General features: G+C 67.6%; 41 protein-coding genes and 1 tRNA gene. 20 read left to right on the forward strand and 22 right to left on the reverse strand.

Annotated elements, in window-relative coordinates; all coding sequences use genetic code 11:
• Nucleotides 1-80: 80 nt before the first annotated feature.
• The 4 genes from LzC2_RS03785 to argS all read left to right on the forward strand — a co-directional run bounded on the left by LzC2_RS03785 (nt 81) and on the right by argS (nt 6,159).
• Nucleotides 81-1,832 carry an ABC transporter permease gene (locus tag LzC2_RS03785; protein WP_171183930.1) on the forward strand — a complete coding sequence of 584 codons (1,752 nt, stop codon included), beginning with the start codon at nt 81-83 and terminating at the stop codon, nt 1,830-1,832.
• Nucleotides 1,833-1,952: 120 nt separating this feature from the next.
• Complete coding sequence (locus LzC2_RS03790; protein WP_171183932.1) at nt 1,953-3,389, forward strand: hypothetical protein; 1,437 nt, start codon at nt 1,953-1,955, stop codon at nt 3,387-3,389.
• 176 nt (nt 3,390-3,565) lie between these two features.
• A complete protein-coding gene (gene rsfS, locus LzC2_RS03795) occupies nt 3,566-4,111 on the forward strand; it encodes a ribosome silencing factor (protein ID WP_171183933.1) in 546 nt (181 codons plus the stop codon).
• A gap of 56 nt (nt 4,112-4,167) precedes the next feature.
• Entirely contained in the window at nt 4,168-6,159 is a 1,992-nt protein-coding gene (argS, locus tag LzC2_RS03800) for an arginine--tRNA ligase (RefSeq protein ID WP_171183935.1), read from the forward strand.
• A gap of 113 nt (nt 6,160-6,272) precedes the next feature.
• Here argS and LzC2_RS03805 read toward each other — a convergent pair whose 3' ends face one another.
• Together LzC2_RS03805 and LzC2_RS03810 are read right to left on the reverse strand one after the other, a co-directional pair.
• Complete coding sequence (locus LzC2_RS03805) at nt 6,273-7,283, reverse strand: PIN/TRAM domain-containing protein (protein ID WP_171183937.1); 1,011 nt, start codon at nt 7,281-7,283, stop codon at nt 6,273-6,275.
• A 254-nt stretch (nt 7,284-7,537) separates the two neighbouring features.
• Nucleotides 7,538-8,065: an HIT family protein gene (locus LzC2_RS03810; RefSeq protein WP_171183938.1), complete on the reverse strand. Its 528-nt coding sequence runs from the start codon at nt 8,063-8,065 to the stop codon at nt 7,538-7,540.
• A 92-nt stretch (nt 8,066-8,157) separates the two neighbouring features.
• Here LzC2_RS03810 and LzC2_RS03815 point away from each other — a divergent pair, with 92 nt between their 5' ends.
• Both LzC2_RS03815 and LzC2_RS03820 read left to right on the forward strand, forming a co-directional pair.
• Nucleotides 8,158-9,012 (forward strand): formyltetrahydrofolate deformylase, encoded by an 855-nt coding sequence (locus tag LzC2_RS03815; protein ID WP_171183940.1) that lies wholly within the window; start codon nt 8,158-8,160, stop codon nt 9,010-9,012.
• Between the two features lie 19 nt (nt 9,013-9,031).
• On the forward strand, nt 9,032-10,330 hold the full coding sequence (locus tag LzC2_RS03820) for an outer membrane protein assembly factor BamB family protein (protein ID WP_171183942.1): 1,299 nt from the start codon (nt 9,032-9,034) through the stop codon (nt 10,328-10,330).
• Between the two features lie 49 nt (nt 10,331-10,379).
• Here the strand turns inward: LzC2_RS03820 and LzC2_RS03825 are convergent, their stop codons facing one another.
• Nucleotides 10,380-11,840 (reverse strand): aldehyde dehydrogenase family protein, encoded by a 1,461-nt coding sequence (locus LzC2_RS03825; RefSeq protein WP_171183944.1) that lies wholly within the window; start codon nt 11,838-11,840, stop codon nt 10,380-10,382.
• 94 nt (nt 11,841-11,934) lie between these two features.
• Between LzC2_RS03825 and LzC2_RS03830 the strand changes: the two genes are divergently transcribed.
• Nucleotides 11,935-12,765 (forward strand): 3-keto-disaccharide hydrolase, encoded by an 831-nt coding sequence (locus LzC2_RS03830; RefSeq protein ID WP_171183946.1) that lies wholly within the window; start codon nt 11,935-11,937, stop codon nt 12,763-12,765.
• 85 nt (nt 12,766-12,850) lie between these two features.
• Here LzC2_RS03830 and LzC2_RS03835 read toward each other — a convergent pair whose 3' ends face one another.
• From LzC2_RS03835 to LzC2_RS03870, 8 genes are all read right to left on the reverse strand, one after another.
• Nucleotides 12,851-14,575: an alpha-amylase family glycosyl hydrolase gene (locus LzC2_RS03835; protein WP_171183948.1), complete on the reverse strand. Its 1,725-nt coding sequence runs from the start codon at nt 14,573-14,575 to the stop codon at nt 12,851-12,853.
• Between the two features lie 99 nt (nt 14,576-14,674).
• Nucleotides 14,675-15,943 (reverse strand): glycosyltransferase family 4 protein, encoded by a 1,269-nt coding sequence (locus LzC2_RS03840; RefSeq protein ID WP_171183951.1) that lies wholly within the window; start codon nt 15,941-15,943, stop codon nt 14,675-14,677.
• Nucleotides 15,944-16,028: 85 nt separating this feature from the next.
• Nucleotides 16,029-16,925, reverse strand: a complete 897-nt coding sequence (locus tag LzC2_RS03845; protein ID WP_171183953.1) for an HAD family hydrolase — start codon at nt 16,923-16,925, stop codon at nt 16,029-16,031.
• A gap of 30 nt (nt 16,926-16,955) precedes the next feature.
• Entirely contained in the window at nt 16,956-18,776 is a 1,821-nt protein-coding gene (locus tag LzC2_RS03850; protein ID WP_206678546.1) for a barstar family protein, read from the reverse strand.
• A 23-nt stretch (nt 18,777-18,799) separates the two neighbouring features.
• Complete coding sequence (locus LzC2_RS03855) at nt 18,800-19,732, reverse strand: guanyl-specific ribonuclease (RefSeq protein WP_171183958.1); 933 nt, start codon at nt 19,730-19,732, stop codon at nt 18,800-18,802.
• 81 nt (nt 19,733-19,813) lie between these two features.
• On the reverse strand, nt 19,814-20,791 hold the full coding sequence (locus tag LzC2_RS03860) for a glucosyl-3-phosphoglycerate synthase (RefSeq protein WP_171183960.1): 978 nt from the start codon (nt 20,789-20,791) through the stop codon (nt 19,814-19,816).
• A 63-nt stretch (nt 20,792-20,854) separates the two neighbouring features.
• Entirely contained in the window at nt 20,855-22,078 is a 1,224-nt protein-coding gene (locus tag LzC2_RS03865) for a M28 family peptidase (RefSeq protein WP_171183962.1), read from the reverse strand.
• Nucleotides 22,079-22,226: 148 nt separating this feature from the next.
• Entirely contained in the window at nt 22,227-22,772 is a 546-nt protein-coding gene (locus LzC2_RS03870) for a YfcE family phosphodiesterase (protein WP_171183964.1), read from the reverse strand.
• 104 nt (nt 22,773-22,876) lie between these two features.
• Between LzC2_RS03870 and LzC2_RS03875 the strand changes: the two genes are divergently transcribed.
• The 3 genes from LzC2_RS03875 to LzC2_RS03885 all read left to right on the forward strand — a co-directional run bounded on the left by LzC2_RS03875 (nt 22,877) and on the right by LzC2_RS03885 (nt 25,091).
• Nucleotides 22,877-24,250, forward strand: coding sequence for a hypothetical protein (locus tag LzC2_RS03875; protein WP_206678547.1), 1,374 nt, complete (start codon nt 22,877-22,879; stop codon nt 24,248-24,250).
• A 274-nt stretch (nt 24,251-24,524) separates the two neighbouring features.
• Nucleotides 24,525-25,028 (forward strand): hypothetical protein, encoded by a 504-nt coding sequence (locus LzC2_RS03880; protein ID WP_171183967.1) that lies wholly within the window; start codon nt 24,525-24,527, stop codon nt 25,026-25,028.
• A tRNA-Lys gene (locus LzC2_RS03885) sits at nt 25,019-25,091 on the forward strand. The genes LzC2_RS03880 and LzC2_RS03885 overlap by 10 nt, the downstream gene beginning before the upstream one ends.
• Before the next feature lie 754 nt (nt 25,092-25,845).
• On the opposite strand, the gene LzC2_RS03890 is transcribed toward LzC2_RS03885, so the two are convergent.
• Together LzC2_RS03890 and LzC2_RS03895 are read right to left on the reverse strand one after the other, a co-directional pair.
• On the reverse strand, nt 25,846-27,249 hold the full coding sequence (locus LzC2_RS03890) for a sulfatase family protein (protein ID WP_171183969.1): 1,404 nt from the start codon (nt 27,247-27,249) through the stop codon (nt 25,846-25,848).
• Nucleotides 27,246-27,812, reverse strand: a complete 567-nt coding sequence (locus LzC2_RS03895; RefSeq protein WP_171183971.1) for a hypothetical protein — start codon at nt 27,810-27,812, stop codon at nt 27,246-27,248. The genes LzC2_RS03890 and LzC2_RS03895 overlap by 4 nt, the downstream gene beginning before the upstream one ends.
• Nucleotides 27,813-27,868: 56 nt before the next feature.
• Between LzC2_RS03895 and LzC2_RS03900 the strand changes: the two genes are divergently transcribed.
• Genes LzC2_RS03900 through LzC2_RS03910 form a run of 3 tightly spaced genes read left to right on the forward strand, consistent with a single transcriptional unit; the run spans nt 27,869 to nt 33,673 of the window.
• Nucleotides 27,869-30,598 carry a sulfatase-like hydrolase/transferase gene (locus LzC2_RS03900; protein ID WP_246254728.1) on the forward strand — a complete coding sequence of 910 codons (2,730 nt, stop codon included), beginning with the start codon at nt 27,869-27,871 and terminating at the stop codon, nt 30,596-30,598.
• Nucleotides 30,595-32,028, forward strand: coding sequence for a sulfatase family protein (locus LzC2_RS03905; RefSeq protein WP_171183974.1), 1,434 nt, complete (start codon nt 30,595-30,597; stop codon nt 32,026-32,028). The genes LzC2_RS03900 and LzC2_RS03905 overlap by 4 nt, the downstream gene beginning before the upstream one ends.
• A 49-nt stretch (nt 32,029-32,077) precedes the next feature.
• Nucleotides 32,078-33,673: a sulfatase gene (locus LzC2_RS03910; protein WP_171183976.1), complete on the forward strand. Its 1,596-nt coding sequence runs from the start codon at nt 32,078-32,080 to the stop codon at nt 33,671-33,673.
• Here the strand turns inward: LzC2_RS03910 and LzC2_RS03915 are convergent.
• From LzC2_RS03915 to LzC2_RS03940, 5 genes are all read right to left on the reverse strand, one after another.
• The gene (locus LzC2_RS03915; RefSeq protein WP_171183978.1) at nt 33,647-34,660 is read right to left on the reverse strand and encodes a DUF6807 domain-containing protein; all 1,014 of its coding nucleotides are present in this window, start codon (nt 34,658-34,660) and stop codon (nt 33,647-33,649) included. The two genes, LzC2_RS03910 and LzC2_RS03915, sit on opposite strands and share 27 nt — an antisense overlap.
• A gap of 100 nt (nt 34,661-34,760) precedes the next feature.
• On the reverse strand, nt 34,761-36,923 hold the full coding sequence (locus LzC2_RS03920) for a sulfatase-like hydrolase/transferase (RefSeq protein ID WP_246254729.1): 2,163 nt from the start codon (nt 36,921-36,923) through the stop codon (nt 34,761-34,763).
• 49 nt (nt 36,924-36,972) lie between these two features.
• Complete coding sequence (locus LzC2_RS03930) at nt 36,973-38,247, reverse strand: Gfo/Idh/MocA family protein (RefSeq protein WP_171183980.1); 1,275 nt, start codon at nt 38,245-38,247, stop codon at nt 36,973-36,975.
• 2 nt (nt 38,248-38,249) lie between these two features.
• Nucleotides 38,250-39,641, reverse strand: a complete 1,392-nt coding sequence (locus LzC2_RS03935) for a sulfatase family protein (RefSeq protein ID WP_171183983.1) — start codon at nt 39,639-39,641, stop codon at nt 38,250-38,252.
• Entirely contained in the window at nt 39,641-41,098 is a 1,458-nt protein-coding gene (locus LzC2_RS03940; RefSeq protein WP_171183985.1) for a sulfatase family protein, read from the reverse strand. The genes LzC2_RS03935 and LzC2_RS03940 overlap by 1 nt, the downstream gene beginning before the upstream one ends.
• Nucleotides 41,099-41,953: 855 nt before the next feature.
• Here LzC2_RS03940 and LzC2_RS03945 point away from each other — a divergent pair.
• The 7 genes from LzC2_RS03945 (at nt 41,954) to LzC2_RS03975 (ending at nt 48,529) form a co-directional block, all read left to right on the forward strand.
• Nucleotides 41,954-42,373, forward strand: a complete 420-nt coding sequence (locus LzC2_RS03945) for a hypothetical protein (RefSeq protein ID WP_171183987.1) — start codon at nt 41,954-41,956, stop codon at nt 42,371-42,373.
• A 236-nt stretch (nt 42,374-42,609) separates the two neighbouring features.
• Nucleotides 42,610-42,981, forward strand: a complete 372-nt coding sequence (locus LzC2_RS21745; RefSeq protein ID WP_206678548.1) for a heavy-metal-associated domain-containing protein — start codon at nt 42,610-42,612, stop codon at nt 42,979-42,981.
• A 152-nt stretch (nt 42,982-43,133) separates the two neighbouring features.
• Nucleotides 43,134-44,237, forward strand: a complete 1,104-nt coding sequence (locus LzC2_RS03955; protein ID WP_171184006.1) for an ABC transporter permease — start codon at nt 43,134-43,136, stop codon at nt 44,235-44,237.
• A 101-nt stretch (nt 44,238-44,338) separates the two neighbouring features.
• The gene (locus LzC2_RS03960) at nt 44,339-44,902 is read left to right on the forward strand and encodes a hypothetical protein (protein ID WP_206678549.1); all 564 of its coding nucleotides are present in this window, start codon (nt 44,339-44,341) and stop codon (nt 44,900-44,902) included.
• Between the two features lie 67 nt (nt 44,903-44,969).
• Nucleotides 44,970-46,547, forward strand: a complete 1,578-nt coding sequence (locus tag LzC2_RS03965; protein WP_171183989.1) for an efflux RND transporter periplasmic adaptor subunit — start codon at nt 44,970-44,972, stop codon at nt 46,545-46,547.
• A 54-nt stretch (nt 46,548-46,601) separates the two neighbouring features.
• Nucleotides 46,602-47,327, forward strand: a complete 726-nt coding sequence (locus tag LzC2_RS03970) for an ABC transporter ATP-binding protein (RefSeq protein WP_171183991.1) — start codon at nt 46,602-46,604, stop codon at nt 47,325-47,327.
• Nucleotides 47,328-47,386: 59 nt separating this feature from the next.
• Nucleotides 47,387-48,529: an ABC transporter permease gene (locus LzC2_RS03975; protein WP_171183992.1), complete on the forward strand. Its 1,143-nt coding sequence runs from the start codon at nt 47,387-47,389 to the stop codon at nt 48,527-48,529.
• Nucleotides 48,530-48,542: 13 nt separating this feature from the next.
• Here LzC2_RS03975 and LzC2_RS03980 read toward each other — a convergent pair whose 3' ends face one another.
• From LzC2_RS03980 to dnaG, 4 genes are all read right to left on the reverse strand, one after another.
• Nucleotides 48,543-50,123 carry a sulfatase family protein gene (locus tag LzC2_RS03980; RefSeq protein ID WP_171183994.1) on the reverse strand — a complete coding sequence of 527 codons (1,581 nt, stop codon included), beginning with the start codon at nt 50,121-50,123 and terminating at the stop codon, nt 48,543-48,545.
• A gap of 196 nt (nt 50,124-50,319) precedes the next feature.
• The gene (locus LzC2_RS03985) at nt 50,320-50,706 is read right to left on the reverse strand and encodes a hypothetical protein (protein ID WP_171183995.1); all 387 of its coding nucleotides are present in this window, start codon (nt 50,704-50,706) and stop codon (nt 50,320-50,322) included.
• A gap of 95 nt (nt 50,707-50,801) precedes the next feature.
• Entirely contained in the window at nt 50,802-52,463 is a 1,662-nt protein-coding gene (rpoD, locus tag LzC2_RS22750; RefSeq protein ID WP_171183997.1) for an RNA polymerase sigma factor RpoD, read from the reverse strand.
• 207 nt (nt 52,464-52,670) lie between these two features.
• Nucleotides 52,671-54,764 (reverse strand): DNA primase, encoded by a 2,094-nt coding sequence (gene dnaG, locus LzC2_RS03995; protein WP_171183999.1) that lies wholly within the window; start codon nt 54,762-54,764, stop codon nt 52,671-52,673.
• Nucleotides 54,765-55,093: the final 329 nt, after the last annotated feature.

The following is a 55,093-nucleotide window of genomic DNA, read 5'->3' on the forward strand; positions in this document are numbered from 1 at the left end:
GGGGAGTCAGGTCCATGGGGGCGACGCGGCCGCCCCCACGCCCCTCGCTCGCACTCCTCTTTGACGTCCGCGTCGCCCCCATGGACCTGACTCCCCGCGACTTCGAGCCGCTCTCCTCCGTCCTCACCTGGGTGACGGTGTTCGGGTCGTTGGCCCTGATCGTGCTGACGCTGGCGTTCATCGCCGCGGTGATCGCCCGGGGGACGGTCGGAGCGAAAGCGTTCTTCGGCGGACTGGCCGCCGGCGCGAGAGACCTCGTGATGGTCTCCCCGAAGCACATCTGGGCGATCGCTCAGCTCACGTGGCGGGAAGCGCTGCGGCGTCGGGCTTTGTACGTGTTCGCGCTGTTCGCGGTGCTGTTTATGTTCGCGGGGTGGTTCCTCTCGAACTCCGGCGATCGCCCCGCGGATCAGGTGAAGGTCTACGTCAGCTTCGTGCTGACGGTCATCGGCTGGCTCACCCTGCTGGTGATGCTGCTGCTCTCCTGCTGGGGCATTCCGGAGGACATCCGCCGCCGCAGTCTGCACACCGTCGTCACCAAGCCGGCCCGCCGTAGCGAAGTCGTCCTGGGGCGCATGCTGGGGTACTCCGCGATCGGCACGGTGATCCTCAGCGTGATGGGGCTGGTCGGCTACGTCTGGATCGCCCGCCAGGCCAGCGGACAGGGGGTGGAGGAGGCGCTGGTCGCCCGTCGCCCCGTGTTCGCGATGGACGACCGCTACGAGACCGAGTTCGTCGACCGCGAAGGGAACGAGCGCGTCCTCGACGAGCCCGTCCTGGTGCAGCGCGGCTTGCAGTTCTACGACCGCGACGGCCAACCGACGGAGAAAGGCTTGAACGTCGGCAACATCTGGGAATACCGTGGCTACGTCGACGGCGCCTCCAAGATGTACGCCGCGTACACCTTCGAAGGCGTCGACGAAGACGTGCTCCGCGATGTCACGCTCAAGGACACCGTCACGGGCGAGGAGACCGAGGGCCGCGTCCTGCAGTTCGAAAGCGACTTCGAAGGCTTCCGCACGATCAAAGGCAACATGAACCGGGGCCTGTTGATCCAGTTCACCTACGTCAACGGCGAGCTGCGCGTCCCGGATCCCAGCCTGATCGAACTGCAGGAGTTCGACGGCAACGTCCACAACCTGCCGGTCGAGTTCGCCTCCCGCGATCCCGAGACCGGCGAACTGGCGAACTACAACCTGTTGGAAGATCTCGTCACGGACGAGGGCACGCTGACGGTCGAAGTGCGGTCTCTGGACCCGCAGCAGTTGCTCGGCATGGGCAAGGCCGACCTGTTCATTCGCCCGCCGGACGGGCCGTTCGAGCTGAGCTACCTCGGCAGCGTCGTCGCGCTGTGGTTGAAGATGCTGCTGCTGGTGGCGTTGGGCGTCACGGCGGGCACGTTCGTCAAAGGGCCGGTCGCCACGCTGCTGGTGTTCACGCTGCTGATCGTCGGCCAGCGGGCGCACGCCCTGATGGACAGCCTCGTCACCGGCGTGTTCGATCCGACGAACCTCAACGGCAACGACCAGGGCGGGCCGATCGAGGCGGCGTATCGCATCCTCACGCACATGAACACCGTCAAACGCATGGAAGAGGGCCTCGCCACGGACGTCATCCAGACGCTCGATCAGGGCGTGCTGTTCGTGATGTGGGCCCTGTCCAACGTCATCCCGGACTTCAGCGCCTTCGACACCGCCGCCCGCACAGCGGAAGGCTTCGCCATCCCGACCAGCGATCTCGGCTGGGCGGCGCTGGTCACCCTGGGCTTCCTCGTCCCCTGCTACATCATCGGCACGCTCAGCCTGCGGTCGCGGGAGTTGGAAGCGAAATGATCGTCACTCGCCTGATCCGCCGCCCCACGCTTCGCCCCCGCCCAGCGTAAGACCGTTCGGCCCGTCGTTCTGTTCGCGGCCCCCTTCCGTTACTCCCCCGACGCCTCGCCCGTCGCTCCGATGAACGAGTTCACCCCCCGGCAGCGCAAGATCACCTACGCGGTGGCCCTGCTGTTCCTGTCGATCCCGATCATCTACCTCGGTCGCCCCGCCTCCGTGGCGAGCGCCGACCGGGCCGAAGGCGACGACGCCGGCGGGAAGCTCTCGCAGAAGCGGGACGACTTCACGCTGGGCGAAGCGAGTCTGGGCAACGTCGACCCCTCCAGCAGCACGATGAACCTCGTGCTGTTCGGCCTGCGGGGCGTGGCGACCAACGTGCTCTGGCAGGACGCGATGGACGCCAAGGAGAAGAAGGACTGGGCCAGACTCCGCAGCGATGTGGACAGCATCACCCTGCTCCAGCCGCACTACGAGAAGGTCTGGGACTTCCAGGGTTGGAATCTTGCCTACAACGTCGCCGCGGAGTGGGACGGCGTACCGGACCGCTGGTACTGGGTGAAGGAGGGCACGAAGTTCGTCATGGACGGCGTCGACCGGAACAACCAAAGCCCCGACCTGCGATACAAGGTCGGCCAGATCCTCGGCCAGAAGATCGGCAACGCCGACGAGAAGAACTATTACCGCCGCTATTGGAACGAGGATCCCGACGTCGAGAGCTTCGGCGGCCAGACCGATCCGAAGTTCAATCGCGCCCCGAACTACGACGGCAGCTTCCGGCATCATTACCTCGCCAGCCGGGCGTGGTATCAGTACAGCGTCGAGGCGAACGACAACCCGAAGTTCCCCCGTCAAACCCAGATGATTCCGGAGCTGTTCGCCTCCAAACCCGCCGAGGCGCAGCGGCAATACGCGGAGGCCATCGAGGAAGCCGGCGAGTTCGCCGACGCCCCCGCCGCCTGGGCCGACGCCCGCCGCGACTGGGTCGAAGGTCTCGGCAAGAAGCGGTTGCCCTCCTACATCGGCGGCACGGTCTTCGTGGAAGCCGACGCCGACGACATCCAGCAGATGACCGACGAGGTCAACGCCCGCCTCGAAGCGTACGGCATCGAACGCCGCATCGACCCGCGGGAGATCGTCGCGGAGATCAGTCGCAAGCGGGAGTCGCTGAACTACGACTTCTGGAAAGCGAAAGCCGAGCTGGAAGGGCTGCAGGACACCGTCGACGCCCGTCGTCTGGTCTATGAGGGCAAGCAGGCGTTCGTCAGCGACGAGCCCGGCGCCCAGAAGATCGCCGCCGACAAGCTGCGTCGCGGGCTCGAGCTGTGGGAGAAGGTGCTCAACGAGAGCCCCCTCGGCACGCAGGACACGCTGGGCCTCTCCGAGCGCATGGTGGACCTCGTCTACCTGCGAGAAGCACTGCGATTCACCACCGGCGCGACGGAGCTGCCCGAGGACGCCCCCCTCTACGAGTTGTGGAACGGCTCCGACCCCAGCGTCCGGGAGCAATCGATCGATGAATTCGAGTACGAACGCCGCAACAACATTATCCGCGGCTAATCGATTCGCGGTTGGGACGTTTGGATCGTCGGCGTTTTGATCGGCATAGCCCGTGCAAAAGCACGGGCGGGGCGAACGCGGAGGCGGCCGGGGGTGTCTCTGCCGGTGGCGGTCGGACGGGTCGGCGGTGATACTGGTTCGTCCGACGCTCGTCGTTCCCCCCGCACACCCTGCCGATGCCGAGTACGCTCCCGCCGCCGCCCGCCCCGTCCTCGTCCGAGGCCGACTCGACCGAAGCGGACGAACGATCCGGCGAGCCGCAGCCGCGCGACCCCGCCCCGGACGCCGGGCCCCGCAGCGAACGCGGTCGCCCGACCGCCCTGAAGCTGGCGGAGTTGTGCGTGAAGTTCCGCGGTCGCGACACGAAGGTGCTGGACCTCACCAAGGTCACGCCGGTGTTCGACTACTTCGTCATCTCCACCGGCAGCAGCAAGCGCCAGATGGTGGCTCTGGCGGAGGAAACCGACCTGATGATGAAGAAGTCCGGCGCCCCGAAGCTCGGCGGCGAAGGCGACGAGGGCGGCCTGTGGATCCTGCGGGACTACGGCGACGTCGTCCTGCACGTCCTCACGGACGAATCCCGCGATCTGTATGACCTGGAAGGACTCTGGGGCGATGCGGAACAGGTCGATTGGCGGAGCGCCCTCGGCCTGCCGCCGGAAGCGGAGTCGCAGGACGAACCGGAGTCGTTCGCGGACGGCTCCGCCGGCGAAGAGGAGTAAGCGACCGCGGAGGGCCGAGCAGGGGCGAATCGCGCGGCGTTTGATAGTCTGCCCGCATGGATTTTCTCGACGCCGCCCGGTCCCGTTTCGCCCCCGCTCTCGCCCCGCATCTGCCGGAGGGCGAGAGCGTTGAGTCGTTTCTGGACCTGATCCGCCCGGCGAGGGACGCCCAGTTTGGGGACTTCCAGGCGAACTTCGCCATGCCGCTGGCCAAGCGGGCGAAGAAACCGCCCCGCGATCTCGCCGCGGAGATCGTCGCGGCCGCCGATCTGACGGACCTGTTCGACCAGCCCGAGGTCGCCGGGCCCGGGTTCATCAACCTACGGGTGAGGGACGACGTCCTCGCCGCGGAGACGGCGAAGCTCGCCGCGGATGAGCGGCTGGGCGTGCCGATCGTGGAGAACCCGCAGACGATCACCGTCGACTTCTCCAGCCCGAACGTCGCCAAGCCGATGCACGTCGGCCACCTGCGAACGACCGTGATTGGCGACGCCGTCTGCCGCATCCTACGTCTGCGGGGCCACAACGTCATCGGCGACAATCACCTCGGCGACTGGGGCACCCAGTTCGGGATGATCCTGTACGGCTATAAGAACTTCCGCGACGACGCGGCCTATCAAGCCGATCCCGTGACGGAGTTGGCGCGGCTCTATCGCACGGTGAACACGCTCAGCGACTATCACGCCGCGAAAAAGAAGCGGCCGAAGCTGACGGAGGTCGTCGAGGCCAAACGACAAGCCGTTGCGGACGCTCCGCCGCCCGCCGATAAGAAGGCGAAAAAGGCTCTGTCCAAGCTGAAGCAAGAGGCGGGTACGGCGGAGGAAGCCCTCGCCGCCGCGGACGCGAAGATCGCCGCCGTCGAGGCGGACACGGACCTCGCCGCCCTCGCCGCGGCGCATCCGACGCTCGCCGCCGAATCCCGTGCGGAGACCGCCAAGCTGCACGCCGGCGATGCGGAGAACCGCCGGCTGTGGGAGGAGTTCCTGCCGCCCTGTCTCGCCGCCCTGCAAACGATTTACGACCGTCTCGGCATCCAGCACGACGCCACCTACGGCGAGAGCTTCTACCAGCCGATGCTTGCCGGCGTGGTCGATGAGTTGCTGGAGAAGGGCATCGCCGAAGAGTCCGACGGCGCCGTCGTCGTCCGCGACAACGTCGACCCGGCCGGCAAGCCGGTCCCGGGGCCGTTCGTCGTTCGCAAGACCGACGGGGCGTTCCTCTACGGCACCACGGACCTCGCCACGGTCAAACATCACGTCGAGGAATTGAACGCCGACGCGATGCTGTACGTCGTCGACAGCCGGCAGGGGGACCATTTCGCCAACGTCGCCGCGACGGCCCGGCGCTGGGGCTTCAACGATACCGACTTCCGCCACGTCTCCTTCGGCACGGTGCTGGGCGAGGACGGCAAGCCGTTCAAAACCCGCAGCGGGGACACGATCGGACTGGAATCGCTGCTGGATGAAGCCGTCGAGCGGGCGCTGGCCATCGTTTCCGAAAACGACGACTCCAAGCCGGATGGCCCCGAATTGGACGCGAATGAACGCGGGGACATTGCTGAAGCGGTCGGATTGGGCGGCATCAAATACGCGGACCTCGCCCATAATCGGGAGAGCGATTACAAATTCAGTTGGGACAAGATGTTGTCCACGACCGGCAACACCGCAACCTATATGCAATACGCCCGCGCCCGGGTCTGCGGCATCTTTCGCATGGGCGGCGTGGACCGCGACGCGCTGCGGGACCGCTTCGTCGCCGACGGCGGCGAAGTGCTGCTGACCGACCCCGCGGAGCGGGCGATGGCGCTGCAGCTGAACCGCTTCGCCGAAGCGGTCCGCGAAGCCTCCCGCGATCACCGGCCGAACGTGCTGACGGACTATCTCTTCGACACGGCGAAGGCGTTCAGCGCGTTCTATGAAGCCTGTCCGTTGCTCAAGGCAGAGACCGAGGACCTCAAGTCAAGCCGTCTGATCCTCGCGGACACCACCGCCCGCGTGATGCACGCCGGGCTGGAATTGTTGGGCATCCGCGTGATCGATCGGATGTAGGGCGGAAGCTCCAAGATCAAGAATTCAAGAACCAAGATGTGGGGCGTCGCGGGCTCCCTCGCCGTCTTTGGTTCTTGATTTCTTGTCTCTTGGAATTTCGAGCGAAGCGAGTCCTACACCGCGAGCTTGCTGAAGATCATGCGGCCGCTGTTGTTCTGCAAAACGCTGGTGACCTCGACCAGCACTTCGTGGCCCTGCTTCGGGGCGGCCTCTTCGCAGACGACCATCGTGCCGTCGTCCAGATAGCCCACGCCCTGACCGGGCGCTTCGCCGCGCTTCTGAATCTTCAGGCTGAATTGATCGCCTGGTAGGTGGCGGGGCTTGAGCGCGTTGGCGACGACGTTGAGGTTCACGCTGCCCACCCCGCGGGCGGAGGCGGCCCGGGCGAGATTCTGGTCGTTCGTGACCAGGCGCCCGCCGATTTCGTCGGCGATCGTCAGCAACCGATGCTCCGCGGCTTGGCCGGTCAGTTCCTCGCCGGTGGCCTCCACCCGCACGTGATTGCCGGGCAGATCGCGGAGTTTCTGCAGCATGTCCAACCCCCGGCGCCCGCGGGCTCGGCGGGTTTTTTCGGGGCTGTCGGCGACGGTTTGCACGGCGTTGATCACGAAGTCCGGCACGACCAGCATCGTGTCCGCGAGGCCCGCTTCGGCCAGTCCCGCGATGCGTCCGTCGATCAGGGCGCTGTCGTCGATCACCAGCGGACGACCGCCTTTCAATTCCCGACTAAACTCGACGTAGGGAATAATAAACCGATATTCGCCCTTCGTTTGCAGCAGGAACGAGACGCTGACATAGACCAGCGCCAGAGGCACGATAATTTCCACCAGCCCGCGCCACCCGAGGTCCACGACGAACGGGGAGAGCGCCTGGAGCAGCAGGTAACTCAACAGCGAACCGACCAACACGCCGAAGTAGACCGCGGAGATGTCCTCGATCCTCTTCCGGCGAATCACCAAGTCGATCAGCACCACCGACGCCATCAGCACCGTGACCACCAGCCAGGTCACGAACGGGTGCTGGTTCATCAGTCCCGGCTCCGAGACCGAGAGGGAATTGACGAACACCGCCGTTGCGCCGCTCGCGGCGAGGATGTACAGCAGCCGCAGCGCGGTGAGCAACATGGGGGAGGGTCGGCGGAACGCCGTGGGCGGAAGAGACGAAAGGCGGGCTGCGACGATGAACGTCCTGCCCTCGCGGGGGAGAACTTCGATTCTAAGGGGGCATCATGCGCCGTAAAGCGGCAACGAAGGCTCGGGAGGGACGGATCATCGCTTTGTATCCGCTGCGCCTCATGCTCCGATCGAGCGATTCGATCGCACGATGCGACGGTTTGCTCAATGCGGCTGGGAACACCGAGCCGGGGCGGCATGGCGGATCAGGGATCCCCCAACCGGGGATGATCCCTCAACAGGTCGCGCAGCGTCCCGAGCGATTGCGGGATGACGCTGGCGTTCGCGGTGACCGTCATGAAGTTCCCGTCGCCAGGCCACCTCGGCACGAGGTGCCAGTGGAGATGGCCCGGCAGCCCGGCTCCGGCGACCGCTCCGAGGTTCAAGCCGATGTTGAAGCCCTGCGCGTTCAACACCTCCCGCAGCACGGCGCACAGATCGGACAGCAACGACTGACAGGCGGCGGACTGCTCCGGCGAGAGGTCGGTGAGGTCGCCCCGATGTTCCCGCGGAGCGACCAGCAGGTGCCCGTTGTTGTAGGGGAACCGATTCAACACCGCGACGGCGGGGCCGCGGCGAGCGACGACCAATCGCTCCGCATCCTGCGCGGGATCCGCAGCGAGATCGCACAGGAAGCACCCCGTCCCCGTCTGCGGCGCCTTCGCCCGCTCCGGATCTTTGATGTAGTCCAGTCGCCAGGGCGCCCAGAGGCGGGTGCGGGTTTGCTCGTCCATGGTCGCGTTGTCCCGGCGCTCCCGCGAAACCGCAAGCGGCGGCTGGTACGCTTGCGGCTTCGTTGGGGATTTGAGCGCCGAGAAAGAGCCAGATGCACGCCGTCGTCACCGCTGTCGGACCGGATAACCGCGGACTCGCCGACCCGATCATCCATCACCTGACGGACTCCGGGGCGAACCTGCACGAAATTCAGATGTATGACCGCGACGCGGAGCATCTGTTCGCGATGCTGGTGCGGGCGGAGTGGGACCGCGACGCCGATCCCGCGACGCTGCGGGCTGATCTGGAACGCATCGGCGCCGAGAAAGGGCTGAGCGTTCGCGTTTGGGTGCCGGGCGAGCACGATCCGCCGCGACTGGCGATCTGCACGACCTACCGGTCCGAACCGGCGACCGCCGTGATGGACGCCGTCGCCGACGGTCGATTGAACGCGCAGGTCACCTGCCTGATCGGCAATCGCCCCAGCTGTCGCCGCGTCGCGGAGGAGCACGGCGTGCCGTTCTTCGACATCGGCGACGACCGCGGCGCCCCGGACAACGATCGGCTGATCCAGTTGCTCGACGAACATGCGGTCGACTACGTGCTGCTCGCCCGATATATGCGGGTGCTGCCCGCGGCGGTCTGCTGGAAGTACGCCGGCGGACGCATCCTCAACCTGCACCACGGTCTGCTGCCGCCCTTTCCGGGCTTCCGGCCCTACGAGGACGCCCACGCCCGCCACATGCTGACCTACGGCGCCACGGTGCACTTCATCGTGCCGGAACTCGACGCCGGCGAGCAGATCGTTCATCAGGCCACCTTCACCGTCCCGCCCGGCACGCCGCTGGCTCAGATCAAGGAGCAGGGCGAACGGCAACACGAACCCGCCGTGCTGACCGAAGGCGTCCGCCGCGTGCTGGACGGCGAAGTCGCGTTGCGATTCCACCGCGTCGTCCCGGTGAAGTGAGAGGCGATACGATGGCGGGATGAAAATCGCCCTCGCCCTGCTGCTCCTCGGCACCTCCACCGCCGTCGCGGGAGACTGGCCACAGATCCTCGGCCCGAACCGCAACGGCGTCGCCGTCGATGAGCAGCCGCTGACGGCGCTGCCCACGGATCTCTCCCCCAAATGGGAGAAGCCGGTCGGTGATGGGTTCGCCGGCCCGGCGGTCGCGGACGGCGCCGTCTACCTGTTCCACCGAGTCAGGGCCGACGACGGGCAGGAGGTCGAGCGGCTCGAAGCCCTCGACGCCGCGACCGGAGAAGCCCGCTGGGCGAGCGACTCGCCGGCGACCTACGGCGGCGGGTTCATTGCCGACGACGGCCCCCGCTGCGTGCCCGTCGTCACCCCGCTGTTGGGCGGCCGGATCGTCACGTTCGGCGCCGCGGGCGTGCTGCGTTGCGTGAGCGTGACGGACGGCAGCGAACTGTGGAAGCGTGATGCCGCGGCCGACTACGGCGCCGACGCCGGCTACTTCGGCTTCGGCAGCACGCCGCTGGTCGTGCCGGTCGAATCGGCGGACGGCGAGGACGGTGGCATCGTGCTGTGCGTCGTCGGCGGCGACCGGGACGGGGCTGGCGTGGTCGGGTTCGATCTAAAGACCGGCGAGACTCGCTGGACCGCGACGGATGCGAAGGCGGCATACGCCTCTCCGGTGCTGTTGCCGCGTCGGACGGGGGCGGAGGCCGTCGTCCCTACTCGGCTCACCACCTACGGCATCGATGTCTACACCGGCCGGGTGAAGTGGGAAGCGCCGTTTGGGGCAAGAGGCCCGACGGCCGTGGGAGCGAATCCGGTCGTCATTGGGCGGGCGCCTGCTAGCTTGTTTCTCACGGCGAGCTACAACGTCGGGGCGACGCTGCTGGACGTGACGGACCAAGGCGCCGTCGGGGTTTATGCGGACTCCGAAGTGCTCGCTGCCCACTACGCGACGCCGGTGAAAGTTGGCGGAGCTTGTTATGGCATCGACGGGCGGCAAGACGTCGGACAGAGCGATCTGGTCTGCTTCAATCCCGCGGAAAATCGCCGCCTGTGGACCGAGCCGAACTTCGGCCACGGCACGCTCATCGCCGTGCCGAGACCAGTGTCCGGCGGCTCAGTCCTGATCTTAAAGACTGACGGTGCACTCGTCCTCGTCTCCTCCGACCCGAAGCGGTACCGCGAACTCGGTCACGCATCGCTCTTCAATACGACGACCCGCGCCCTGCCCGCCTACAGCGATGGCGTGCTGTACGCCCGGGACGAGAACGTCCTCAGGTCGTTTGATCTCTCAGCGCAAAAGTAACGCCGAGGCCCCGCGGGGCCTCGGCGTTACGACGTCGAAACGATCTGAATTAGCCCTGGTACTTGAGGTAGACGCTCTTGTACCGCAGGTAGTGCTCCAGGCCCTTCTTGCCGTCGTCGCCGCCGACGCCGCTCTGCTTCCAGCCGGTGTGGTAGCCGTGGATGCTTTCCACGCAGCCGCGGTTGATATACAGCTCGCCCAGTTCCAGATCGCGGACGGCCCGCATGATCTTGTTCATATCGTTCGTGATGAGGTAGCCGGCGAGACCGAACTTCGTGTCGTTCGCCAGGGCAATGCCCTCTTCAAAGTCGTCGAACGGCGCGACCGGCGAGACCGGGCCGAAGATTTCGTCCCGCATCAGCGGGCTGCTGTTGTCGACGCCGGTCACGACCGTCGGCTTGTACCAGTAGCCCTTCTCGTAGGCGCCTTCCCGCTCGAACAGCCCGCCGCCGGTCAGCGTCGTGGCGCCCGCGGCGACCGCGGCTTTGACCATCCGGTCGACCTTCTCCAGTTCGGTCTTGTTGACCTTCGGGCCGAGGTACATGTCCTCGTTCAGCGGATCGCCGACGGACAACCCCTCCACCTTGGCGACGTATTTGTCGAGGAACTGCTCGTACACGCCCCGCTGAACGTAGGTGCGTTCGTTGGCGGTGCAGATTTGTCCGCAGTTCAGGAACCGGCTGAAGACGGCGATGTCGACCGCCTCATCGACGTCCGCATCGTTCAGCACTAGGAACGGCGCCTTCCCGCCGAGTTCCAACGAGGCGAACGTGACGTTCTCCGCGGCGGCTTTGGCGATCGCCTTGCCGGTCGCGACGCTGCCGGTGAAGGAGATCACGTCCGCCAGCGGGCTGCTGGTGAGGGCGGCGCCGGCGGTGGCGCCGCGGCCGGTCACGATGCTGACGATGCCCGGCGGCACGCCGGCTTCCTCGGCCAGCTTGGCCAGTTCGAGGGCCGTCAGCGGGGTGTCTTCGTGCGGCTTCAACACGATCGCGCAACCGGCGATCAGCGCCGGGGCGATCTTCCGACAGGCGACGGCGTACGGGAAGTTCCAGGCGATCACGCCCACGGCGACGCCGGCCGGCTGCGGCACGAGCCACAGTTGTTCATTCGGCTGGTCGGCGGAGAGGATCTCGCCGTCGATGTGCCGATCGAAACCGGCGTAGTACCGCAGCCAGCTGTTGCCGAAGTCGATCTCGCCGCGAGCCTCGCGGATCGGCTTGCCGACCTCTTTCGCCAGCAGTTGGGCGAACTTCTCCTTGTTCGCATCGACCAGATCGGCCCATTTGCGGAGAGCGTTTCCGCGCTCGACGCCGGTCAGGCGGCCCCAGGCCTTCTGGGCGGTCTTGGCGAATTCCAACGCCTCGGTGCACTGTTCGGCAGTGGCGTCCGGGGTGGTGGCGAGGACCGATTCGTCCGAGGGATTGAGCACCTCGATCTTCGTATCGCCGTCCTGCCAACGGCCTGCGGCGTAAAACTGGTAGTCCTTGGAGCCGGAGAACAACGACATGGAGTAGACCTTTCGGCGGGAAAACCGCGGTGCGGGGTGCGAGGCGAGCGGGTATCGTGGCGGCGTTCGCTCCGAGTCGCAATCACGTCCCCCGATGTACGCGCCCAACGACCGTCACGATCCTCACGGAGACGCCGACGCCCCGCACGGTTTCCTCGACGACCCGCTCGCGCACGTAGGCGACGACATCGCGGTCGATCGTCGGGGGCGGATCATCCGTCGGTTCGTCTACAGCGGGCTGGCCCTCGCCGCGGCGGGGCTGATCACCCTGCTGAACGGCTGCGACAAGGCGGAGGCGCCGGGGCCGCCGGAAGATGCGGAGATCATCAATGAAGTCGGCGGGACGTCGAACCTGCCGGACGGCATGCCGTCGTTCAAACCGCTCCCCGAGGCGTTGGAGGACTTCGCCCTGTTCCCCGCCGACGGGCCGATCACCTTCAACCCAACCGACGAGGGCGTGGTGCTCGACGGTCGCGGCTACTTCGCCTCGACGGAGGAGTACGGCCTCGACTTCACCGTGACTTACGAGTACCGCTTCCCGAACGCCGCGGAGATGGACGAAGCCGACCGACCGAACTGCAACACCGGCTGCCTGCTGTTCATCGACGAAACCGACAAAGTCTGGCCGCGGTGCCTCGAAGTGCAGGGCAAATGGACCGAGACGGCGAACGTCAAATCGAACGCCCGCGACGTGACCGTGAATGCAACGACCGACGAAGCCGCCCGCGACGCCGCCCGCAAGCCGCCCGGCGAGTGGAACCGCGTGGAGGTCGTCAGCTCCGGCGGCGCCTTGACGGTCATGCTCAACGGTACGGAGGTGACGACGAGCGAACCGACGGACCTCACCCGCGGCCGGATCGGCTTTCAGGCCGAAGGCTTCCCGGTCGAGTTCCGCGGCGTGACGATCGAGGAACTCGGTTCGTAGCGGCATCCCTTCAGGGCGCCCCTTGCGGACGGCAATACTCGACGCCGCACGAGGCAGGCTTCAGCCTGCCGCTACGAACGAGCGCCTACGCCGTTTCTTTCGCCCACACGGTCTGCCACGGGCCGAGTTCGATCCGCTCGCCGCAGGCCCCGCCGGCGATCAAATCCTCGCCGCCACGCCAACCGGAGAGGGCCGACAGATCCGCGGTGACCGGGCCGCCGGTGAGGTTCGTCAGGCAGGCGATCCGTTCCTCCCCCTCGGGCGCCGTCCGGGCGAAAGCGACGAGGCTCGGGCCGAGATCCAAGACCGCCTGCGGCGCCTCCGGGTGGAAGGCGGTTTGCGCACGTCGTACGTCCAACAACGACTTGTATTGTTCGAAGACCGCGGCCGCGGCGGCTCCGGAGAGGTGTGCGTCCAGCTCCGCCCAGGTGAATTTGCGGCGATTGATCGTTCTCGCCCGGCCGGTCTCCTCGACGCCTTCAGACCAGTTCGGCGTGCCCACGAGGCTGTGGAAGTAGATGCCGGGGATGCCTTTCAACGCCAGCATCACCGCTTGCGAGGAAAGGAACCGGCGGACGTGGGCGTCGCGGGCCTCCGGCGTCTCCGAGGCGTTCGGATCGCCGAGCGCGCTGAAGTACGTGCAGTTGAGTTCGTAAGGAGTCTTGCTGCCGTCGGCGTTCGCCCGGCGGCTGACCTGTCCGCCCCGCGCTTCGACCGCGGCGACGAGTCCCTCCAACCGCTCCGGCGGCGCCAATCCCTCCAGCGGCCGCACGCCGACGCCGTCATGGCTGGCGGTGAAATTAAAATACGTCATCCCCGTGCCCGGTTCCGACAGATCGTGCAGCCAAGCGTTGAGATACTGCCCGTCGCCGGTCGTCAACGCGTCGAGCAGCAGCGGAGGCAGACTGAAGTTATAAACAAGGTGCGCCTCGTCCCCGCCGCCGAAATACGAGATGTTTTCCGCGTGCGGGACGTTGGTCTCGGAGAGGATCAGCGTTCCGGGAGCGACGGCGTCGAGCACGTCCCGCATCACCTTCAGCGCGGTATGCGTCTCCGGCAGGTGGATGCAGTTGGTCCCAAGCCGCTTCCATAAATAGGCGATCGCGTCCATCCGCAGGATCCGGGCGCCCCTCGCGGCGTAGCCGACCAGCACGTCGAGCATTTCGACCAGCAGCGCCGGCTCGGCGAAGTTCAGATCGATCTGGTCGGCGCTGAAGGTCGTCCAGACGTGCTTCGTGCCGTCTGCGGTCTTGAACGGAGTGAGCAGCGGGTGCGTGCGGGGCCGGGTGACGTCCTTAAGCCGCGGGTCGTCGGGGTCTTCGATGATGAACCAGTCGCGATACGGCTCTTCATTCCGAAGAAATGCCTGGAACCACTCGTTCTCCGCGGAGCAATGGTTCAATACATAGTCGAAGGCGAGGTCGAAGTGCTCGCCCATGGCCTCGACGTCCTCCCAGTCGCCGACGTCGGGATCGACGGCGCGATAATCGATCACGCTGAACCCGTCGTCGCTGCTGTACGGAAAGTGCGGCAGCAAATGCACGCCGCTGAGGGCGCCTTTCAACCCGTTGTCCAACAACCATTGGGTTTGAGCCGGCAGCGCGTGCCCCTCGCCGTCCCCCGGGCGAACCATATCGCCGTAGGTGATGAGCACCGCATCGGTCTCGTCCCACAGGTCCTCCCCCTTCGCCGGCAGATCGTAGCGGTCCGCGATGGCTTCGATGCCGGTCAACGCTTCGTCGGCCCGATCGCCGTACAGCGTGGCGAGCTTCGCGGTGAGGGACTCGCGGACGGCGTCGGGGAGGGGCATGGGCAGCTTCCTGTCAGAGTGGTGAGCCCGAAGCGCAAGCGAGGGTCTCGGGGTCCGCTCCTCGCTTGCGCTTCGGGCTCACGAGGGGGCGCCGGATCGCTAGAGCTCGTCGTCGCCGGTGAGGTTCGCCACCAGGCTCCGCAGTTTCCGACGCAGCACCGTATACCCGAAGAACCGCAGAGCGAGGTGATAATTGTGCTCGACCATCGCATCCCGATACGGGACGTCGTCGATCACCCGGCGGACGCCGTCCGTCACGTCTTTGGTGAGATAGCCGTCCATCGTCACGACCTCGAAACCCTTCGTTTCGATATCCTGCCGGAAGATACTGTAACGATTCACCAGCACCGGCTTCTTAAAGTAGAACGCTTCCAGCAGCGCGTTGCCGAAGCCCTCGTACAGTGACGGATAGGTGATGAAATCCGCGTGCGGGTAAGTGTCCCAGAGGGAATAAATCTTGCGGCCCTCCGCGTCGCTGTGCCGCGTTTCGCCGACGCGGGCGGCGACGAACCGCAGGTCCACCCCTTGATGCTCCGCCATCTCGGCGAGGGCGTGTTGATACTCGTTACCTTCGTCGCCGCTCTCGTGAGTAATCACCAGCTTGCACCGGGGATCGCGGAGTTGAGCGACGAGATTGATGGCGTGCTCGATCCCCTTCCGCGGAACCACGCGCGTCGGTTGCAGGATTAAAATATCGTCCGGGGCGACGCCGATCTCGCTGCGAAAGTCAGAACTATACAGGTCGCAGGTTTCCGGCGGCTCCTCGAAGTTCAACACGTTCGGCACGAGGATCGAACTGCACCCGGTCCGCCAGGCCAGATCCTGCTGGCCGGCGGTATTGATCGTAACGTGCTGGATGCTCGGCAGGTTCGGGGGGAAGGCCTGCTCCAGATAGTCGCCGACCGCGTTCACCATGAAGCGATCCCGCTCCCAATAGAAATCGTGGTGGTGAGCGATCGTGGGGAAGTTCGTCTCCGCGATGTACTGCGTGAGGGCGACCCCCAACGGAATGTTCATCGGGATGCACAGGCAGTTTTGAGCGACGAGCACGTCGATCTCAAAATGCCGGACGAACTCCGCGATCCCTCCTTTGAGGTGATCCGCCAACTCTTGAATGCGGCGGGTGATTTTCGGCGAGCGGGTGACGCAGCCGAAGACCTCCTCGTTGATCGCGGCGATCTCCGGGTGACCGAAATAGGCCTCCGGAATCACGCTGCTGATCGCGGGGTCGCGGTCGCTTTTCCCGCTGAACCAAAAGGATTCGTCCTTGTTGGTCCAGAAGATTTGCGCCCACTTGGCGGCTTCGAGGCTGACGCCGTCCGTACCGTGGAAGCGGGTGGAGACGAAGCCGATCCGGCGGCCGGGCATCTGGGACGTTCGCGGGTGGAGCGGGGACCGGCCGCCTGAGTGAGTGCGGGGAGCGGCGGCCGGTCGGCGGGCGGGGTGCTCGTTTCTACCCGTGATCGGCCGCGGTTTCCACGGCCGGCAGGCAGTCGAGCAGCTGGCGCAGATCCGTCACGGTGACGGTCGGGCGGGTGTTCGCGACCCGTTCGTCCCCTTCCCGCAGCCGCAAACTCCGCTCGTCCCCGGCGAACAGGGCGGTGCGGAAACCCATCTGCTGGGCCGGCGTGCAATCGTTCAGCAGATCGTTGCCGACGTACAGAACCTCGTGCGGTTCGATGCCGTGCGATTTCAGCTTCGCCGCGGCGCATTCGTAGAGGTACGTCCCCGGTTTGGCCCGGCGGCACTCGTAACTCCAAACCATCACGTCCTCCGCAAACAGGGATCCACGGGCCATGTTCAACCCGAGGTGCGCCCGGACGACCAACGGCGTGAACCACTGAGCGTTCGAGACGATGCCCAGCAGGAGGCCGCGGCCGGCGATCGCCTTCACCACCTCCGCAGCGTGCGGCATGGTCCAAGTAGGATTCACGCGACACTCGTACTCGATAGTGAGCCGCAGGAGGTCGTTCCGCTCCGGCGGCTCGACGCCAAGGACGCCGAGCGCGTTCCGCCAGATCTCGGTGATGTCGACCTCGGGATATTCGATGCGGAGATCGCGCTTCGCGGCATGATCGTCGCGGATCGCGGCGTTCAACGCCTCCACCCCGATCTCCCCGTCGACGGTCGCCGGCAATCCGACGGCTTGGAGGGAGGAAACGAAGGCGTCGCCCCGTCCCGCGGCGGCGTTGACGCCCACGTCGCCGCTGCCGGAGATCACCAACGTCCCGTACACGTCGAACAATACGGCCCGCACGCCCTCCAGCGCGGCGACGCGGGGCTCGGTTCCGGTCGGCAGAGCCTCCAGAGGGGCGGACCGCTCGCGGATCAGGGCGACGAAGTCAGTCATTGGTTCCTCATAGAATTTGCTTCGCAGTCCCTACCCACGAATCAGTCGGAAGGTCTTGAGATCCAGGAAGGCGTCCAGCGCCGCCCGCGGATGGGGCGGGCCGGTCACGGGGCCGACGGGCGAGGCGAGGACGGCGTCGTAGACCGCTCGCAGACGTTCGCCGCTGCCGGCGAGGCTGTAGCGGTCTCGCACCACCGCCGCGTTCGCCTGCACGATGCCGTCGGTCGGGCGACCGGGGTCGGTCTCGATGCTCCGCACTTCCCCGCGGGCGGCGGGGTCGTCGGCGATGCGGCGAATCACGGCGAATTGCAGTTCTTCATCGAGGTCCGCGAAGTCGATCCGCCCCCCGTCGGTCTTCGCCGCCAGCGCCTCGGCGAACGCCGACTCGTTCCAAGGTCGGCGGTAATCCTTAAGCAGTCGTTCGCAGCCGGCTCGGAACCGCTCTTCAAACCCGGTTCCGTCCTCCGCGATCGCCCAGTCGAGCGGGACCGTCAACGCTTCGTACAGTCCGGGAAGCTCCAGTCCTTCCGCTTTGAAATCGGCGGTGACGTGCGGCAGGTCGCGGCCCATCAACGGGCGACCGGCCAGCCACGCTTCGAGGAACACCATTCCGAAGCCCTCCGCGACGCTGGTCGTGAGGATCGCGTCCGCGGCGGCGAGGTTCTGGTGAAAGCTCAGCCCGTCCTCCTCCCCGACCCCGAACAGCACCGGCAGATCGAGTTCTTCCGCGAATGCCTTCCATCGGTCGTGATAGGCCAACTCCGCCGGGTTGCGGGGGATCAACGTCACGCCGGCCCGCTGATCGGGGTGCCCCATCGTCAGCAGGATCGTCTCGCCGAGGTTCTTCCGCCGGATGCCGCGGACGGGGTACACGAGGTAGCCCTCGTCGTCGCAGACTCCCAGCGTCGCCCGCAAGGCGGAGCGAGCCTCCTGCCGATCGGGCAGCGGGGGGAAGTCGCCCACGGGGTTCGGCAGGAAGTGCAGCCGCTCCTCCGGCACGCCCAGCGATCGCAGCACGCCCCGATCCCGGCCGTTTAAGACGGCGTAATGAATCTGCGACGCCTGCGGATAAAGCACGGCGTCTTCGCCCAGCGCCCCGACGAGGTGCAGATAATTCGCCGGGCGGAACTCCTCCGCGAAGTCGTGCAGTTGCAGCAATAACTTCCAGCCGCGTTCGGCCAGCAGCGCCACGGCGCCCGGCAGCGAGACGTTCTTGCCGAGGGCGTGGTTGTGGATGTGCAGAACGGTCTCGTCCCGCGTCGCCTGATGGTCCGCGAGGGCGGTCTCGATGCGGTCGGCCAGACGGTCCGGCTCCGGGGAACCGTCGCCGGGGTTCAGATCGTCGTAGTCCAGCCCCGCCACGACCGGTCGGGGGGCGCGGACGCCTTCGTGTTCCAGCGTGTGTTCGTGTTCGTCCCACGCCTCGGCTCGACCGCCCGTGAGCAGCACGGCCCAGGGCGGATTGATCTGGTTCGCCCGGAGAGCCAACAGATGATTCGCCACCACCCGGGTCACCCCGCCGCGGTTCAGGTGGTAATGGGCGATCGCCGCCGCCGGCGGAGTTCGATCGGCCGGGGGGGGCGTCGCGTCGTCTGGAAATTCGATCTTTAATCGCCCATCAGATCGGTTCGCCACGTCGGAGAGAACGTCCACATAAACGCCCAGATCGCCTTCGGCCCGCAGCCGGGGCAATGCGTCGTGACGCAAGATCAGCGGCCGGTCCGCGTCCGCGACGAATGCGGAAAACGCGTCCGCGAACGCATCCCAATTCAAGGCGTGCAGCCCCGGCAGATCGATCGCCTCGGCGAACGACCGCAGAAAACCCGCCTTTGTCCCATCGCCGGGGGGCACGTTCACGATTCGGACCGACTCGCTCACGGCTTCACCACGGCCCGGAAGCTGTCGTAGTGGTCCGGCGTGTACCAGATGTCGCCGCCCCGACCGATCACCAACCGCTGCGGGCCGGGACCGCTGACGCCCTTCGTCGGGTGGACAAATTCCTTGTAGTACCCGTTCGGCTGCCGAGGGAGACGCCCCTCGCGATTGCCGAAGGTCGAACCGTCGTTGTGATGCGGAAACTTCTTGCCGAGCGCGATGCGTTCGAGCGTCGCGGAGAGGTCCAGCACGCCGTCCTCCGTGGCGGCGGGGACGGGCTGACCGAAGTCCTCGACGGTGACGTTCTCGACGTAGGGATCGACCACGATCGGCGTACACCGCGGCGGACGGCGGACGTCCGCGACGCGCGTCGCTTCGGCCGTTTGAACCGTGGCGTCATCGACGCAGTTCGTCTTCAGCGTCTCCCCGCCCCGCAACCGTTCCGCGAGCACGAGGCCGTTCCCGTCGACGCGGGTGAGCACGGCGTTGGGGTCCAGATCGACCGTCGCCTCGCCGGCGCGCGTGCGAAACGAAACGGTGACGACCGCATAGGTGCGACGCGGGGTCTCCGGCGTCGAGTCTGCGGCGGGAACGGTCGGCGCAGTCCTTTCTCGCGTCAAAGCCTGCGGATCGGGGCCGAAGTCGTCCGTCGCCGGCGGCATCGCCGGGTCGCTGCTCGGAAGAGAGGGAGTCCCCACGTCCTCACCGAACGTTTCGTCCGGGTCGAACCGCTCCTCCGGGCCGACGGACGACGCCACGATCGACGTATCCCCCGGTCCGGCCGGCGTGGGCGAATCGAGGAGATATCGATCGGCGAGATAGACCACCCCCAGCAGCAACGCGATCAACACCCACCCCCGCACGCCCAGGCGGGCGAGGTGACGGATCGCATCCAGCGTGGCCGGCGAGGCGGCAGATTTGTTCGGGCTCATGCGGGGTCTCCGTGCGGCGTCGCGTCCATGTGCGGGCGAGCGTTCAGCTTGGCGCCCGGTCAGTTTAGCGATTCGCCGGCGTCACGCTCCGCCGCCGAATTTCTCGCGGTAGCTCTCCAACGTGGTGATCGGCGGCCGCTCGAATTCTTCGATCTCATAAATCACCTGCTCGAACCGGCCGTCCTCGACCCGGTGCTGCCGCATAATTTTCTCAAGCTCGCCCTTGAGATGAATGCGTTCGTGACTGCTCAAGCGATTAAAAAACGTCCGCAAGATGCCGAACGCCATCCGTCCCAACGCGATCGTCTCTTGATTGCGGTGGACGCGGGTGTCGAGATCGCACTGGGCGAAGGCGTCCATCCCCATGTCCTTATAGATATCCAGCAGCATCGCCGTCTCGACGCCGTAGCCGACGGGGAACGGGATCTTTTCGAGGATGCCGCGACGCCCGGCGTATTCGCCCGAGAGCGGCTGAATGATCGCCGCCAGCTCTGGATAGAATAGGCTGAACAGCGGCCGCACGAGAATCTCCGTGACCCGCCCGCCGCCAGTCGGGCGGATCCCCTGGCTGAACGCCAGCGGACGGTCGTAGAACGCTTTGACGTAGTGGATATCCGGGTTTTCGATCAGCGGGCCGAGCAACCCGTAGACGAACCGGGGGTGAATATTGGCGATGTCGCTGTCGACGTAACAGATAATATCGCCCTCCAGCAGATAAAGGGCCTTCCACAGGTTCTCGCCCTTGCCGCGGCGGTCGCCGGCTTCGGTGAGATGCTCGCTGGCGAGGTAAACGTCCGCCCCAAAACTCGCGGCGATCTCGCGGGTGTCGTCGGTCGACCCGCTGTCGATGACGGCGATCTCGTCCAGCAGCGGATATTGGTCCATCAAAGCCGACTTCAACAGGACGACTTCCTTGCCGATCGTCGCGCCCTCGTTCAGCGTGGGCAGGCAGAGGCTGATCTTGAGGTTCTGCCGTTCCTTCTCCGCGACCATCTTTTTGAGGTCCCAGAAATCGGAGTGATGATAGGTCCGCTCCTTGAGCCACTGCTCGGCGTTCATCGTGCGTCTTTCAGATAACGCAGAGGCTTTTCAAAGCCTCTGCGTTACTAACAGGGAATAGAATCAGGAAGCGGCCGCGGAGTCGGCGTCGCCGCGATCGAGGGACAGCAATAAACCGACGAGTTGAGCGATGCCCCGCATCACGGGTTCGATCATCACGTAATCCATCTTGTCGTGATGCTTGGACCCCTCGCTGATGCCCAGCGTCACCGCGGGGATGTCGCGGGCGATGAACTCGCTCAATTCGCTGGGGCTGTGGCCCTGATCCGGCTCGATGCCGAGTCCTTCCATCACCTGCACGCAGCTGCGGATGAGGGGGTGCGAGAACCGCAGCCCGCCCGCGGTTCGGCGGAAGAAGACGTCCAGATCGGCGTCGACGGCGTGCCGGGCGCTCATCTCGGAGACGATGTCCTCGATCTGCTCCAGCACGCGACCGATCATTTCGTCGCTGTGGCTGTTAATTTCAAAGCCCAGCGTCGCCTTGTCCGGGTCGACGTCGTAACTCTTCCCGGCCCGGACGCGGGCGATGCGAATCTTCGTGAACGGCCGCGTCGGCGTTTCGATCGCGAGGATACGGTTGATGATGTAATTGAGGACGACGATCGCGCTCTCGGAACCGTACGACCGGCTCTCGACCGGCCGCACCCGACAGGAGATATCCCCCCGGATCGTGCCGATGCTGAAATAATTCAATCGGCCCAGCGCGACGCCTTCGACGCAGACGCCGAAGTCGTAGGGACGAGTCGCGTGATCGAGAAAGAACTTCAAGCCGGCGTGGTCGCCGCGATCGAGGCTCTTCACGCTGCCGAGCAACTGCAGGTTGCAGTTTAATTCGATGCCCAGTTTCTGCAGCACCGTGGGCAGCATCGTCAGCGCCGCGGCGCCGAGGGAGTTGTCGGAGATGCCCGGTCCCTCGATGCGGTCGGCCAGCACCGTAGCGTTATGGTCGATGCTGGCGGGGACGATCGTGTCCAGATGGGCGACCAGCAACACGGTGCGATCGCCGACTTTGCCCGGGAGGAAGCCGACCGCGTTGCCGGCTTCGTCGGCGCCGGCGTCGGGCAGGCCGCTCTCGGCGAAGCGGTCCATGATGTACTGCACGCGACGCTCCTCGCCGCCGGTGGGAGCGGGCGTCTGGCCGATCATCACCAGATTCGCCAGCATCTCCTCCCGCATCGGAGCCAACTGGGCCGGCAGGTCCGCCAGCAGCCCGACGGGCGCCGACCCCGCCGGCGTCGCATGACTGCCGTTCGAGCCGTCCTCCACCGTGCCGGTGACGGGGTACACCCCCGGTTTGGCGCTCGCCGCTCTCATAGGTCGCTTCAGTCCGGGGACGTGTCGATGTGGGACTGATCGTACCCGCGAGGCGTGCGAGCGGCGACGCAGGCGCCCGACGCGAACTCGGGAGGCGCGGCTTCCATCGCGGCGAAGCGGGTTACACCGGCTCGATCACCACCGCCGGTCCCATCTGCGGCAGCGGGATGATCTTCGCTTCCAGCGAGACCGTTTCCACGACCGCGACGCTGGGGGTGCGGCTGACCCAGCCGCCGCACTCGCCGGGGTTCACCATCAACCGGCCCGCGGCGTCCTTCGCCACGGCGTGCCGATGCGTGTGGGCGTAGACGACGACCTGCGGCCCCCCCTCCTCCGGCGGCAGAGCCTCACGCAGGTGCTCGCGGACTTCGCTCAGTTGATGGCAGAGCAGAAATCGGGTGCCGTCCGGCGCCGTCACGCAGAGCGGCGGCTCGCCGACGGGGCCGACGATTCGCATTCCACCCTCGATCCCGACGCGGTTGCCGTCGTTGTCCCCCCAGCAGGCGACCAGCGGGCAGTGCAGCTTGCGTAGAGGCGGCACCACCAGCGGACTGACCAGATCCCCCGCGAACAGCACCAGCCCCACGCCGGATTCATTGAAGAAGCGCACGGCCCGACGAACGTTGTCCGCGTGATCGTGGGCGTCGGCGAAGACTCCGACCAGCACAGTTGAAAGGCGGAATGGGGGAGGCGGAGGGCGGAAGGACGCGCAGCCGGTTGCCGGCGGGGCGTCTGAGCCGGCACTGTAGCGGAATGCGTGATCCTCGGCCGGTGCCCGACGCCGATTCCCCTTCCGCCGTCCCCCTTCCGCCTGCCGCCCTGCACGGCTGGCGGGCGGGGTCGCTGGTGCTCATCGCCCTGTCGCTGGGGCTGCACGTCGCGGCGTCGGTGCGGGCCGAACCGCTCCGCAGCGCCAACGATCGCAGCCGCTGGGCGACGGTGCGGGCGCTGACGGAACGCGGGGACTTCCGCATCGACCCCTACGAGTTCCAACCCCGTTGGAGCACCATCGATCAGGTGCAGGTCGACGGAAACCTGTATTCGACCAAGCCCGCCCTGCTGCCGATCACGGCGGCGGCGATCTCGCTGCCGGTCGAGGCGGTCACCGGTTGGAACCTCGCGAAGAACCCGGAGCCGCATACCCGCTGGACGCTGCTGATCCTGAATCTCCTGCCGTTCGCCGCGGCGTTGCTGGCGGTGCGGAACCTGCTGAGCGACGTGGCCCGCACGGACCTCGCCCGCTATCTGACGTTGGGAACGCTGGGTTTCGCGACGGCGATCAGCGCCTTCCTGCCGGTGTTTAACAACCACACGATCGCCGCCTGCTGCTGTGCGCTGGCGGCGGTCCCGCTGATTCGCATCCGCCGCGGCGCTCAAACCGGGGGAGACCGGAGCGAATGGCGCATCGCGGCAGCGGGGTTCTTCGCGGCCCTCACCGCCTGCAACGAATTGCCGGCCGGGCTGTTCGGGCTGGCGGCGCTGGCCGTTTGTCTGCGGGCCGATTGGAAACGCACGCTGATCTGGTTCGCCCCCGCCGCGGCGGTTCCCGTGCTGCTGTTCGCCGCGGCGACGCTGTGGCAGACGGGATCGCTGAAACCGTTCTATATGAGCTACGGCTCGGAAACGTACGAGTTCATCCGCAACGGTCAGCCGAGCTATTGGATGCACCCCACCGGCCTCGACGCGGCCCGCGACGGATTCTGGACGTATCTATTCCATTGCACGTTCGGACATCACGGGATTTTCTCGCTCACGCCGATCTGGCTGCTGGCCGGCTGGGCGTGGATGCATTCGCTTCGCCCCCTGTTCACCAAGTCGGCGGACAAACGGCATCCCCTCGCCGGGTTCGCGGTCGTGACGGGGCTGCTGAGCGTCGCGATTCTCGCGTTCTATCTGACCCGGACGGAAAACTATAATTACGGCGGTCGATCCGTGGCGCTGCGGTGGATGATCTGGCTGGCCCCACTGTGGGCGTTGTGTTTGGCGCCGCTGGCGGACGCGATGGAGCGGCGCCGGTGGTTCGCCCCGCTCGCGGCGACGTTGCTGGCCCTCTCCGCGACCAGCGCCTGGCTGGACGCCCCCGACCCGTGGCAGAACCCCTGGCTGATGCGGGCGATGGAGGAGCGCGGCTGGATCGACTATTAACGCCGCGCCGCCCGTCCCGGCTGACGTGCGCTGCGTACCTCGCTCGATCCCCCGCGACTCGACTTATCCCGTGATCAAATTCGCGGCGTTCGCTCCGCTGTTCCGCCCGGAGACGCTCCGCGGCCCGTTGCGGACGTTCGTCCTTCCACCCCGCGTGGAACTCCTGCGGGACGAAGTGGCGAAGTAGGCGGATCTCGTCGGCTCCGGCCGGGCGACGCTCGCCGACCTCCGCGACGCCAACCCGGATCGCGACCCCGCGGCGCTGCTGGGGTTGGTGCAGAAACTGCTGGTTCGAGTGCTGTTGATCGCGTTCTGCGAAGACCGCGGACTGATCCGGGCGCACAGTCTCAAGCGGGCGTTCGAGCACACCGACGCCTCCTCCCCCGAAGACGCCTCCGCGAACGACGCCGCACCGACGCTGCTGGACGTGGCGATCCTCGGCCATCTGTTCGAGCAAAGCCTGGACGGACCGGAGGATCTCCGCCGCGACGCCGCGGAGAACCCGAACCAAATCGCCCCGCGGACCGGCAATAGAAAAACGAAGCGTCGCTCCACCGGAGCGTTCTACGCGCCAGGCGCCCTGCCTGATGCGGTGAATCCGTCGTGCGTGGCGGGTCGGTTGGGGAGGGTTCTTCGTCTGGAGCGACGAATCGTCGCCCCGCGGCGAACCCGTGGGCGTTGCCGAAGGTCCGGCAAGTCCCTACCGTGTCCCGCCGTCGCTCACTCGCTGCATCGACATCTGTCGTACAGCGAACCGCGTCGGCTCCCGAAGGCGTAGCTCAGTTGGTAGAGCAACGGACTTTTAATCCGTAGGTCCAGGGTTCGAGCCCCTGCGCCTTCACTTGGCAAGCGGTTGTCGGAGGACGGTTTGCGGCGGACAAGTGTTCGATCGCAGCCGCGCTCCGCAGAGGGTTGTTAGCAGAATCGTCATCAACGTCCGCATCGGGCGGCAGCACCGTTCAATGTCTCATCTCCACGTCGTCGAGCCGCTCACCGCTGCGGCGACCGCGTCCGCGGTGAGGTCGGCTGCGGCTTCGGCGTAGTACTTCAACGTGGGGTCGAGGCGGCGGCGGCACGCCGGCACGCGGAGGTGTTGCGGCAGGCCCCGCCGGGCTCAACGGAAGCTAAGCGACCGACGGAGGTCATGACGAAGGCGCCGCTCCGGGGGGGAAGACGGGCTGCAATCCGACCGATCGCGGCAAGCGGGACCTGCTGACCGGAGGGGGCGGCGTGCCGATCGGTCTGGCGGTCGCGGGAGCGAACCGGGACGAACTCAAGCTGTCGAATGAGACGCTCGAAAGCTGCCCGATCTCACAGCCCGAGCCGACCGACGAGCGACCGCCGAGGCCCTGCCTGGACAGGGGCTGCGACGAACGGGAAGTCCGCGAACCGTTGGCAGGATACCGGGACAAAGCGGCTCCGGCAGGGGTGAACTCCACCGCGACCGCCACGGCCGCCCTGGGAGCCGCGGCGGCGGAGGCGACCAGCTGCAAAGAACGACGCTCGGAGTCAGGCCAAGCTCGTATCTCATCGAAACCACGCCGGCCTCGGAGAGCGCCGCTCGGGTCCACGGCGGCGATCAAATTCGTACTTACTTAGTCGTTCCGGTCCCCCCGACGCGGCCTCTTCCGATCGTTCTCCCCCTCAGACTTCTCATAGTCTTGGGGCAGCTCGGCGACCCAGGCGCGAGTCTGCTTTGTCAGCTCCCTCGCGACGTCCGGGTGCGACTCGACGAGGTTGGCGCTCTCCGAGGGGTCGACCGAGAGGTCGTAGAGCTGGACCCCGCCGTCGCGTTTCCGGCCGAGGTGCAGTTTCCAACGGCCGTCGCGGACGGCCGGACCGCTGTTGGGCGAGCTGGTCTTCCAGTACAGCGGCTTGGTGCGGTCGCGGGTCTCGCCGAACCACGCGGCGGAGATGTCCTCCCCGTCCAGGCGCTCGGGCAGTTCGTCCACCCCGGCGATCGCGGCCAAGGTGGGCATCCAGTCGATGAATGAGCCGACGTTGTCTTGATCCACCCTTCCGGCCGGTACGCGGCCGGGCCAGCGGACGATGAACGGGACGCGGGTCCCGCCCTCGTACTGCGAGTGCTTGCCGCCGCGGAACGGGCCGGCGTAGCCGAGCATGTTCTTCGAGTACTCGCGGACCCCTTTGCCGCTGAGCGCCACCGGGGCGGGCCCGTGGTCGCTGGAGAACACGACGATCGTGTTCTCACTCAGGCCGAGTTCGTCGAGCGTATCGAGCACGCGGCCGACGTTCCGGTCGATCTGGAGGACGTCGCCGAGGTACTGCCGCATCGACGCGTCGAGGTCCCCGTCGATCCGGGCGCTCTCGTCGAACTTGTGCTGCATCGCCTCCGAGAAGTCGTCGCGGTCGACCGTCACGTCTTCGAACTCGGCGACGAGCGGGTCGGGCGTGTTGACGGGGAAGTGGGTCGCGTGGCCCCAGACGTTGACGTAGAACGGGCCGTCCCGGTGGCTACGGATGAAGTCGATCGCCGCGGAGTAGAGGGCGTCGTCGCGGCCGTCGTCGTCGCGGGTCTTGCCGATCACCTCCACCGTGTCGAGCCCGTACGTCCCGTCGGCGTCGTCCGGCCCGATGTGCCACTTGCCGAAGTGGCCGGTCGCGTAGCCGCGATCCTTCAGCAGTTCCGTGATCGTGACGCGGTCGCCGAACCCGAAGTCGGCCGCGTACTTCGGGAACCGGGCGGGGAACAGCCCCGTCATCAGGCCCGTGCGGCTCGGGTTGCAGGTGACCCCGGTGACGTAAAACTGCTCGAACCGCGTCCCCTCGCTCGCCAGCCGGTCGATGGCGGGGGTCCGGGCGTATGGGTGCCCGTAGCAGGCGAGGTCGCCGTACCCGAGGTCGTCCGCGAACAGGAAGACGACGTTCGGCGGTCGGTCCGCGTCTGCGGCGGAGACGCCGCAGGGTGAGAGCAGCAGTCCGGCGAATAACAGCGAAGTTCGCAGCGCCAGGCTCCGGACCGGGGGGAGGGGAATCATGGCGAGCGTTCTTCTGGAGTTTTGGGACGGGGGAAAGAGCGGCGCGACGGAGTTTTGGCCGCAGACCGCGGTCCGCGGGAATGTCGCCTCAAAGCGTTCGACAGGAACGTGTCCGCGGCGGCATCGCGGAAGCGGTCGGCGGGGGCGCTGGGGTCGTGCGTTTCCCCGATGAGGAAATGCAGCGACGGGTCGGTGGTGTCGAGGTGCGTCAGCGGGGAGGCGAGCCGGTAGGCCGCCGGCCTGTCCGCCTGCGTCCCGCCGAGGAACTGCCGCCAGATCGCCCGGCCGGGCAGCGCCGAAACCGCCGCCACGCGGTCGGACAACAGGTCGTTCCGGGCCCCCATTGGGGCGGCCGCCTGCACGGCGAGGGCGTCGACCCACGGCAACATCTCCTGCACGACGACGTCCTCCAGCGTAATGAAGGCGAACCGGTCCCCGAAGACGAGGTGGTCGGGAGCGTACCGCCGGTTCGCTCCGCCGACGACGCGGAAGTACTCCCGGGCGATCCGCGGGAAAAACGCCCGGTCGCGAGCCGCGTCATCCCCGCCCTCCCACGTCTCCATGAACGTCTGATAGGCCCGGCGTCCGGGCGCGTCCGCGGCGGCCGTACCCGTAGGCGTTGAAGCTGAGGTCCTTGCAGGCCGCGGAGAGGGCGGCGTTGTCGAACGCCGCCCGTTTGGCGCCGACATGCGTGGCTCTGTGGGCGAAGAACGGCTCCCCGTCCCAGCCGATCAGCCAGTGGCGGCCGTCGATTTTGGTGGGGGGCGACTTTCTGTCGCTCCCCCTCCCCGCCCGCCCCGGACGGGCCGGGCATGCACGGGGCGACGGCGACGACGGCAAGGAGGGCGAGCCGCATGACGGTTCGAGCATGTGGGGCCAGAGATTCGGGGGCGCCCCGGACCGGGGCGGCCGAGCGGCCGCGAAGCGCCGGCTCGACGCATCGGCGGCGATGGATCGGCGGTGGGCGATACCGTACCGTCGCCGCATGACGCGCACGCTCTTCACGCACCCCGGGCAGGCCCTTCGGCTCGGGATCGTCATGGGGTTGGTTGCTGGCGGGTGGGCGCCGAACGCGTCGGACGCGGACGCGGCCGAGCAGCCGAACGTGGTGCTGATCCTCGTCGACGATCAGGGGTACTACGATCTGGGCTGCTACGGGGCGACGGAGGTTCGCACGCCGCGGATCGATGCCCTGGCCGGCCAGGGCCTGCGGCTGACCGATTACTACGCCGCGGCTCCGATCTGCAGCCCCTCGCGGGCGGGGCTGCTGACCGGGTGCTATCCACGCCGGGTCGGCAATGCGACTTGGGTGCACCGGCCCGACTCCCCCTCCGGCCTGCACCCCGACGAACGAACGCTCGCCGAGTTGTTCCACGAGAACGGCTACGCGACCGCCTGCGTGGGCAAATGGCACCTCGGGTTCCACGAGCCGTTCCTGCCCCGCAACCAGGGCTTCGATCACTACTACGGCCTGCTGCACAACCTCGACCGCTATGAAGCGGTTCATTTCGAAGAGGCCGGCGGCGTGCCGCTGCTCCGCAACGGCGAGGTCGTCGCCCGTCCGGCCGACCCGGCGACGCTCACGCGACTCTACACCGACGAGGCGATCGACTGGATCGAACGTCGCACGGCGGAGCGAGACGGCCAACCGTTCTTCCTCTACCTGCCGCACACGATGCTGCACAACCCGCTGGGCGTGGGGGAGGCGTTCCGCGGCCGCTCCGGGTGGGGAGAGTACGGCGACGCGATCGAGGAGCTGGACCATCACACCGGTCGGTTGCTCGACGCGCTGGACCGGCTGGGGATCGCGGACGAGACGGTCGTCGTCTTCACGTCGGACAACGGCCGCGGACCCGGCCGCACGCCGGAGCAGCCGATCCGCGGGCGGAAGCTGTCCACGCTCGAGGGCGGCATTCGCGTGCCGGCGATCGTCCGCGGGCCCGGCGTGCCGGCGGGGCGGACCTCCGACGCGGTGATTCATGCGATGGACTGGTACCCCACGCTGGCGACGCTCGCCGGCATCGAGGTTCCCGCAGACCGCGTCATCGACGGTCGGGACGTCAGCCCGCTGTTGCTCGGCGAGAGCGACGCCGTGCCCGCGGCGGCGGCCTCGGAAGCGCTCAACGGTCGCGTCCCCCTCCGCCGTCGATGGGAGCCGTCGGCTGAATGGGCCGCGGACGTGCCGCGGAACCAGTACCTCGACGCCTTCTTCTATCACGGCAGCCAGGGGGCGCTGGCGGCGGTCCGCTGGCGGGACTGGAAGCTGACGCTCCACCCGGCGCCGCAGTTGTTCAACCTGCGAACCGACCCGGGGGAGACGGAACCGGTCCGCGACGGCGAGGTTCTCCGCAAACTGCGGGGCATGGCCGTGCTCTTCCAAGAAGAGATGCGGCTGGACGCCCGCCCCGCCGGTCGCGTCGAAGTTCGCCCTGCCGACGCCGGCGCCCGTCTCCCGCGGTCGTTGACGGACGACCTGCACGTCGAACGCGACGTGACCTACGTCCGCCGCGGCGACCGCACGCTGGAGATGGACCTGTTCCGCCCGAAGGACGCCTGGGGAGCCCGACCGGCGATCGTGTGCGTGCACGGCGGCGGCTGGGCGAACGGAAGCCGCGCGAACCACGCCCCGCTGGCCCAGGCCCTCGCGGCTCGCGGGTACGTGACCGCCACGATCTCCTACCGCCTCAGCGGCGAGGCGCCCTTCCCCGCGGCGATCCACGATTGCAAGGCCGCCGTCCGATTTCTGCGGGCCAACGCCGGCCGATACGGCATCGATCCGGACCGCATTGGGGCGATCGGCCTGTCGGCCGGCGGGCATCTGGCGGCCCTGCTGGCGACCTCCGGCGAGGACGGCGAACTGGCCGGCGCCGACGGGCTCGCCGGTCACAGCGATGCGATCCAAGTCGCCGTGGCGATGGGCGCCCAGACGGACCTGCTGTCTGAGCGGGTCGCGGCGGTCTCCGCGGACGAGAAACGCGGGGGGATCTGGCGGCAGTTTCTGGGCGGCAGTCAGGCCGAAGCCCGGGGGCGATACCGACTCGCTTCTCCGCTGGAGCGGCTCGACGCGGACGACCCGCCGGTCCTGTTCATCACCGGCGAGCGCGACGACCCCAGCACGCGGGCCGACCGCTTCCGGGCCCGGGCCGCGGAACTGGGCATCGAAACGGATCTCGTCGTGCTCGACGGGGCGCCGCACCCGTTCCTCGGTCGGCAGGGCTGGTTCGACGAGGCCGTCGACGCCGCCGATCAATTCTTCCGCCGCGCCTTCGACGAACCCGACGGTCCGACCGAGGCGACCCGTCCCCGTTCCCCGCACTCTCCGTCTTCCAGCGCCGAGCTTCCCGAATGAACGCCCTCGCCCCGCTGCTCCTGCTCGCGGCCTGCGGCCCGGCGTTCGCCGGGGATGCCGGCACAGCGGCCCGACCGAACGTCGTGCTGATCTACGTGGACGACCTCGGGTACGGGGAACTCGGGTGCTACGGCTGCCCAGACATTCCCACGCCCCACGTCGACCGCCTGGCCGCCGAGGGCGTGCGGTTCACGGCCTCCTACATCACCAACCCGCCCTGCTGCCCGAGCCGGTGCAGCCTGATGATCGGTCAGTACGCCCAGCGGTTCGGCAAGTACGGCATGTCCCGCGGGCTGCCGATCCCGAAGGACCAGCCGACGCTCGCCCGGCGCCTCGCCGACCACGGGTACGCGACCGGGCAGATCGGGAAATGGGATCTCGGGTCGAAACGGCAGAATTCGCTGGACGTCGGCTTCGCGGAGGTCGCCCGCACGCCGCCGAAGAAGCGGTATTCGGAGGCCGAGATCGCCGCGATGCCGGTCCCGTTGCGGCGGAAGATCGAGTCGCAGGGCGGCCGGTCCAAGTACTTCTGCCTCGACGCCGACGGCCGGGAGCGGTGGCTGACCGACTACGACGGCGACCTGATGGTCGAATTCGTGGACCGGCACGCCGACGAGCCGTTCTTCCTGTACTGGTCCCCGGATGCGGTGCATTCCTTTACCGACGAGACGCCGGAGCGGTTGCGCGACCGCACGACCGCGACCGGCAAGCGACGGGCCCTCGCCGGGTCGATCGTGTCGGTGGACGACCAGGTCGGCAAACTGCTCGCCGCCCTGGATCGCCGCGGGCTGCGGGAGAATACGCTGGTGATCTTCTCCAGCGACAACGGGGCGAATCCAGCCGAGGGCGGCCGATCCGCCCCCTATGCGGGCGGTAAGGGCGCCGGCACGCAGAAGGAGGGCTGGGTGCGGGTGCCGACGGTCCTGTCCCTGCCCGGCGTGATCCCGGAGGGAGCCACGCATGACGGACTGATCGCCAACTTCGACCTTTATTCGACGGTCTCGCAGCTGACGACCGGCGAGATCCCGCCGCACTGCGACGGCGTGGACCTGATCGCTCAGGTCCGCGGCGAGCGGCCCGGCCCGGCCCACAAGCACCTGTTCTGGCGGAACGACCAGCCGGACGACGCCCCGCGGCGGCACCTGCTCGCGGTGCGGTGGGAGGACTGGAGGCTGTACCGTCAACGCGCCGCCGACCCCTGGCAGCTGTTCGATCTGTCCGCCGACCCGCGGGAGGAGACGGACCTCGCCGCCGAGCGGCCGGACCTCGTGACCCGCCTCGCCGAGCGACACGCCGCCTGGTCCGCGACGCTCGCCCCGCTGGCGACGGTTCCGAACCTCCCCGGCCCGTCGACGGCCGTCGGCCCCGGTCACGGCTGGGCGACCGCCGCCGACTCCGGACCTGCCGGCCGCCGCCCCGCCGGCCGCTGAACACGTCGGCTTCCCCCGGTCCCTTGCAACTCGCCACCCCGCCGTCCCCATGAAGAGCCCGATCGGCAGCCGCCGTCTTCTCGCGACCGTCCTGCTTGGCGTCGCCGCCCTCCCGGCCGCGGCGGCCGATCCCGACCCGGCCGACGACCGCCGGCCGAACGTGGTGTTCCTCGCGGTGGACGACATGAACGACTACGCCGGCTTCCTGGAGTCGGCCCCGCGGGCGGTCACGCCGAACCTCGACCGGCTGGCGGCCCGCGGGGTGAACTTCACCAACGCCCACACCGCCGGGGTGTATTGCGCCCCCAGCCGGGCGGCGATCTTCTCCGGCCAGTTCGCCTCGACGACCGGCTGCTACACTTCGGCGGAGTACTTCGTCCATCGGCCGGAGATCGAACCGCTGCAGGTCAGCTTCGACAAAGCCGGCTACCGGACGCTCGGGGCCGGCAAGCTGTTCCACCACCCGGCCGGGGCGATCGACATCCGCGGCTGGGACGAGTTCTTTCTGCGGACCGACCGCCAGCGGCAGTCCGGCTGGCCGCTGGACTCCTGGGCGGAGCCGTCGCCGCTGCCCGACCCGTTCCCGAACAGCGTCTACAACGCCGACCGCGAGATCACCGGCGGGCTGTTCCTCGAATGGGCCGCCCTTCCGAACGACCGCGAAGGGGAGATGGCCGACACCCAGCGGGTCGACTGGGCCGTGGAGACGCTCCGCGACGGGCTGCCGGAGGACGCCGACGCGCCCTTCTTCCTGGGCGTCGGTCTCTACGCCCCGCACTACCCGAACTACTGCCCCCAAAAGTACTTCGACCTGTACGACCGCGACGCGATCGAGTTGCCGCCCGTCCTCCCCGGCGACCGCGACGACCTACCGCCGAAGATCCAACGGGCGATGAGGAACCGGGTCCGCATCTCGCAGCGTGTGGACGAACTGGATGCGCTGCGGGACGCGCTCCACGGCTACCTGGCCTGCATCAGCTACGCCGACGCCCAACTCGGCCGCATCCTCGACGCCGTTGCCGCCCGCGGCGATGCGGAGAATACAGTCGTCGTGTTGTGGAGCGACCACGGCTACCACCACGGTCAGAAGGGCCAGTGGGGCAAGCACACGCTGTGGGAGCGGACCTCGAACGTGCCGTTCGTCTGGGCCGGACCGGGCGTCGCCGCCGGGACGGAGGTCGACGCGACCGTCAGCCTGATCGACCTGTATCCCACGCTGGTCGATCTGTGCGGCCTGCCGGCCCCGCGGCAGACGTTGGAGGGGCAATCGTTGGCGTCGGTTCTGGCCGACCCCGCCGAGGCGGAGGACCGCCGGGTCTTCCTGCCGGACGTGACGCCCGGCGAATACGCCGTCATCACCCGGGACTGGCGTTACATCCGCCGCGACGACGGCGAGGAGCTTTACGACCTCTCCGCCGACCCGCACGAATGGCGAAACCTCGCCGGCGACCCGGCCCGCGAGTCCGTGAAGGAGCGCCTGCGGGCGCGGGCTCCCGAGACCTTCGCGGCGCCGAACCCAAAGCTCAACGCCCGCCGGGATCTTGTCGTCGAAGGCGACCGCTTCCGCTGGGAGAAGGGCGAGGGCAACGCCCCGCCGGCCCGCAAAGCCAACGATCGGTCAGTCGGCGACGCCCGCGGCCGGTGAGCCGGCCGCGTCCGCCGGCCCGGCGTAGTCCCGCCAGAACTTCGTCGCCGTGTCGGCGTCGACCCGGTCGGAGGTCACGAGGTAGCGATAGCGGGACACGTACTCGCGGCCGGGTTCGATTCTGAACTGACCGAGCGCCATCGGCGCGAAGCAAAAGTAGGGTTTGTCGGGGTGAAGCCGCACGGGCTGCGGGGCGCGGAAGTTGTCGGGGCTGCCGAACGCCGTGAACGAGACGTCCTGACCGTCGAGCCGGCCGCTGAGGGAGACCCAGTCGGGCCGCGTATGGTTGCCGTCCCGCCGGTCCTTGCCGTCGCTGGTGAGAAACCGCAGCCCTCCCGATTCGCCGCCATCGCCGCCGCCGCCGTCCCCGAGCCATTCCGACTGACCGCGGAACGCCATGCCGCCGTAGCGGTATCGTTCGAGAATCAGCGGTTCGTCCGACGCGCACGTTTGCACACTTTGGATGTCGAACAGGAAGTGGTCGTCCGGCGTCCGGTGCACGGTGACCGTCCAGACCTCGTCGAGGGCGTCGACGCGGTCGTCTCCCTCTCCGACCGTGAACGCATGCTTGACGCTGAAGGAGACCTGCTTCTCGCCCCGGCGAATGTCCGCGACGCCCCGGAACTCGATCCCCGCCTGTCGCTTCGCCTGATTCCAGAAGTCGACCTCTTTCCCGTCGAACGTGCACTTCGTCCAGGCGAAGAAGAGGGCGTGCTGATGCGCGTGGTCCGGCGGGTAGTCCCCCGTGATCTCCTCGCCGGTCGGGCTGTAGATCGGATGGAGATACCCGCTGCGGCTGTAGTACGACTCAATCCCGTCCGGGACGGGTCTCGCGGTTTTGACGTAATTCAGCACCGGCTTGCCGCGCAGCGTGACGCGGAGGGCGTCGTCCGTCTCGATCAGTTTCAGTTCGCCGCCCCGCGCGGCGGTCGGTCCGACGCCGAAAGCACTGAGCAGCGCGAGCGAGACTGCGAATTGAGAGGCCATCATTCTGTTCCGGTCTACGGCGTTGATGTCTTTGACGCTTCGGTGAGGCACGGATCGCGGCGGCGTGTTCCGGGGCTCCGCGGTGGAAATCCGGCCTCGGTCACCTCCCCGGCCGCGTCCGCTTCGGCCGTCGCTCCTTCGCCCGCAGGTCGAGAACTTCGGGCATCGGGGTCGCGGCGACCGCGCGGGACGGCAGCTTCGACCGCATGTCTTCCACGACCGCGGCGAACGCCGGGTCGTCGATGCGGTTCGTCCACTCCCGCGGGTCGGAGGCCGTGTAGAACTCCTCCTCCCCGTCGCGGTAGCGGACGTAGCGGCCGCGTTCGTCGCGGAGCGTCAGGTAGGCGACGTACGGCTCGTCCGGTCCGCCCCTCTGCGTCAGCCCGGTGATCGCCGTGCTCTCCCACGCCGCGTCCGGGTCGTGCAACAAGGGCGTCAGCGACCGGCCGTCGACCGGCGTCGGCGGCGTCAGGTCGCACAACTCGGCCAGCGTCGGGTAGAGGTCCTGCAGCGAGACGAACCGTTCGCACACCGCCCCCTCCGGCGTGACGCCGGGGACGCGGATCGTCAGCAGCACGTGCGTGGCCTCTTCCCACAGCGTCGCCTTCTGCCAGTGGTGTTTCTCCCCGAGGTGGAACCCGTGATCCGTCAGAAAGACGACGATCGTGTCGTCCCGGTGGGGGCTCTCCTCCAAGGCGTCGAGCACCCGACCGAACTGAGCGTCGGCGAAGGTGGTCGTCGCCAGATAGGCTTGAACGGCCTCCCGGTGGAGGTCGGCTTCCAGCACCGCGTCCACGAACTTGCCTTTGCCCTCCGTCAACTGGAGAGCGGACGCCGGCACGTCGTCCAGATCGTCCGGCGGCAACTCCGGTAGGACGATTTCGTCCAGCGGGTAGAGGTCGAAGTACTCCTGCGGAACGTACCAGGGCATGTGCGGGTTGAACGTTCCGTAGGCGATGAAGAACGGTTCGTCACGGTCCTCCCGTAGCGCGGCGATCGCCCGGTCGGCGTTGCCGGTGTCGTTCATCTCGGCCTCGGTCAGGTGGATCGGTCCCCAGTCCTGCTCGCCGCGGCCGACGGCGGTGAGCGGCGCCCCCGGCGGCGCCGGGTCCCGCTTGTGGCCGACCTTCACGTCCCAGCCCTCCTTCTGGTCCCAGCCGTGGGTGATCTTGCCGAACCCGGCGGTCGCGTAGCCCGCCTGCTTGAACAGCGAGGCAAGGGAGGTGGCGGCCCGCAGCGGCTCGCTCTCCCCGGCCCCGGGAAGGTTGTGGTAGTGCCCCGACCGCCACGGGGCGACGCCGGAGAAGAAGGCGCTCCGCGAGGGCGAACAGACCGGCGCCGCCGCGTAGGCCCGCTCAAAGTTCACCCCGCTCGCCGCCAGCTTTTTCAGGTTCGGGGCGACGACCTTGCCGGCGTAGCGGTCCGGGTCTTCGAGGATCCAGCTGTTCAGATCGTCGGCGACGAGGAACAGGACGTTCCTCCGTTTCTCTCTCGACGCCGCGGCCTCCTCCTCGGGAGCGGCGCTTTCGGCGGCGGCCGCGGGCGGCGACGGCCGTTCGGCGGAGAGGCGGCGGACGCGGAGGTTCCGGAACGAGACGTGCCGGACGCGCTCCGGCTCTTTGACGGCGTGCACCTGCAACCCGATCACGCCGTTCGGGTAGGTCTTGTTTAGTTCGTCGTCGAACGTCACATCCGTGACAGGCTCGTCATTGATCCAGGTCCGGACCCGCTTGCCGTCGGCGAGGACCCGGACGCGGTTCCATTCCCCATTCTTCATGTGGCCGTGGCGGACGAGGTCCTCCGCCGGGGTGAACCAGCGGCCGTTCCCCTGCCCGAAGATATGGCCCGAGCGTCCCGGCGATCGGCCGAGGTCCACCTGCGGCCCGTGCACGCTCCGACGCGACGTGCCGTTCTCCCTCAGCCGCGTGAGTTGCGTGCGGAATTGCACGCCGGAGTTGAGGTCCGTGTCGTGCAGCTTCACGTCGAATTCCAGTTCGAAGTCGGCGTACTCCTCCTCCGTGAACAGGAAGTGCGTTTTCCCGGTGCTCGCGCCGACGATGGCGCCGTCCTCCACGGAGAACTTCGCGTCCTGGTCCGAGGCGTTCCAGCCGTTGAGGGTCTCGCCGTCGAACAGTTCCCGCCACTCCCCCCCGGACGCGGCGGGCGTTCCCCCCGCAAACAGGGCCGCGCACAGGAGGAACGCCGCGCCGGCGGACCAGGACGGGATCGCCGTGAGGCGGCGTGAGAAACGGGAATGCGTCATTGCAGGCAGTTCATCGCGGGATGAGCGGGGACCGTGTGCAGAAAGGGCATCAAACTTCCGGGAGGGCGAAACCAGCCCGGCGGTCCTTCGCGAGCAGGGCGTTCGCCTCGTCGTCGCCGACGATCTGTTCGCGGGCCGCGTCCCATTCGATCGTGCGGCCGACGGTGCGGCAGAGATTGATGAGGTGGGCGACGCTGACGGTCAGGTGCCCGATCTCGACCGGGGCGTTCGGCTCCTCCCGCGACTCGACGCAGTCGAGCCAGTTGGTCACGTGGTTCTCCGCGTCTTTCCCCTCGAAGGGGGGAATGAGATCCGGCGGGTTGCAGGCGAACCGGCCCCGATTGATCTCCACCTTGCCTCGGTCGCCGATAAAGATCCCGCCGAACGCCGGGCCGTCCTGGCTTTCGACCCGCACCGTCACGCCGCCCGGGTAATAGAGGCGGACGCCCCGCTCCCACGGGTGGTCGCCGCGGACCGTCGGCTCGACGCGCTGCGGGGCGGTGTTCTCCCAACCCATCGCGAGGTGCACCATATCGAGCGCGTGGGCGCCGCGGTCGCAGATCGTCCCGCCGGTGAACGGATCCCAGCGCCGCCAGCTCCGGTGAAGGCTGGAGTTGTAGTCGAGCAATTCGGCCTGGTCGCAGAACCGGTTCCAGTTCATCCCCTCCGGGATCGGCTCCTTTTCTAGACCTGCAACCGGTCGAGAACCGGTCATATTTTTAACGAGAATCGTGTGCACCTCCCCGGCGGCCCCCTCGCGGACCTGCCGGCAGGCGTATTGATTGATCCGCGTACTCCGCTGCTGCGTGCCGACTTGAAGCACGCGGTCGTGCTTGCGGACCGCCTCGACGAGAGCCCGCCCCTCCGGAATGCTGAAGCTCAGCGGTTTCTCCGCATAAACATCAAGACTGCGTTCGCAGGCCATAATCGCCGCCCGCACGCGGACATGGTCCGGGGTCGCGATCACGACGGCGTCCAATTCCTCCCGGTCGTAGAATTCCTCGTAGTTTTGATAGACGGCCCACTTCGGCTCCTGTCCGATCTGTTTTTGATACTCCTCGGCCAGCGCGGCGACCTGCGGGAGGTGACAATCACAGACGGCGACGAGCCGCGACCGGTCCCCGTCCCGCAATAACGCCCGGAGAAGCCACCGCGCCCGCCCGCCGGCGCCGATCAGGCCGACGCGGATCGGGTCGTCCGCGGTCCGCCGCGTCGCCGCCGGGGCCCCGGACGGAAAGGCCGCGGGGAGTGCCGCGGCGGACGCCGCCGCGGTCGATATTCTTAAGAAACCGCGGCGGGTCGCGGGGGCCGGCGGGCGAGACATCTTTAATTCTCTTTGGACGATGGGGTGCGGGGGCGTTCTTCCGCATCGTCGGGAAGGACGCCGATCGGCCGCGAACGGGCGTTGAGTTCGTTCATGAACGAGGCCATCATGTCGCTCAGTTCCGCGACCTTGTCCGGCCGTTCGGCGGCGAGGTTCGTGGTCTCGCCGGGGTCGACGCGGAGGTCGAACAGCGATCCCGCCTCGGCCGTTCGGGCGTTGAGACCCTTCGCGGGTCCAGCCGTGCCGCCGGAGCCGCCCGGTTTCTGTCGCTTCGTCAGAAGCTTCCAGCGGCCGTGGCGGATCGCCGCGCCGGGGACGACGAACGTCTCGTGGATCGGTTGGTCGAGTTCTTCTCCGCGAAGATAGGGGAGCAGGCTGCGGCCGTCGATGACGCGGTCCTCGGGCACGCCGACCCCGGCGACCTCGCACAGCGTGGGCAGCAGGTCGATCGCGCCGGCGATCTCGTCCTTCACCGACCCGGCCGGCACGACCGCAGGCCAGCGCACGACGCAGGGGACGCGGACGCCGCCCTCGAAGTTCGTCCACTTGCCGCCCCGCAGCGGCCCGGCGCTGCCGTGCCCCGCGACGTTCAACTGCGGGCCGTTGTCCGACAGGAACACGACCAGCGTGTTCTCCCGAAGCCCCAGTTCGTCGAGCGTCTTCATCAACTCGCCGACCTGCCAGTCGATCTCCTGCACGACGTCGCCGTAGGTCCCCTGCTGCGACGTTCCCCGGAATCGCTCCATCGGCCGCCAGCGAACGTGCGGGAGCGGCGAGGCGTAGTACAGGAAGAAGGGCCGGTCTTTATTCTCCCGGATAAAATCGATCCCGGCGGCCAACAGTTTCGGGGAGTGTTCGCCGTCGGTCATGTGTTTGATCCGCTCGACGATCTGATCGTTCCGGTAAATCCCGACCGTTTTGTCGTCGTCGCAGTCCATAAATCCGTAGAACGACTCGAACCCGTGGCGGGTCGGGTTGAACCGGTCCCACTCCCCCAGATGCCACTTGCCCACGATCCCGGTCGCGTAACCGGCCTCCTTCAGCAACTCCGCGACGGTGATCTCGTCCGCGTGCAGCCCGGTCCGCTGGCGGCGGTAGACGACCGTATTTATTCCCAACCGCTGCGCGTGACAGCCGGTGAGGAGGGCCGCCCGGGTCGGCGAACAGCGGTTGTGGACGTAGAAGCTCGTAAATTTCATGCCCGCCGCGCACAGCGCGTCGACGTTCGGCGTGGCGATGTCCGGGGAGCCGTAGCAGCCGAGGTCCCCGTAGCCCTGGTCGTCCGTCAGAATCACCACGACGTTCGGGCGCTCCGCCGCCGGGGCGAGCGATGCGGCGATCAACAGGACGAGCGCCGACAGCGTGCGGGAAGCGGCAATTCCGTTCCTGAACATTATTGCTCCGATCGCTCGTTCGAACGCCGCCCGCCCGTCCGCTTTCCGCGAGCCGAACCGGACCGCCCGGCAAACTCGTCGAGGTACGGCTCGTACTCCGGCATGTCTTTCCAGAAGGCGGTCCGAGGCGGTTGGAGCACGCGTCCCTCCGGGTAGTCGCGCCCGGCCTCGCTGGCCTCGACGCTGGTCAGCATCGCTTCCGCCTCCGCCCGCATCGCCGCCGCGCGATGCGGATCTTGTGCGGCGAGGTCCTCGGTCTCGCCCGGGTCGTTCTTGAGGTTGTAGAGGCGCCACCCGTCGGACTTTCGCGGGTTGTCGGTCAACAGTTTGTAGTCGCCGTCGATCAGGGCGGCGTCCCGTAGGAACTGGAATGGGATGCCGTGCGTCCGCTCCAGCGGGTTCCCGTCGAGCAGCGGGACGAGGCTCTCCCCGTCGACGGGGTGCGTCATCGACGCTGGGGGCAGGCTCAGGAGGTCCACGATCGTGGGGAAGATATCCATCGTGGAGGCCGGCGCGTCCGTCACCGCCGGCGCGACGCGGCCGGGCCACTCGATGATCCCCGGGACGCGGATCCCGCCTTCGAGCAGGTCGCCCTTATGTCCGCTGAGTCCGCCCATCGCGTCGGGGTCGGTCGTCAGCCCGCCGTTGTCGCTGCAGTACCAGAGCAGCGTGTCCCGTTCGATGCCGAGGTCGCGGAGCCCCGCCCGCAACGCCCCGACGCTGCGGTCGATGCCGGCGAGTTCGCCGAGGTGCTCGGCCAGTTTCCCCTCCACGCCCTCCGGCCGGTCCCGCTCCGCGGCCCGTTGCGGGTTGTGGGGCGAGCCGTACCAGACGACGGCGAGGAACGGGGAGCCGTCGGCCGTCTGCCGCGTCATGAACTCCAGCGCCTCGCGGATCAGCACGTTCGACGAGTCGCCCTCGAAGGCTTCGAACGTCCCCTCGCGGCCGAGCAGCGGGTCGAGGTCGATATAATTCGTCGCCGACAGCCACTCGTCGAACCCGTACCGGCCCGGATGGTTGGGATCGTCCGCGAGCACCGGCACGCCGGCGCCGCGGACGCCGTTGAGGTGCCACTTGCCGAAGTGCGCGGTCGTATAGCCGGCGTCTTGAAGCGCCCGCGGGAGCGTCTTCTCCTGCAACACGAGGTTGCGGCCGTGCGTGGGGACGCCGGAACGATTCGGCGTCCGCCCGGTCAGGACGGAGGCGCGGGTCGGAGAACAGACCGGCCCCGCCGCGTAGAAGCGGTCGAACCGCAGGCCGGCGGCGGCCATCGCATCGAGGTGGGGCGTCTTCAGCCGCGGGTGCCCCCGGTAGCCGACCTGGCCCCACCCCTGATCGTCCGCCATCAGCAGCACGACGTTCGGCCGCGGCGGGGCGGCCCGCAGGTCGCCGGGCGTGACGCCGAGAATTAAGAGGACCGGTAGGACCGCGACGCGGATCGGTGTGATCGTCTTCAACGGTCGATGCTCCGGAAGCCCGTGCGAAGGGAGAGATCCAGCGACGCTAACGTGATCGGCCGGCGTCACGCCACCGTTTCAGCGGGGAACGCAGCCGTTTCGTCGCCGTACAGGCGAATGCCCGCCCGCTCTCGCCGCGGACTTTCTGGTACGGCGCATAAAAACAATGACCGCATACGGGAAGGTATAAGGGTTGGAAGGTTCGTCGTGTCGTTCGAGCCAATCGATCGCCTCGGCGGTGAACGCGTCCGGCGCTGCCGCAAAGCCGCTGGGTACGGGCGCGCCACGACGTTCGGCAGTGCGCCGCGTCGACGACGGCGGCGATCGCGGCGGCCTGAAAGAGGGGGAAGGACTCGGCGGCGTTCATTGCGGGAAGCTGAAGCAGAGGGCCGCGGCGGTGACCGACGTGGCCGCCCCAGCGGGAGGAGGCGGTTTTCAGCGAGCAGGCGGAGGGCGCCGCCGTGATCGCTCCGCCTCGTTCTCACCCACACCCTCTCTGAAAAGCCGTCCGCTCGTCGAGACTTGGGGGACGCTCCGTCTCATCGGCGCCCTCGCTTTCACTTCGAATACTCTTGAGATGGAAATCGACCTCATCGGAACGCGGCATTCCGTGCCGATCGCCGCCGTCGCGGGGACTCGAACCGGTCGTGCTCCCGGCGGGACGGCGACGTTGAATCTCTCGAAGGGTTTCCCGGCGTCTCCCGGTCGAAACGGGGATGCGCCGAGAGGTCCGACATTCGCCGCGACCGTCGTCGGACGGCGGCTTGCGGGCCTGCAACTTCCGCGATTCGTCTTGTCCCAAGGCGATGCGTGGCCTAGTCTCAGGATCGTCGCCCCTCTCCGTCGCCGTGGCTGATGTTCCGATCGCTCGTCACCGCTGCCACGCTGCTGGCGCTGACGATCTGCCCGTTTCGGTGCGCCGCGAGCGGGTGTTCGGTCTCCCGTGACGAGGCGAACGCGGAAGCCGTCCACTGCCGCTGCTGTCCCCAAGCGGACAGCGACGACTCGACCCGCGACGCCCCGACAAAGGACGACGAGTCGCCGTCGCCGAGCCACGGCGGTTGTCAGTGTCAGGGTATTTGCAGCGGAGCCGTCCTGCCGGACGCCGTCGAAGTCCCCACGACCCTGAGTTTGGCCGTGCTGTTGGACGCCCCGGCAGAACGACTGTCCTCCGCGACGACGATCGACCACGTGCCGGCGTTCGCCGGCGATGCGGGACCGCGCAGGTCCGGCGGTCTCCGTCTGTGCATCTTGCTGTCCACGCTGCTGACGTAGCGTTTCCCGGGGTCGTGCGATCCGCCTGTCCAAAGGCGTGATCCCCCCGAGTTCTCCCTTCCGTCGCCCCTTCGGCGGATGGTTCGCCCCGGCCGTCCGTCCTCGGATCGACCGATCTCCCGGGCGGCCAGTCTCGTGCCTTCGGCCCCCGCTGCAGCTCCGTTCGAGCGAGATCCCTCCCCGGCGCCGCGTGATGCGGCCCGCCCCTGTTTCCCCCTCCTAAAAAGAGCTCCACGATGCGTTTCGCCCGAATCATGACCCTCGGCGCCGCCCTCCGCGGCTTCGCCCTGTTGACCGCCGTCGCTTTGGTCGCCGGCCCGGCCGTCGGCGTGACGGAAGCGGCGGACAAGCCGGCGAGCGAGGCGACGACGATGCTCGTCGGCGAAATGTGCGGCGGCTGCGTGAAGCGGATCGAAGCGACGCTCACGCCGATGGACGGCATCGCGAAGGTCTCCTGCGACATCCCAGGCAAGAGCGTGACGGTCTGGCCGAGATCCTCGACGAAGCTCTCCCCCAAGGCGCTGTGGGAGGCGATGGGTTCGATCGGCAAAACCCCGAAACGGCTGTCCGGCCCGAGCGGAACGTTCACGGAGAAGCCCAAGTCCTGACGGCCTAGCAACCTGAAGCCGTTCGCCGCCGGAACGAGCCGCGACGGCTCCGCTCTGCGTCTCCCCCAGTTTCGCCCCGACTCACCCGACACGCCTTGAACCTCCGCCTGCTCCCGTGGGACTACGGCATCCGCAATCTGGCCCGACGGCCGATGCGGAGCCTGCTGACGCTGGTCGCTTTGGCGACGGTGGTGCTGCTGATGTTGGTGGTCGTCGGGTTCATCCGCGGCTTGGAAAACTCCCTCGCCGTCAGCGGCGATCCCGACGTCGTGCTCGTCTATTCGCTGGGGGCGGAGGAGAACATTGAGAACTCCGCGGTGCCGGCCCGCACCGCCGGCGTCGTCGAGGCGAGTCTCAGCGGCATCCGGCAGCGGTCCGGCGCCGCCTACGTCTCGCCGGAGCTCTATTTCGGCACGCGGGTCGGCGGGGCGGATACGGCGTCGCTGGGGCTGGTCCGCGGGGTGACGCCTGCCGCCTCGCTCGTGCGTCGGGCGGTGCGGATCACCTCCGGCCATTGGCCGGGGCCGGGCGAGGTGCTCGCCGGGCGATTGGCCCACGCCAAACTGGGCGTGCCCGCCGAGTCGTTGACGCCCGGATCGACGGTGACGTTCGAGAACCGCGACTGGACGGTCAGCGGCACGTTCGCGGCCGGCGGGGCGGCGTTCGAGTCGGAACTCTGGTGCCGGCTGCCGGACCTGCAATCCGCCCTCAAACGACAGGACATCGGGCTGGTCGCCCTCACCCTCTCCCCCGACGGGTCCGCCGCGGAACTCGATTTGTTCGCCAAGCAGCGGAAGGATCTGGAGATCACCGCCACGCCGGAGACCGCCTACTACGGAGCGATGCAGACGCACTACAAGCCGGTGCGGATTCTCGCTTGGGCCGTCGTGGCGCTGGTCGCCGGCGCCGGGGCCTTCGCCGGGCTGAACATGATGTACGGGGCGGTCGCCGGGCGGACGCGGGAGATCGCGGCGCTGCGGGCGATCGGCTTCCGCCGACGGGCGGTGCTGCTGAGTTTAATTCAAGAGGGGCTGGTGCTGGCCGCCGCCGCGTCATTGCTGGCGGGGACGGCAGCGTTGCTGCTGGTCAACGGGCTGTCGGTCCGGTTCACGATGGGCGCGTTCGCCCTGCGGGTGGACGGGGCGACGCTGCTGATCGGCTGCGGCGTCGGCTTGCTGCTGGGCGCCGCCGGCGCCGTCCCGCCGGCTCTCAAAGCGCTGCGACGCCCGATTGCTGAGAGCCTCAAAGCGATTTAACCCCCAAGCAATTTGAACCTTCCCGGATCGGCCCGGAGGCCGGTTCGTTTTCCCGCCGCAAAGAGCGGCGTCACTTCAAGACTCCTCCAGGAGAAGACCCCATGTTGCTCAACACCCTGCGTTTCCCTCCCCTGCGTGCTGCAAAGACCGCCGCCGCAGCCCTCGCCGTCAGCGTGGCCGCGGTCGGCTGCGGCGCCCCGGACGGCGATTCCAGCGGCGATCTGACGACCTCCGTCGACGCTCCGACCGCCGTCAATGCGGCCTACCTCGCCCCGACCGAACCGGAGGGCGCACAGGGCGTCGGCGCCGTGAAGGAATCCGCCGCGGACGGCGACGAGGTGACGGTCGTGGGCTTGATCGGCGGGGACTCGGCTCCTTTCGTGGATGGGCTCGCCGCCTTCACCATCGTCGATCCGTCCGTGCCCTACTGCGCGGCGGACGAAGGCTGTCCGACGCCTTGGGACTACTGCTGCCAGCAGGACAAAGTCCCGGCGAACTCCGCGACCATCAAGCTGGTCGACGGCGACGGAAAGCTCGTCGCGGAGGGCGCCCGCGGCCTATTGGGCGTCGAGGAACTGGCCGAGGTCGTCGTTCACGGGACGGCGGAACGGGACGACGCCGGCAACCTGACCGTGCTGGCCCAGAAAGTCTTCGTGCGGAACTGACTCCGAGGGCGTTCGCCCGGGCGGGGCGACTTCATTCCCCCGCCCTCCTTCTTCCAAAAGTCTCCTCATGCCCGCCGACACCGCCGACCCGCCCGCAGAAACGCGGCTGGACCTCAGCCGTCTCGCCTTCGATCGCACCGCGACCGCTGCCGCGGCAAAGCCGAAGCGGCGGCAAAGCCGTGGTCGGCTGCTGGCTCGCGTGCTGGCGCCGGCGGTGATTCTCGGCGGATTCCTGGCGATGACCGGCTGGGCCGCCCGCGACCTGTGGCGCTCCGCCAAACCGGTGACGGTCGTTCCGGTGGTCGTGCGGCAGGCGGAGGTTCGCCGGGCCGGCACGCCGCTGTTTCAAGCGGCCGGCTGGGTCGAACCGCGGCCCACGCCCACCTACGTCTCCGCCCTGGCCAGCGGGGTCGTGAACGAACTGCTGGTCGTCGCTGGGCAGGAGGTGACGGCCGGCGAGGTCGTCGCCCGCCTGAACGACGTCGACGCCGCTCTGGCCCTGCGACGGGCCGAAGCGGACCTCCAACTGGCCGAGGCCGACGTGGCCGCGGCGGAAGCGGAACTGGCTGCGGCGACGCAGTTGTACGAGACCCCGCTCGCCCGCCGGGCGGCCTTGGCCGCCGCCGACGCCGCGTTGGCGAAGGTCGAAGCGGAAGGCGACGCCCTCCCCGCCCGCATCGCCGCCGCGGAGGCACGGTTGAAGTTCGCCCAGCAGAACCGCGAAGGACGCCGGGCCGCCCGCGGGGCGGTGTCCGATCGGTTGGTTCAACAGGCCGAAAGCGATGCCGACGGGGCCGCGGCGGAACTCGCGGAGCTGCACAGCCTGCGAGATTCCCTTCCCAAGCAGGCCGCCGCCCTCCGCCGTCAGCGGGATGCGGTCGCCGAACAGACGGAGCTGCGGATCGAGGAAGCGAACCGGGTCGCCGCCGCTTCCGCCCAGGTCCGGGCCGCCGAGGCCCGCCGCCGGCAGGCGGAGGTCGCGGTGGAAGGGGCCGAGCTGCGGCAAGACCGCATGACGCTGCGATCCCCGACCGACGGCCGCGTGCTCGCCCTGCTCGCTCCGCCGGGGGCGTTCGTCACCGGGCAGGAGACGCAGTCGAACCCGGAGGGATCCGCGGTCGTCAGCCTGTACGACCCGGCGATGCTCCAGGTGCGGGCCGACGTGCGGCTCGAAGACGTCCCCCGCGTGATGCGCGGGCAACCGGTTGTGATCGAAACGGCCGCCTCCGCCGAACCGATCTCCGGCACCGTACTGGACGCGACCGCCTCGGCGAGCGTGCAGAAAAACACGCTGGAAGTGAAGGTCGCCCTCGAATCCCCGCCAGCGGCGGTGCGGCCGGAGATGCTCGTCAAAGCCACCTTCCTCGCCCCGCCGACCGCCGACGAAGCAGCGGGCGAAGGGAAGCGGGAGCGGCTACTCGTCCCCCGGCGATTGGTCGAGCGGGAAGGCGAGAGCCGGTCGGTCTGGATCGCCGCGGCCGACGGCACCGCCCGCCGGCAGCCGGTGACCCTCGGCGACGCCGGGACCGAGGATCTGGTCGAGGTCGCCGACGGCCTGCAGCCGACCGACAAGCTGCTCTCCGGCGGTCGGGAGGGCTTGGGCGACGGCGACCGAATCGAGATCACCGGCGAGGACGCCGGCTGATCGCCGTGCTACTGCTCGTCTCTCAACTCTGATCCTTCAACTCTCCACGCTCCCATGGCCCTCGTCGAAGTCCGCGGACTGAAAAAAGCCTTTAAGAAGGGCGGCGAGACCGTCACCCCGCTGGACGGGGTCGATCTCGATATTTATGAGGGCGATTCTGTGTCGATGATGGGACCGAGCGGCACCGGCAAAAGCACGCTGCTGAACGCCGTCGCCGGCATCGACCCGCCGGACGCCGGCACGATCACCGTGGCCGGCACGGAGATCACCTCCATGTCCCGCACGAAGCTCGCCGATTGGCGGGCGGAGCATCTCGGGTACATCTTCCAGACGCACAACCTCGTGCCGGTGCTGACCGCCTACGAGAACGTCGAACTGCCTACGCTGCTAGCGTCGCTTTCCCGCTCCGAGCGTCGGGAGCGGGTGGAACTGGCGTTGGAAGCCGTCGGCCTGACCGACCGGGCGGATCACCTGCCGCGGCAGATGTCCGGCGGTCAGGAGCAGCGGGTCGGCATCGCCCGGGCCATCGTGATGAACCCCACGCTGGTCGTCGCCGACGAACCGACCGGCAGCCTCGACGCCGCCACCAGCGCCCAGATTCAAGACCTGCTCGTTCGTCTGAACGAGGAATTAGGAATGACGCTGCTGATGGTCACGCACGATTCCGAGGTCGCCCAACTCGCCGGCCGCCGGCTGCAACTGGACGGCGGACAGCTAATTGAATTGAACGAGCCGCACGCCGCGATGCCCTCGCCGACAAGCGGCGTACTGGCCGCGTGATCCGACGAGCGCGCCGCCGACCGGCGACGGCGAACCGAGTTCCTCTTAGAGAAGCCGCTATGTTCAAATTCCTCCCCTACGTCTTCAAAGGCCTGTGGCGGCACGGGATGCGCACGTTCCTGACGGCCGGCGGGGCCGCGGTGGCGTTGTTCGTGTTCTGCTTCGTCGCCTCCGTGCAGGAGGGGTTGAACCGTCTGACCGACGGCGGGGACGCGGACCGCACGCTGATCGTCTTTCAGGAAAATCGATTCTGCCCCACCAGCAGCCGATTGCCGGAGGACTACGCCCGCACGATCCGCGAGGTCCCCGGCGTCCGCGACGTGATGCCCGTGCAGGTCTGGACGAATAATTGCCGGGCGAGCCTCGATATCGTCGTCTTTAACGGGGCGGATCCGCAGCAATTACGAGAGAACCGCGGGCTGACGCTGACCTCCGGCGACTGGTCCGCGTTCGAGAATCGCCGTGACGCCGCGGTCGTGGGAGCCAGCCTCGCCAGGCGGCGGGGACTGTCGGCGGGGGACACGTTTTCGATTGGGGACCTCAGCGTGCAGGTCGCCGGGGTCTTTACTTCGCCGGTCGCCGCGGAGGAGAACGTGGCGTTCACCAGCCTGGAATTCCTTCAATATACCCGCGGTCTCGACTCCGCCGGCTTGGTGACGATGCACGAGGCGTATCTCACCCCCGAGGCCGACCCGGACACGGTGGCCCGCGGGATCGACGACGCATTGCGAGCCGGCCCCGTGGCGACGACCACCCGCCGCAAGGGCGCCTTTCAGGCCAGCACGCTGTCGGACTTGGTGGACCTGATCGGCTTCGCCCATTGGCTGGGGTTCGCCTGCGTGGGGTTGGTGCTAGCGCTGGTCGCGACCACCACCGTGATGGCCGTGCAGGACCGGGTGAAGGAGCACGCCGTGCTGCAAACGCTCGGCGTGCGGCCGGGTCGAGTGTTCGGGCTGGTGGTCTGCGAGAGCCTGCTGATCTGCCTGATCGGCGGCGTGATCGGCACGGCAGCGGCGACGGCCGTGCTGGCGTTCGGCGGGTTGGCCGTCGGGGCGGAGGGCGTGACGATCGCGTTTCGACCGTCGCTCTCGCTGGCGGCGACGGCGGCGGGGGTCTCCGCGGGCGTCGGCCTGTTCGCCGGCGTGATCCCCGCCTGGCACGCCGCACGAACGAACATCGTCGCAGCCTTGAACGCAGCTTGAAGCCGCGGTCGCCTCAATCGGCCGTCGACTCCTCCGAGACCTCCACGCCGAGCGATTCCGTCGCGGCACGATAGTCGCCCGGGGCAATCCAGGTCAGATCCTTCCAATAACCGGTGTCGTTCGGCTGAGGCGGGCCGGGGTTGGACCGTCCTTCCGTCACGATGCGAGTCATGTCCCGAATCATCCGCTCGACGATCTCGGGCCGTTCGGAGGCGAGATTGCGCGTCTCCGTGGGGTCGGCCGCCACGTCGTAGAGTTCCGCGTCGCCGGGTTTGCGGGGCAAGATCAGTTTCCAGTCGCCGTCGATAATGCCGTATCGCCCGTCGTTGCCGTGAACGACCAGGGGAATGCGGTCGTGGTTCGCGTCCGCATCACGCAGCACGGAGGCGAAACTGTGGCTGTCCTCGCCGGCCTCGGGCGGCAGCGAAGCGCCGATGAGGTCGGCGAGGGTCGCCAACAGATCGACCTGCCCCACCGGGCCGTCCCAACGCCGCCCCGGCTCCGTGATTCCGGCCGGCCAACGCACGAGAAACGGCACCCGATGCCCGCCTTCATACACCGACCGCTTCCCCTCGCGCAGTCCGCCGCGACTGTCGTGGTCGAACTGTTTGATGCGGCTCTTCCAAGAGTTCTCCGGGCCGTTATCGCTGGTAAAGACGATCAGGGTATTGTCGTCCAATCCGCGATCTTTCAGGAACGCCAACACGCGGCCAACGTGATGGTCGGTCTCGATCACGAACTCCCCGTAGGCGCCGGCATCGCCCCGGCCGTGGAACTCCGGCAACGGACAGACCGGGTAATGCGGGGAGGTATACGGGAGGTAGAGAAAGAACGGCGTTACGCCCTCCGGGCCGGACGCGTGCTCGTCGATCCAGGCGATCGCCTTGTCGGTGAACCGCGTGAGGCATTGGTTGTCGATGAAGTCCGGAGCGACCTCTAAAACGCCTTTCCCGCGGCCTTCTTCCTTACGGGTCGCTGAATACGGCGGCTTGATCCGGTAGTCCATATGCCGAGCGTTCGGCTTCTTGCTCGTATAGAGCGTCGGCGGAACGGCGGCATGGCGGCCCTCGAACCACGCGAGCACCCCGTAATTCAGCGAGGCCGGCACGCCGTAGTAGTAGTCGAACCCCTTATCGAGCGGCATATCGAGCGTCGGCTGCGACCAGTCACGGTCGTCCGGCGTGCCGGGGAAGTCCATCCCCAGATGCCACTTCCCGACCATCGCGGTGCGGTAGCCCTGCTCCTTGAGCAGCGAGGCGAACGTCATTCGATCGTCAGCGATCAGCCCTTCCCCCTCCGCCCCCATCACATGCCGTTTGAGCGTCGTCCGCCACGCATACCGGCCCGTCAGCAGCCCGTAGCGAGAGGGCGTGCAAACGGAGTCGGCGCTATGGCCCCGCGTGAAGACGATGCCCTCGTTCGCCAACCGATCGAGATTCGGCGTCGAGAACTTCGCTTCGGGGTTCAACGCCGCCACGTCGCCGTAGCCTTGGTCGTCGGTGTAAATAACGATGACGTTTGGTTGCTCGCCGGCCGCTGCGACGCCGACGTGAGCGCACAGTAGAACGACCGCAAAGAGCTGGCGGGGATTCATCGATCGAGACCTTTCACGTTGTGGACTTGTCCAGCGCCTCGGTGCGTGACGCCGGGCGGCTGGGGCAGGGGCGAAGCGGATGCCCTTGGACCATCAGTGTTGAAGGACTCCCCTTCAGGCGCCACCGGTTCCGGGGCATCCGGTCAGTCGGCTGACGCCTCTTTCCCTTCTGCCCCCGCCACCCGCCCTGCCCCAATCATTCACTACCTATACGCCGCCCGATCGCTCTCTCCGCGAGCGAAAGCAGTTCTGCAGCCGCTTCGCAAGAGGAATTGAACGAGATCGATATTCGCTCCCCTCCGCGTTCCCCGAGGATATTGTTGCACTTCCAGCAAACGGTCGCTTCAAGGATTGCTTCGCCATTGGAGAAGAAGCGGAACGCCACCGGCGGGAGGTGACATCGCGCCTGCATCCCCAGTTCGAGACGGCGCCAAGCGGAGGCGATTTCCTGTCCGAGAGCCTGATCACAAGGCTCTTCAGAAGCCGCACGGACGGCCTCCAGAGTCGACCCGAGTTCCTGCAAGTCAACGACCGTGACTGCATCGACCGGGGGAAGCGACGACGGTTCAATCTTCAACAGCATTCCCGATGCACTGGAACAACAGCGAAGGTGTAATTAAAACCGCGACCGTCAGGGAGCCGGCTCCCTGACGGTCGCGGTTCTGAATCAAACGGCCATCACTCCGCGGCGGCGGTCGCGACGACGTCCATGAAGCCCTTGAGCTGCTTGCTTCGGATCGGGTGTTGCAGCTTGCGGACGGCTTTGGCTTCGATCTGGCGGACGCGTTCGCGGGTCACCTTGAAGATGCGGCCGACCTCTTCGAGGGTGTAGGTGTAGCCGTCGCCCAAGCCGTAGCGGAGCTTGATGATCTCCCGCTCGCGGTAGGTGAGGGTCTTCAAGACCACGTCGATCTTGTCCTTCAGCATCTCCGTCGTGGCCGCGTTGACGGGGCTGTCGGAGCTTTCGTCCTCGATAAAGTCGCCGAAGTAGCTGTCCTCGGACTCGCCGACCGGGCGGTCCAGGGAGATCGGGTGACGGGAGATCTTCATGACCCGCTTCGTCTCTTCCAGCGTGATGCCGGCGGCTTCGGAGGTCTCCTCCATGGTCGGCTCGCGGCCGAATTCCTGCAGCAGCGCCTTCGCCACTTTGCGGAGCTTCGACATCGTTTCGATCATGTGCACCGGGATGCGGATCGTGCGGGCCTGGTCCGCGATCGCCCGGGTGATCGCCTGGCGAATCCACCAGGTGGCGTACGTGCTGAACTTATAACCGCGGCGATATTCGTACTTATCGACCGCCCGCATCAGGCCGGTGTTGCCCTCTTGAATGAGGTCGAGGAAGGACAGCCCGCGGTTGCGGTACTTCTTGGCGATCGAAACGACCAGGCGGAGGTTGCCGCCGGACAGTTCCCGCATCGCCTGCTCGTAGGCGCCGAAGCGATAGCGGATCAGGCGACACTTCTTCTTGATCCCCTCGGGGGTCTCGAGCGTCATGTTTTGCAGGTCTTCCAACTCCCGCTGGAGGTTCGCCCGTTCCTCGGCGGCGCTCTTGAGGTTCTTGAGCTTGCCCATCTGGCGAACGATCGCCTGCATCCGCTCGTCGATCTGCTCCAGCCGCTTCATGATCGGGATGATCTTCTGCGTGCGGAGGCTCAATTCCTCCACCAGCACCGTCATCTTCCGCTTGCGGCAGTCCCAGGCGTGCTTCGCCTCCCGCTTCTTCTTCTCGGAGGACTTGGGGTCCATGATCGTCGCGAAGTCGGCGTCGTTGGCGCCTTCGAACGATTCCAGCGTCTTCAGGTTGTGCGGCATCCGGCCCTGAATCTGGGTTTTCTCCAGACCCTCGGTGACGGACACCTTAATCGTGCGGTCGAAGGGCAGGTTGCCCTCGTTGACTTTCGTCAACATGGCGATGCATTCCCGCATCGCGTATTCGCTGCTGACGAACTCCCGACGGAACCGCTTGCGGGTGATCTCGATCGTCTTGGCGAGGTAGATCTCCTCCTCGCGGGTCAGCAGGGGAATCTCGCCCATCTGGGTGAGATACATGCGGATCGGGTCGTCGATCTTCTTGCCGCTGTCGTCGCCGATCAATTCCTTCGGCTTGCGATGGGCTTTGCGGGCCCGCTCCGGCGTGGGGAGGCCGACCTCGAACTCGTGCTTAATGTCGATCCCGTGGGCGTCCAACGCCTCCAACAGGTGATCGAGCTTCTCCGGGTTCGGCGCTTCGTCCGGGAGATAGTCGTTCACTTGGCGATACAGCACCCACCCCTGCCCGCTGCCGCCCTGCTCCGCGGCAAGTTCCACAAGGGCGTTGATGTCTTCTTTGAGGCGATGCATGAGGATTCTCCGGGGTCGGGGTTCAATGGAACCCGCCGACGGGACGGCGGATTCGAGGCAGCGGGAGGCGGAAAGGACGAGGGGCGAAAACGGGAGCCGACACGGCGTCGGCGGTTCTGGTCGGGCGATGGTGTGAGCGAAAACGTCGTGGTTCGGGGGACGCTGGCTCGGGGGACGCTGGTTCGGGAAACGTTGGGTCGGGGGCGCTTAACCGGGTCTGGCGTGGCGAGCGGCGTGCAGGTCTGCCTGACGGCGGAGCAGGGCGCGGGTGGCCTCGTCCAGGCCGCCGGGGGAGACCGGGGCGTGGGCGAGATCGGCGCGACTGCTGCGAGCCTGATGCGAACGGCGACGCCGGGTGATGGCCGACAGCGCCAGAGAGAGCAGCGGCGGGACGCCGGCGCTCCGATGATCGGGGTTCCCCTCCTGGGAGCCGTTTCCATGACGAGTCTGCCCGGGGGCCGTCGTGGCCGCGCCCGCTGCAAGTCCGTCGGCAGAGAAAGCTGCACGTCGCGTACCGTTCTCCGCGAATCCGCCGGCGATCGAGCCGTCGAGCCGGCCGCCCAGTTCCTGAGAGTCGGCCTCGGCCATCAGCTTCACGGCGAAGCGTTTGAGCGGCGAATCACCCTGCGGAGCCGCGCCGTCCAGCACCGCGGGGAGAGTCACGGCGCCGTCCAGTTCCTCCGCATCCTCGCAGAGTTCGAACAACCGCCGCAGGCCCGCATGCCGCAGATCGGCCGAGCCGACGACCGCATGCGCCGCGGGGAACAGTTCCGGCCGGGTCAGCAGAATCTTCAACAATTCCGCCTCCGCCAACTCGTCGCCGGCGGGCTTGGGGATCGGCGGTTCTTCTCGTCGGACAGGCCCCTCATCCGAGGAAAACTGGGCCGGCGGCTCGAATTGGCGGGGGGCCGGCCGATGGCCGTTCAGGTCGGCCCGCAGGCGACGTTCGGGGACGCCGAAGCGTTCGCTGGTCCGCATCAACACGAGATCGCCGCGGCGGGTTCCGACGAGGCCGGGATCGGTGCGGAGAAGGTCCAGCATCTCCTTCGTCGCGGCGTCGCCGGCCTGCAGCGCATCCCCGCCGTGGCGGGCGGTGAGGCGGGAGAGTTTGAAGTCGAGAGCCTCCGGCGCCGTCGCAACGAGTTCCCCGAACGCTTCCGGCTGCTCGGACACGAAATCCGCCGGATCGGTTCCCGGGGGGAGCGTCAGCACACGCAGATCGACGCTTTCGGCGAGCAATTTTTGCAACGCCTTCTCCGCCGCGTCCTGCCCGGCCCGGTCGCCGTCGAGGACCAGCACGATCCGATTGGTGAAGCGCCGCAGCACGCCGACGTGTTCCTTGGTAAGGGCGGTGCCCAAAGTGGCGACGACGTTCTGATAGCTGGCGTGATGCAGAGCGAGGGTATCCGTGTAACCCTCGACGACGAGCGCGGTGTCGCAGGTCGGCTTGCGAATCGCCTCACGGGCCACGTCGAGGCCGTAAAGCACCTTCGACTTGTGGAACAGGACACTCTCGCTGCTGTTGATGTATTTCGCCCCGAACCCCTTATCTTGGGAAAACCGGGGGGAATCGGAGGGCAATTGTCGCCCGCCGAAGGCGATCGTGCGGCCGCGTTCGTCGCGGATCGGGAAGATCACGCGATCCGGGAAGAGGGCGTGGTCCCGCAGGCCGCTGCCGTCCTTCTTCACCCCGGCGACGCCGCTGGCGAGCAGTTCCTCCCGATCGAACAGCCCCTTCGCCCGGTTCACCAACCAGGACCAATCGTCCGGGTGGTAGCCGAGGCCGTACGTCTTCGCGAGGTCCGCGTGAATGCCGCGGGCGGCGAGGTACTCGCGGGCCGCCTTCGCTTCAGACGAGCGTGTGAGGAACGTGTGGCATTGCAGGTCGGCCCACTTCAACACCTCCAGCAGGCGTCCGCGGTCCGGACCGTCCTTGCTCGGGCGGGGTCCGGTCCGCTCCGGCATCTCCAACCCGGCCCGTTGGGCGAGGTGCTTGAGGGCGGAGAAGAAGTCCAGCCCGTCGTACTTCATCACGAAGGAGAAGACGTCGCCGCCGGTATCGCACGACCAGCAGCGGAACGTCTGCCGGTCCGGGTAGACCTTCAGCGACGGATTGCGGTCGTCGTGGAAGGGGCACAGCCCCGCCAGTTCGGCGCCGCCGCGGAGCGCCTTGAGAGAGATCGACTCGCCGATGACCTGGGCGATGTCGCTGCGAACGCGCACCTGTTCCTTGAAGTCCTCGGCGCCGGCTTCGTACGCGCCTCCCCGCGACTGTCCGTGGTCGGAAAGACCGTTTGACATTCAGGCGGCGTGGGAGGGGAACAGGACGCGAGGAAAGGCGTCCGTCCCATTGTACGAACGTACGCTCGGCCGGGGTTCGTCAACCCCCCGCGAGCGGCCGGGGGGGTGACGGTTGCGGTCCGAAGCGTTCGCCCGCGGACAGTCCGCCGGTCCACAACCGTAAATCGTACAGCCCGCGGGTCAAGCGTCCCCGGTTCGAAGCGGGACGGGAATTGCCGTCCCAAGTGCTCCGCCGTCAACACCTTACGCCTCAACGCGGCTTCGCCGACCGGCGCCGGCAACGATGTTGACCCATTCCCCCACGCCCCGCGAATCGATCGCCCCGGATC

It is taken from the genome of Alienimonas chondri (assembly GCF_013036045.1).
Taxonomy (GTDB): Bacteria; Planctomycetota; Planctomycetia; order Planctomycetales; family Planctomycetaceae; genus Alienimonas; species Alienimonas chondri.

Coding starts and splice junctions, on each gene's coding strand:
- LzC2_RS03785 (WP_171183930.1), top strand. CDS start 81: ATGGACCTGACTCCCCGCGACTTCGAGCCGCTCTCCTCCGTCCTCACC.
- LzC2_RS03790 (WP_171183932.1), top strand. CDS start 1,953: ATGAACGAGTTCACCCCCCGGCAGCGCAAGATCACCTACGCGGTGGCC.
- rsfS (WP_171183933.1), top strand. CDS start 3,566: ATGCCGAGTACGCTCCCGCCGCCGCCCGCCCCGTCCTCGTCCGAGGCC.
- argS (WP_171183935.1), top strand. CDS start 4,168: ATGGATTTTCTCGACGCCGCCCGGTCCCGTTTCGCCCCCGCTCTCGCC.
- LzC2_RS03805 (WP_171183937.1), bottom strand. CDS start 7,283: ATGTTGCTCACCGCGCTGCGGCTGCTGTACATCCTCGCCGCGAGCGGC.
- LzC2_RS03810 (WP_171183938.1), bottom strand. CDS start 8,065: ATGGACGAGCAAACCCGCACCCGCCTCTGGGCGCCCTGGCGACTGGAC.
- LzC2_RS03815 (WP_171183940.1), top strand. CDS start 8,158: ATGCACGCCGTCGTCACCGCTGTCGGACCGGATAACCGCGGACTCGCC.
- LzC2_RS03820 (WP_171183942.1), top strand. CDS start 9,032: ATGAAAATCGCCCTCGCCCTGCTGCTCCTCGGCACCTCCACCGCCGTC.
- LzC2_RS03825 (WP_171183944.1), bottom strand. CDS start 11,840: ATGTCGTTGTTCTCCGGCTCCAAGGACTACCAGTTTTACGCCGCAGGC.
- LzC2_RS03830 (WP_171183946.1), top strand. CDS start 11,935: ATGTACGCGCCCAACGACCGTCACGATCCTCACGGAGACGCCGACGCC.
- LzC2_RS03835 (WP_171183948.1), bottom strand. CDS start 14,575: ATGCCCCTCCCCGACGCCGTCCGCGAGTCCCTCACCGCGAAGCTCGCC.
- LzC2_RS03840 (WP_171183951.1), bottom strand. CDS start 15,943: ATGCCCGGCCGCCGGATCGGCTTCGTCTCCACCCGCTTCCACGGTACG.
- LzC2_RS03845 (WP_171183953.1), bottom strand. CDS start 16,925: ATGACTGACTTCGTCGCCCTGATCCGCGAGCGGTCCGCCCCTCTGGAG.
- LzC2_RS03855 (WP_171183958.1), bottom strand. CDS start 19,732: ATGAGCCCGAACAAATCTGCCGCCTCGCCGGCCACGCTGGATGCGATC.
- LzC2_RS03860 (WP_171183960.1), bottom strand. CDS start 20,791: ATGAACGCCGAGCAGTGGCTCAAGGAGCGGACCTATCATCACTCCGAT.
- LzC2_RS03890 (WP_171183969.1), bottom strand. CDS start 27,249: ATGATTCCCCTCCCCCCGGTCCGGAGCCTGGCGCTGCGAACTTCGCTG.
- LzC2_RS03895 (WP_171183971.1), bottom strand. CDS start 27,812: ATGGAGACGTGGGAGGGCGGGGATGACGCGGCTCGCGACCGGGCGTTT.
- LzC2_RS03905 (WP_171183974.1), top strand. CDS start 30,595: ATGAACGCCCTCGCCCCGCTGCTCCTGCTCGCGGCCTGCGGCCCGGCG.
- LzC2_RS03910 (WP_171183976.1), top strand. CDS start 32,078: ATGAAGAGCCCGATCGGCAGCCGCCGTCTTCTCGCGACCGTCCTGCTT.
- LzC2_RS03915 (WP_171183978.1), bottom strand. CDS start 34,660: ATGGCCTCTCAATTCGCAGTCTCGCTCGCGCTGCTCAGTGCTTTCGGC.
- LzC2_RS03920 (WP_246254729.1), bottom strand. CDS start 36,923: ATGACGCATTCCCGTTTCTCACGCCGCCTCACGGCGATCCCGTCCTGG.
- LzC2_RS03930 (WP_171183980.1), bottom strand. CDS start 38,247: ATGTCTCGCCCGCCGGCCCCCGCGACCCGCCGCGGTTTCTTAAGAATA.
- LzC2_RS03935 (WP_171183983.1), bottom strand. CDS start 39,641: ATGTTCAGGAACGGAATTGCCGCTTCCCGCACGCTGTCGGCGCTCGTC.
- LzC2_RS03945 (WP_171183987.1), top strand. CDS start 41,954: ATGTTCCGATCGCTCGTCACCGCTGCCACGCTGCTGGCGCTGACGATC.
- LzC2_RS21745 (WP_206678548.1), top strand. CDS start 42,610: ATGCGTTTCGCCCGAATCATGACCCTCGGCGCCGCCCTCCGCGGCTTC.
- LzC2_RS03955 (WP_171184006.1), top strand. CDS start 43,134: ATGCGGAGCCTGCTGACGCTGGTCGCTTTGGCGACGGTGGTGCTGCTG.
- LzC2_RS03960 (WP_206678549.1), top strand. CDS start 44,339: ATGTTGCTCAACACCCTGCGTTTCCCTCCCCTGCGTGCTGCAAAGACC.
- LzC2_RS03965 (WP_171183989.1), top strand. CDS start 44,970: ATGCCCGCCGACACCGCCGACCCGCCCGCAGAAACGCGGCTGGACCTC.
- LzC2_RS03970 (WP_171183991.1), top strand. CDS start 46,602: ATGGCCCTCGTCGAAGTCCGCGGACTGAAAAAAGCCTTTAAGAAGGGC.
- LzC2_RS03975 (WP_171183992.1), top strand. CDS start 47,387: ATGTTCAAATTCCTCCCCTACGTCTTCAAAGGCCTGTGGCGGCACGGG.
- LzC2_RS03980 (WP_171183994.1), bottom strand. CDS start 50,123: ATGAATCCCCGCCAGCTCTTTGCGGTCGTTCTACTGTGCGCTCACGTC.
- LzC2_RS03985 (WP_171183995.1), bottom strand. CDS start 50,706: ATGCTGTTGAAGATTGAACCGTCGTCGCTTCCCCCGGTCGATGCAGTC.
- rpoD (WP_171183997.1), bottom strand. CDS start 52,463: ATGCATCGCCTCAAAGAAGACATCAACGCCCTTGTGGAACTTGCCGCG.
- dnaG (WP_171183999.1), bottom strand. CDS start 54,764: ATGTCAAACGGTCTTTCCGACCACGGACAGTCGCGGGGAGGCGCGTAC.